The organism is Streptomyces sp. NPDC052721 (assembly GCF_040678315.1).
In the GTDB taxonomy this organism is placed as follows: Bacteria; Actinomycetota; Actinomycetes; order Streptomycetales; family Streptomycetaceae; genus Streptomyces.
On the sequence record NZ_JBFATL010000015.1, the window covers coordinates 115,151 to 165,330 of the forward strand.

Sequence of the window (50,180 nt, forward strand, 5' to 3'; positions counted from 1 at the left end):
GGTGCGGATCTCGGCTGGTGGCAATGGGTCGGTGCTGTCCGGTCAGGAGCAGAGTGCGCGCGAGGTCGGCCGGGTGCGTCTCAGGTATCTGGAAGCTTCGTTCCGCAGTCGGCTCGGGCACCACCTTGCCGCGCTGCAGGGCGCCTCGGCCGGGCAACCGGGAGCACTGACCGCCGGGCAATTCGCTGTCGTGCCGGAGAATCGGGGCCGTGCTCTGCCACCCGGAACGGAGGGGCTAGGGAACGACCGCGAACTTCGGCGCCGCGCATTCATCACTGCCGAGATCCCCTCGGATGCGACGTCGGCCGTGTCGGCCGGACCGATATCGTCCGGTGTGCGCGTGGTGTCTGCCGATGCCGGCGGGGTGCTGCCGAAGGAATATGAGTGGCTGAAATCCGTCAACCCGTTCCGGGCGCGGGGGGGCGAGTTCGTGACGAACTGTGTGCTGACGTCCATCGCTGTCGATATGACGTTGGCGGATCCGGACGGCGCGGTATATCAGGCTCCGCCCTCGCAAATGGGGACGCTGAGCCAGCCGTCGGGTGAGGTTTCAGGTCTGCGCAACTCTCTAGCCAACTATCTCGACCGGGTTCCCGATCCGGTGGATGGTCCGGCGGCGGTCGTAGAGGCGATGTCCCGGGCGCCGCTGGGTGCACGGGGAATGGTGGTCTTCGGGAAGAAGGGCAGCGGGACAGCACATGTGATCAACGTGGTGCACACTGATCGCGGCGTTGTTTTCCTGGACGGGCAGTACGGTGTCCTCGCCCCCTTGCCGAACAACGCGAAGTTCTTCCTGCCGACCACGGATGGCATCCCCGGATTCCCGCTGCGCCGTCAGCCCGGGACGAGTGAGTTCCTGGGGCGGAACGCCCAGTTCGGGGCGCTTGGTGCCGGGGACGCCACCGCTGTCGAGGCGGCCGTTCCGGACGCGAGCGCTTCAGGTTCGGCTTCATCGGAACTCGTTGTACCGGAGCCGACAGCACCGGAGAGTGAGGAGCAGCCGGACACTGCCACGGCGCAGCTGCCCAGTGCGGACCGGCTCTTGCTGACATCGGCCCCCGCACGGGAGTCCAGGTTCGTACCAGATCCCGTGCCTGCGCCCCGCTCGGCGCGTGTGGTCCCCGAGGCTCCCAAGATCCCTGACTCCGTCGGTCAGACGGGTGCCGAGCGCGGCGAGAGCGCTGTCGACAACACCGACGCGGGCGCAACCTCGGCGGATATGAAATCGGCGGACGCCAAGTCGGCGGACACGGACTTCGACGCGGTGCTGGACCGGCACCGGCCGGCAAGGGTCGACGCGACCATGCCGCCACCCGCACCGCTGGCCGGACCGGTGAGGTTCGACGACGGCACACAGCTCCCCGAATGGCTCACCAGTACCGCTGAAACGACCTACGGCACATCCCTGCCCGTCCTGCGGGGGATCGACGGGGTCGTGGCGCACATCGTCGAAAGAGCGGAGATTCCGGAAGGGGAGGAGCGGCAGCGCATCGCTGCCGAGCTCAAGAAGGCGCTGGGGAACGCCCCGCGCCGGTTCGGCGGCGATGGCTGGGAGTCCTCGCCCTTCACCGTGGCCGACAAGACGCGCCGCATCCTGCACGTCGTCACACGCCCGCATCACAACTGGGAAAGGTTCACCGGACCGGCCGCCGCGGCGAAGCTGCAGGACGGCCAGAGCAGCCAGACCAGCACCGGCGCGACCCGGACCCTGTCGAGAACCCGCCAGATCGCGCCGGCCGTGGTGCTCGGTCCACTCGGTGCCGCCGCCGTCGGGTTCGGCCGTCTGGGCTTCGCGTTCGCCCGCACCCGCGGCTACGAGTTCAACCTGACCGACCAGAATGTCAGTCAGATCGAGATGAGTACGACCGACAAGGCGGGTCTGCACCTGACGGACGTCCAGTACGACGTCGAGGTACGCAGGTACTCCAAGCGCCGCCGCCCGTGGCACCGCGGCCTCATCCCCGGGCTCCGCAGGGAGTTCCCCTGGGGCGTTCCCACGTTGTCCGGCTTCACCTTCGGCGTCCGTCACGGCCTCTCGGTGCGTCTCACCGACGGCATGATGACCCGCGACGAGCGCGATACCCTCGGCCCGAAGGAAATAAGGCTCGGCCCATCGGCCGACTACCGCATGGTGCGGACCGAAGGCGTGCTGTCCGTGAAATCCCTGCGGCGCGACGCGATCGAGGCCATCGACGCCCAGCCTGGCAGCACCGCCTACGCGCAGATCTCGGAGTTCTTCACCAGCGAGTCCTTCCAGCAGCACGCGGAACGGCTTCACCACGGGCCCGTGACAGGGCCACCACTGTTCCGGGATGACTCCAGCCGCACCCCCATCGGCGCCTTCGTCGTGGAGCGCATGGTGCCGCTGCGCGCACGGCTGTTGTCGGAGACCGAAGCGGCCGAGCTGAGCAACGCCGTGCAGCAGACGGTCAAGAACGAGCGAACGCTCAGCGTCGCCAACAGCCAGGAGATCAATGCCACGGCCGGACCGAGTAGTACTTTCGGTCTGGACCTCCTGGGGCTGGACAGCTGGGCCGCTCGTGTGATGGTGGGCCTGTTCGGCAGGATCAGTCGCTCCACCACGCACAACATGGGCTTCGGCGGTTCCGGGGCCCGGAAGTCGACCGCGAGTGTCAAGGACGTGCCGACCGTCCTCTACGAGGTGGAGAAGCAGGTCGTCGTGCGCTGGACCGGCAGCGGCGAAGCGAAGACGTACACGGTACGGACCCTTGACCGGATGCCCCGTTACGAAGCGCGCCGCCTGGCGGGCTGGGATGACGGTACGGGGCTGCGCAAGGACGCGGATGCCGTCCCGCAGGCCCCGGTGTACCTCACCAAGGACGAACCGCCGATGCTCGGCGCAAGCCGGGTCGAGGCTTTCAGCTGGGACGACGGCGGGCATGTGCGTCCATTGCCCGAGCGGGCCGGACGGCCGGCCGCGGGTGCCATGGCGGCGCACACCCCGAGTCCGGGCACCGGCGCGGAGCCGTACCAGCGCACCCTGCTGGAGGGTTTCACCGACCAGGTCCTCAGAGCGCTCGCGCAGCGCTATCCCCACACCGTCGCGCCCCTGGAGGAGCTCGGCAACCCGGACGACAAGCGGTGGCACGGCAAGCAGCACTACCTGATGGTGCTGCAGAACACACTCAGGGTCATCGGGGCCCTGAGTCACCACAGCGTGGCCGGGAACCTGGAGGCGCTGATCACCACCGGCATCCGGATCCCCCTGGTGGAACCCCGGCTGCTGAGCCGCGCCCATCGGTACGTGTGGATCGACGCCCGCATGGTCAATCGCAGGTACGAGGGGACCCAGAGCGAGCCGAAGCTGAAGCATGGCATTTCCGGCAGCGAGAAGCTGGACGGGTCGCGCACCGCGGAGCGGGCCACAGAGGAGGCCATCGAGTTCAGCCTGATGGTGCGGAGCCCGCTCGTTTCGAAGGTCGCGCCCAATGCGGGCACGCTCGGCGCGGGGCCTCGCTGGGGCCAGCAGCGGTCGGACAAGACGGGCTATGGGGGCAGCGCGTCCTTCGAGACGTCATCGACCGGTAAGGCCCCCCATCTGTACCGGTACGACCTCCTGCTGTCCGCGCAGGTCGGCGGTTACTCCCGGCCGCGCAGCCTGTGGCGGGGCGCCGGCACCCTCGGCGTGCTGGGACTCCAGTTCTTCGTGCGGAGCAAGCCCCCGGAGGCGCTGGTCGGGGGAGAGGCCGGGGAACCGGTGAGAGGGCAGGTCCTGATCTCGGTGCCCGGTGAGCACACGCCGCCGACGAGGAAGACGGGAATGGAAGCGGACGCGGATGCGTCGCCCGCGGACGTTCGGGAACCGATGGTTACGCGGAAGGAGACACTGGACGCGGATACGGCCGGTGCCCTCGCCAGGGGAGGCGAACTCGTGCCCCGGACTCCGGGCGGCCGGAGTGGCGGACCGTCGCACGCGCAGCCGTCCCCCGACGTCCGGCCGTTCGGCGGCCAGCACTACCTGAGCATCGGACTCGCCGCACACCGGGACCTCGGGGAAGCGGTGGAGGCCGTCATGTCCGAGGCAGCCCATGGCTCCTGGCACTTCACCCAGCTCGGCGCCCCGGCCCGGGACACGATCGATCGCGCCGTCCTTCCGCACTTCCTGAGCGCGGGGATCGACCTCACCACCAGTGCCGCGGGCCTCCGCCTCACCGGCCTCTTCGGACAGGGCTCGTATCTGGACCGGCTGGGCACATTGATCCAGCGGGTGCGGCTGCAGGGGGTCAAGGTGGTGTCGGAGCCGATCGTCCTGGACATGGACCAGCAGGTTTCGGCTGTTGTGCAGGCATCCGGAGGAGTGACCAAGGGCTCGTCGTTCGCGTTCGTCGGCCAGGGGGCGTACACGCGCGCACAGGGGCCCGGGGCACGGCCGGTCATGGGCACCTATGCCTTGACCTGGAGGACCGGCAGCCGGAAGAGCCGTACGTCCAACGTGACACGCAGTGTGAGCATCGAGCACGGCCAGGGGGACAAGAACCGTAAGTACCTGATCAGCGCCGACGCCCAGCACCAACTGCTGGCCAGCGCGGGCAACCGCTGGCACGGCGTGCTCCTGACCATTCCCAACGGCTGGCTCGGTGCAGTACCCGAACGGGTCGCCCACCGCCTGAAACTGGTCGACGACGGCGTCGGCGACGTTCCGCTCTACACCGAGCGGCCGTGGAGCCCTCCTGCCTGGGCAGGGGGAGTGCCGTTCCACGCCTTCCCCGTGGGCACGCTCGACGCCTCGCAGGCGCTCGGCGCCTTTGACGAGAAACTCGCCGCGCTGGGGGTCGACGAAGCCGAGCGGAATCGCGTGCGCAACCTGGCGAGCCCGCGGGCCCTTCGGTCGATGCGTGAGCAGATGACCGCGGCGGGAGTCGCGGTGCGAGCCCGCGCGGACTGGCTGAGCGTGCGGTTCCCCTACGATGTGCTGACCCTGCGCATCGGGGGCCGGACCGTGCCGGTGCGCGTCCAACTCGTCGCCGGAGAACCGGTCTTCGACGGCCTCGGACACAGCGTCGACCTCAGCGACAACCGGACCGCCAGCGAGACCGTGGACGCGTCGGTGACGACCAGTCGGTCGAAGGGGCTCGGCATGTCGGTGCGCGAGGGCCTGTCGACCGGCAACTCGGTGGTGGGGACGGCCAGTGTCGCCTACACGGAATCGGGCAACAGCCAGCTGAGTACGACCACCTCCAAGTCGGAGGAGAGGTCGGACGGCCAGAGTCTCTCCCTCGACGAGCCGCACGCCGAGTTCCTCACCCCGTACCGGCTGAGGCTCACCATCGGCATCGAAGGTGTTCCGCCGGTGGAGGAAGACATCGGCGAACTGCGCGAGCGGGTGCCTTTGAGCGTGGTGGTGCCCAAGGCCCACCGAGCGCCCGCCCAGCACGCCGAGGAGGAAACCGGATCCACGGGGCAGGACCCGCTGGAAACGACGTCACCGCCACGGCCCCCGCGCTCCGTGACCCTTTGGAGGAACCAGGTCACCGCGGAGGACGTCGTCAGGTGGCGTCAGGAACGCCCCGTACCTCCCGGGCTCACTGCCAGCACCTTCCAGCCGCGCCGGATTGTGGGACTCGAGAACATCAGGGACGCTTCCGAGATCGTGCTGGCCACTGCCTACGGAAGGGCGGCAGAGCGGGTGGGCGAACTGACCGACGACGTCCTCGACGCGGCGGTCGCGCAGGCCCGCAGCACAGTGCTGACTGTGCCCGGCATCGCCCCGTCGCTGGCCCGGGAGAACGCCATCAGTGATGCGGCTCTGTCCGGGTTCTTCATGGACGCCCTGGGCACGGACGGTTACGCGGTGCCGGGGCAGACCGACGACGCCCTGCTGGGGGACGTCCGCGCGGGGCACCGGTTCTGGGCGAGGCCGGACCTCACCCGTGCGCGACTGCTGGCCGTGGCTCCGTCGGCGACCATGAACAGCACCAGCAAGGTGTCGCAGGGGCAGGACACCACCGTCGCGCGCAGCGGAACGCACGACACCTCGCTCACCGTGGTTCCCACGGTGGCAGCGCCGGCCACGGGATCCATCGTGCCCGGCCCGTCGGGAACGCTGCTCAACAACACCGATGACGACGGCACGAAACTTGGGAGCAGCCCCTCATCCTCGACGGCCCTGAAGCAGCAGTCCTCCCGAGCGTTCCTGTTCGCCGTGCCGACCGACTGGCTCGGCGTCGCCGAGGTGAGTCACGCTCTGCGGGACAGCAAGGTCGGCGCCTATGTCCACCGGACGCTCGGGCCGTTCGGCAGGCTCAACCCGGGACAGCGCGGCGCCGAGACCCGGGCCTTCACCCTCGCGTGGATACGCGAGGACGCCGCCCGGGCCTGGGGGATGATCGATGACCGCAACTTCCCCAAGGCGGCAGCCGACGCATGGGACGCGGTCAAGGCGGCGGGTGATGCCTGGACCGAGGCGGACCGGGCCTACTGGGACAAGCGGCGTGGTTTCGGTGAGATCCGGGACGAACTTCGAGAACTGGCACGGCGGGTCGAAGCCGCGGACGAGGCCCGGGTGGAGTCCGCCCCTGCGGACGTACCGACCGGAGCGGAGCTCCTCCCGGCTGACGCTGGGGCCGCGGAGGAGGGCGCCTTCGGGGGGCCGGCGTCGACGGCGGAGGGTCCGGCCGGTGTCGCCGGTGGGAGCGACGCCGTATCGGCTGGTGCCGCCGATGCGGAAGGCGCCTTCGGGGGGCCGGCCGCCGCAGCAGAGGAAGCAACCGGCGTACCGGCCGTGACATCGGAAGGCGTCCGGCCGGAGGAGGCGCCGAACCCGGCGTCCGCGGCCGACGAACTCGCGGAGCTGGAAGCCCGGAGGGCGGCCAAGCAGGAAGAGCTGCGCAAGCTCGAAGAGGATCTCGTCCGGCTGAAGGAAGCCGCCGTGTACGCCGCCACCGAGTTCCACCGGGTGCGCTACGAGACCGACCGTCTGACCCGCTGGTACCAACTGGACCCGAAGGGGGCACAGGCCGGGAACGGCGGACTCCGCGACGGGGTGCCCAGGCCGCCCGCGGTGGTCTTCACGCCACCGGCGGGAGACACCGAGCCAGCCGTCGAGCATCCGCGCTTCACCGTCTCCGACGACGGCTCGGTCCTCATCTCCCCTGAGGGGCGGACCTTCGAGGTCCGCGACGTCCCGCAGGACGGCAACGGATTCTTCCACGCCCTCGACGAGGCGCTCATGGCGGCCGTCCCCGGACATTCCGGTCTCCCTGCGGGCAGTGCGCCCCACGAGCGGGCGGAAGAGCTGCGCCAGCTCCTGGCCCACAGGCTGGCCGACCCGGGAAACCAAGACCTCTGGGCCTTCGCGGTGGCCGACACGCTCGACACCTTCACCCCGGAGGAACTGGCCGACGCCGGAATCGTCCTGCCGCAAAGTTCGTCCGCCGAGCGCGAGTTCATGGACGCCCACCGGCTCTCCCCGTACCTCTCGCTCCCCGAGGACCAGCGCGGGCTTCTCGCCGCTGCCGCGCTGCGACGCTCGGGCGTGGTGTCGGGCAGGCCGCGCTGGAACCAGGGCGCAGCCGACCTGCTGCCCGTGCTCGCGGCACGGACTTTCGGCGTCCAGATCACCGTCGTCGGCGACGGGGGATTTTTCGCCGCCTTCCCGGCCGACGAAACCGGTACTCTCAGGGGCGAGCAGGGTGAACAGGGCGAAGGCCCGTCGGTGGTGCTCAGGATCGCCGATGAGCACTTCCAGGCGGCCCTGCCCCCGGGCACGCCGCCCGGCATCCGCACCACTGCCGTCGGCGGCGATGTGCAGTCGTCCGCCGCCCCGAAGCCCGTCACAGTGCCGGACCGTCCTGCCCATGACGAAGCGCCGTGGAAGAGGGCACGGGGCGCGGACGCCTGGAAAGCCTCAGACGACGGCAGCAGCATCACCGCCCCCGACGGAACGGTCCACGGGCTGCTTCCGCCGTCCGGCGCGGGCAACGGTTTCTGGCAGGCCCTGGAACAGGCCGTGCCGGCGCAGGACCGACGGTCCCCGCAGGCGATCCTGGCCGAGCGGACACCGCCGCCCGGCACGGTTCCCAACCGGCTCGTCGTCCTCACGCCGCAGCAGCTGAGTCCGTTCAGCGACGACCAGCGGTTCAAGGACGCCATGGCCGACCGCACGACGGCCTACGACCGGGAACTCACGGACGCCGAGCAGACCGCACTGATCCGCGCACAGCTGGCGGCGGGACACGGATGGAGCCCGGCACTGGCCCGGAGCGCCGCGGCCATCGCCGCCGAGGAATACCGCGCGCACATCACCGTGGTGCACGAGGACGGCACATCCGAGACGTACGGCCCCGACAGGGGGACGGCGGCGCACCGTGTCACCCTGTACCGGCGTGGCAGCGAGTACCTGCTCGTCCGTACTGCGGCCGCCGCCGCGCCGTCGGAGGAGACACCCGGGGCGCCGGCCGTCGTGTCCCAGGCCCCTGGGGCGGCACCACAGGGGGAGACCGCAGGGGCGCTTGCGGACGCACCGCTGCAGGAGGAAGGAGCCGGCGATCAGCTGCCCGGGGATCAGGGGCTCGCCGGCCCTGCGACCCCGCAACCTGTCACCGTGAGTGAGCCGACCGAGGCGCACGTGACTCCAGGTGTGCTTGAGTGGCACATGGACCCGGAGGTCCTGGCCGTACAGGTGACCCAGCGGGAGCTGGAAGGCTTGCGCCTCGGGGCCGAGGCCACCAGTTGGGTACAGATGATGGGCACGGTCACGGTGGGGGATCTCCGGTTGAGTCCCCAGGACACGCTCGAGCTGGCACGGAGTCACCCGGACCTCTTCCGCGGGGTAAAGGCAGTGCGGAACGGTCCGATGGGCGGCAGTACCACACCGGACCCGGGCGACATCCTCACTGCCGACGCCCCGGGGCGACCCGCTTTCCCGGCGGGATACGTCAAGTCACATCCCCTTGGACGGCTCACGCCGATCCTCGAAGAGCCCGAGCCTGATCCGGGGCTCGCCGACCCCGAGGCCGGTTCCGGATCTGGTTCTGGCCCCGATCCCAGTCCCGGCACCGGTAGCGGGCGGGTCGACCAGTAGTGCTTCGTCAGGTCCTGGGTCTGGTTTTGGTTCTGCTACTGACCTTTGCGGCGTGATGTCGTTGGGGGCTGACGATGGGTGATCGTTGCGATATGCCGGTTGTGTGAGATATCCGCAGGGTGGTGGGCTGACGCCGGAACGGCAGGCGTTTCGCGAGCGGATCCGGCTGGAGGCCGCGGACCGATTCGCTGCGGGTGCCTCCAACGTCGAGGTCGCCAAGGACTTACGGGTGAGTGTGCGCTCGGTGCAACGCTGGCGCCGGGCCTGGCACGACGCCGGCACCGAGGGGCTGCGGTCTGCCGGGCCTGTCTCACGGCCCAAACTGAGCGAGGCCCTGTTCACCGTGCTCGAGCAGGAGCTCGCCAAGGGGCCGGTCGCACACGGCTGGCCGGACCAGACGTGGACGCTGGAGCGGATCAAAACGCTGATCGGGCGCCGCTTCCACAAAAGCATGACGCTGTCGGCGATCGCGCGGATGCTGCACCGGCACGGTTTCAGCCACCAGGTCCCGGCCCGCCGAGCCATCGAGCGTGACGAGGAGGCCGTTGCGGGCTGGGTGAAGGAGACCTGGCCGCAGGTGGAAGGTCCGTGGCGGCGCTCGACGCGTGGCTGTGTTTCGAAGACGAAGCCGGCTTCTCGATGACGCCGCCCACCGCACGGACCTGGGCTCGGCGCGGACGCACACCCGTCATCCGGGTGAGGGGACGCTCCCAGCGCCGCTTCTCCGTCGCCGCTCTGGCCTGCTACAAGCAGGGGGAACGCTCACGCCTGATCTACCGGCCCAAACGGCATGTCGATCCCAAGCGCGGCGGCAGACGCAGTTTCACCTGGACCGACTACCGCGACCTGCTCATCGCCGCGCACCCAGCAGCTCGGCGCACCCATTGTGCTCGTGTGGGACAACCTCAACGTCCACAAGGACCGCCGACTGCGGGAGTTCATCGACACCCAGGACTGGATCACCTGCTACTTCCTGCCGGCCTACGCACCCGACCTCAACCCCGTCGAGGGCATCTGGTCACTGCTGCGGCGCAGCAGCCAGGTCAACACCGCCTTCACCGACCCTGACCACCTCATGGGCGCCCTCCGACACGGTCTCCGCCAGATCCAGTATCGCAGCAACCTCATCGACGGATGCCTCGCCGAAACCGGACTCACCTTGACGACATCACGGCGACAGCGTCAGTAGACGCGTCCGATCGGAGCGTCATACAGCGATAAGCGGCGACATGACCGGTATACAAGCTGGGCAAGGCATTGACCTCACCCTGAAACGGAGCGCTTTAGGTGAGACACGCACGAGTAAGAGGCCGACTGGCCGCTGCGACCGTCGGCGCGGCGCTGGCTGCGGGAACCGCCCTGCTCAGCGCCCCAACGGCCCACGCCCAACCCAACCCGCCCGTCCCGGTCTTCTACCCCCCGGGCCCGATCAGGCCCATCGTCCGGGACGGCCTGCCCTTCTGGCCCCCGGGCCCGATCAGGCCCATCATCCCGAACAACCTGCCTTTCTTCCCCCCGGGCCCGATCAGGCCCATCATCCCGAACAACCTGCCTTTCTTCCCCCCGGGCCCGGTCCAGCCAGGCAATGGCGATGGCGGTGGCGGTAGCGGCGGCGGTAGCGGCGGCGGCTCATCCAGCTGAACTGACCAGCGCCGGGGTGGCCATCGTGGGAGACCGCGGTGCCATCCTGGCCGGGTCGTCGCAGGCAACTGTGCTGGGAGGCCGGTGCTCAGCGGCATGGTGCCCAGGCGCTCCCACAGCTCCTACCAACGCCCACTCTGCCGTCCCTTCCGCCGCTGCATGATGTCAGCGGTAGCGGCGGTCTGCCGGGCCTCCTCCATGGCTGCGGCGATTCCTCCCGACGCTTTTGGCAGACGGCGGCGGGTGAGCGGCCGACGACGGCCCGCGGAGGCGCGCACGCTGTTCCCCTGGCCCGATAACCCCACCGTGGCCATGCGCCCGTTGCACCGAGCGCACACTCACCCGTAAGTCCTTGGCTACCTCGACGTTGGAGGCACCCGCAGCGAATCGGTCCGCGGCCTCCAGCCGGATCCGCTCGCGAAACGCCTGCCGTTCAGGCGTCAGCCCACCACCCTGCGGATATCTCACACAACCGACATATCGCAACGATCACACGTCGTCAGCCCCCAATGACATCACGCCGCAAAGGTCAGTAACGGTGAGGGGTGGGCCGCAGGTGGTGCAGGTGCCGGTCCAGCGCCTCAGCAGGTCCTGGAGGGCATCCAGGACCTGATAGAGCGAGTTCGCGGTAGTCGTGCTCGATCCGCCAGCGCATCCCCGCCCACCGCACCAGGTCGGCGACTGGCGTGTCGGCGGGGAGATTGGTCATCCGGTAACCGGTTGGCTCATCGGGTTCTTCGGGCCGTTCGACCAGCAGCGTCCTCACGGGCAGCACGCCGTCCCAGCGACCGCGTCCGTCTGCTTGCTCCTGGGCGGTGCGGCTGGCTTCCTTCCCCGAGGGCCGCACTTGGATCACGGCGAAGTGCGAGGTCATCGTGCCTTTGCTGCCCTGTCGCCAGGTGACCTGCTCGAACACGGCGGTCTCTTCGACGAGGCCGGGCAGTGGCCGGGGCACCTCGCGGTATCGGGGCAGGGTCGGCGGTCCCAGGCCGCCGTAAGCGGGCTGATACGGCTCGGCGCCGGCAGGCCGTGCGATCTCCTTCGGGTCGATGGCCACGACATAGGACCAGCCGCGTTGTTCCAGCGCGAGCCGGAACGAGACGCTGCGGCCCGGCGTCCGCCACGATCACCGGCACCGCCAGACCCTGCGCGGCCGGCGGTCCGGCAGGCCCCAGAGCCACACGGGTCTTGGAGGCATGCACGACCTCGTCAGGTCGATCATGGGAGCTCGCTGGTGTCGGTCACTCCGCTCTATGCCTCGGCCGATCGTTCATTGAGGTCCAGAGTTGACCGCCGGTGTCCGTGCTTGTTGGTGTCAAACGTTGGTGTCACCAGAGACAAGCACCGTTGACAATGCCTGCGCAGCGTACTAGGCCTGTTCCCTGGTCGTCTCTGCCCTGAGTTTCACCGCCCGCTCACGCGGGTCGTAACCAACACCAACGCCCTCGACCAGCACGACGTCCCCATCGATGCGATCGGTCCGCAGCCGCAGGATCTCCTGATACGCGGGGGACGCGTACCAGGCGCGGGCCTCGGCTAGGCCGGGGAACTCAATCAGCACCATGCTGCCTGGCCAGCTCCCCTCCACCACCTCAGTCGGCGGGCCGTGGATCAGAAAGCGGCCGTGAAATGGATCTAGGGTGTCCTGGATGCGTTCCAAGTACTCAAGGACATCAGGGTGATGACGGCGATCACGTAGATGGGCAAAGCCGTATGCAGGCACGTCCCCTTCCCTTCGTTCGCTCCGGTACGACGACTTGAACGTAGCCGCGCGCCCCGCACGCCGCGATTACCTTCGAGGTAATCGCCGAACGGGCCGCTCAGACTCGACGCGGTCGCTCCCGAAATGACCCATAGCTGAACCCCTTCCCCAACCCACCACCTTCCCCAGCTCCCATCCCGTCCGCCGTCGACCCACACACCGTGGAGCGGGCGTGGTTCATGGCGTCCAGGTGGAGCGCGCCACTGTACGAACGACCTGGACGCCATGGGCCGCGTCTGCTCGGCTCTGCCTGGGTCGATGGCGTAAGGGATGGGAGCACCCCACGCACGCCACAACGGACCCGCGGGCGGCAACGGCGCCCCCTCCATCCCGGTGCCGGCCGATCCCCCGCCGGAGGCACTGTCTTGACCATGGCCCGCGCTATGCGGGTGATCGACTCATGGCCACCGGCCCTATCCACATGTGGGCGCGCGTCGGCGCAGCGTGCGCGGAGCGGGCCGAAGGCAGGAGCGCAGCGCGCAGCGGAGCCGGGAAGCGCGCCCGGCGCAGCGGAGCGCAGCCGGGGCTTGATGAGGTAGAGAAACCTGTAACAGCTCTCATGCCCCATGGCCTGTTCAGGATCACGAGATGCCTCTGAGCCCCTGCATCGGACGCCCCCGCGGGCACCCCCGAAGACGCTCGGGCCAAGGCCGTTCGACAGCTCGTGGAGCCAGGCAAAGAGCGTGTGCGCCTCGCAGCCGAGTTGGAGCGGCTGGACACCCATCTCCGTCCCCTGGTCCTCGACGCCATAAAGGCTGGCGTCCCCACCCGCCGCGTCGCCGAACTAACCGGGATCTCCCGCGCCACCGTGGCCCGCTGGGGCAAGAACGCGGAGCAGTGAAAGTCAGGCCGCACCCGTTGGCACCGGGCGCGGCCTCGTACGATTCGAAGGAGTCGGAGCCATGTCGAATCGATCCGCCCTCATCGTCGCAGAAGAGCTCTGCCCGACCTGTTCCGGGAGCTGCGTCACCATCGATGATGGTTCCGTGACCGGGAAGCCTGGAAAGTCTGTCCCCTGCTCCTGCTCCCTCGGCTCCCACCGCCCCCGTGAGGCGCCCGAGGGAGCCCACTACACCGTGAGCCTGCGGCTCTCCCTCGAACCCGCCGACTGCGCCTGTGGAGGCTCAGGCTGGCTGGACGGCGGCTTCTACGTCTGGGAGGGAGACGTTCACCTGGCGGCCGACGAGCGGTGCCCCCTGCACGCTTCCTGACGCGGCTCCGGCCGTTGGTGTCAGCTTGTGGTGTCAAAAGACCCTCGGTCCTAGTGGACCGGGGGTCTTCGTGCTGGTGGGGCTAACAGGATTTGAACCTGTGGCCTCATCCTTATCAGGGATCCCGGCCCGCTGCCGCCGCCTGTCGTCGTGCACCCATTCCTCGGGCAGGGTCTGTCCTCAGGAGACCTTGACCGCGAAGGCGGCAGGTTGAGGGCCATGCCGCTGGCGATCGTCCGGGACCTGCCGCGACGGCTGTACGGCAGGTGACGTGGGACCGCCGCCTGTCGCGGACGCACCCTGCCTGGCCGGCGCAGGGGAGTCTGGCGAGACGCGTCGGTCCCGGCGTCGCAGGGCGCCAGGTCGATGGCGCCGTTCTGCTGTCCCGAACGGGGAGAAAATCGTCGACTACGTCATTGCCGTACGCCGCCCTCGCAGTCGGCCCGGGAGATCTGCGTCATCTCACGTATGGACGGATCACCCTCCGCCGAGCAGGCTCTGTTTGGCGATCAAGGCCCTCCGTGCCTCGCTGCCCTTCCTGGAGTCCCGTACCGTCGCAGAGGCGTCTCATGGAACCGAATCCCCCATCCGGCATCCCGTTACGCGGCATGCGTGACCGCGCGCACACCACCACACCTGCTCGGGGTGACACGAGCGCAGAGCGGCCGCCTACAGTCGCCGTCCAGGCCAGCGATCCGATCACCCGTGAAGGGGTGATCGGTTACCTCCGTTCTCGTCCGCAGGTGGAGGTACTTGGTGCCGAGGAACAGACCAAGGCCGACGTGGTCGTCATCCTGACGAATGACGTGACCTCCGCGACACTCGCCGGGCTCAAGAGGGCTGCGTTGGAGACGACCAACCCGCAGATGCGCATCGTCCTGGTGGCCAACAGCATCACTGAGACACAGCTGACCGGCGCGATCGGCCATGGGCTGGTGAGTTTCCTGCCCCGCCGGCAGACTCAGATGCCGCACATCCTCTCCGCCGTGCTGAGCACCCGGGGCGGCCACGCCCATCTCCCGGCGACGCTGGTCCGCAATCTTGTGGAGTTGATCCGTGCCCTGCAGTCCTCAGAGGCCTCGGAGTTCGCCCTCACGGAACGCGAGATCGACGTTGTCAGGCTGCTTTCCGAGGGCTGGACCACGAAGCAGATAGCCGAGAAGCTCGGGTTCTCCGAGCGCACCATCAAGAATTCCATCCACGCCATGCTCACCAGGCTCGGGCTCCGTAATCGCGCCCAAGCTGTCGGCTATGGAGCCCGCCTCGGGATCCTTTGACCCGCCGTGCACCTACGTACCGTTCTTCTTGTAGTTCCGCAACGCATCGCGCAGCGCCGCGCGCGAGCGGACCCCCAGCTTGGGGAAGAGGTTGTACAGATGGGTACTCACGGTGCGCTGCGACAAGAAGAGCTCTGCAGCGATCTGCTTGTTGCTCATCCCGGTGGCGGCGAGATCCGCGATCTGGAGCTCGCGGGGGGTAAGCGCGGTCGTCCCCGCCCCTGAGACGGCGACGGAGGCGACGGCGGCCGCTTCCCATGCAGTGCGCGCCCGTACCGCCCAGGGCTGGGCGCCCAGCAGTTCCAGCACGTTCAGCGCGCAGCGGAGTTGCTCACGGGCGGCTTCCGCCTTTCCTCGGTCGAAAAGGCGTTGGCCGTAGCTCAGCCGGATACGTGCGCACTCGAAGGCGTATCGGTCGGCGTCCGGCAAGGCAAGTGCCTTCTCGAACAGGGCTTCCGCCTGATCGTCGGGGGCAGCAAGGGCTGCGGCACCGGCGACGAGGAAGGCGATCCGGGGTGAAAGTCCTTGGATGTCCGCCCGTTGGGCCGCGGCGACGTGGTCGCGGGCCTCCGCGGTTCTGCCGGTCATGACGGCTGCTTCGACCAGGTCCAGGACCGACCACAGCGCCCATGACACGTAGGCGGGGAACTCCCCAGGTGGGCTGATCTGAACACAGTGCCGGTAGGCGGTCTCGTAGTCCCCGGCTCCCAGTGACAGCAGGGCCCGGGTCTGATGTGCCATCACTTGACCTGTCACCACGCCCTTGGGCACGCACATCGCAAGGATCTTGTCAGTCAATGTGTTGACAGCCTTCGCGCGCCCTCGACCGGCCTCGATGAAGGCGAGTTGGTACCGGATACGGCAGCCGAGCAGCGCGTAGTCGAACTCCTCCGCTACTTCCAGGCACTCACAAAGCATGGTGTCCGCCTCGTCCCATTGACCGGTGTGGTAGGCGTCGAGGGCCAGCAGCAGGGTCGCAGCCGCCCAGCTGGCGAACGCGCCGCCGGTGCGCGCCAGATCCGCGGCGCGAGCGGCGTGCTGACGGTATCGGCTCAGGTCGTCGCAGAAGAGGGCGCTGCGGGCCATCTGCATGATCCGGCGCGGGTCCGTCTCCGCCGGGATGTCGTCGAAGGCCCGCCTGAGCCGCGCCGTCACTGTGTGGCCGCGGCGCACCGGATCGCTCAGGGCGTCGAAACTCAGCCGGACGAAGCTCGATGCCGGCCCGATCCGTTCGGCGACCTGTTCCCACAGCTCCGGTGTGCCGCCGTAGCACGAGGCTTCGATCAACGGGAAGAAGAGTTCGTCCGTCAGGTCATCGGTGGGGGCTCGTGGCGCTAGCCTGCCGGCCTCGTCGAGGATGTTGTCCAGGGCTTGCAGGAGCAGCCGATGAGCCGCCCGGACATCGCAGTCGCGGTGGATGAGCCGGAACGCTAGGGCGGACGCCGCCCGAGCGGCGTCCTCGGGACTCGCGTGCTCGCAGTAGCCGCCACTGTCCAGCACCTCGGCGGCGGCGTCCAGCTGACCCGCGTGGCTTGCAGCGAACGCGGCCATGGCGAGCCGGCGGGACCGGTCCTGGGGCTGGAGGCTGAGAGCGGAGGCGTGGCGCAGCGCGCTGACGGCAGCAGTCGCCGCGCCGCGCCGCACGGCCCGATGGGCGGCGTTCTCCAACTTCTGGGCCACGGTCTCGTCGGGTCCCAGTGAACCGGCGATCAGATGACCGATCTGGCGTTCCGGTTCGTGGTCGAGGACCGCGCCCAGGGTACGGTGTGCTGTGCGGCGCCGGTCGGGCGTTGCCAATTGCACGATCGCGGACCGCACCAGTGGGTGGCGGAATACCAGCCGGCCGTTCTCGGTGTCCATCCGTACGAGCGCGGCCCGCTCCGCGGGGACCACGGCGCAGTCTGCGACGGCGTCCTCGGGCAATGCCGACCAGATCGTCCGGATGCTTCCCGTGGTTTCGAAGGCGGCAAGCAGCAGGAGGTCCCGAGTGGTCTCCGGCAGGCTTCGGACCCGGTCGGAGTAGAGGGATTCCAGCCGGTCACTGAGGGTCAGCCAACCAGGCAGCTCCGCCTGGCCGGACAACTGCTCGGCGCTGAGCAACGCCGGCAGTTCCAACAGGGCCAGCGGGTTTCCGGCGGCTTCATCGAGGAGCCGCCGCCGTGCCGCCTGCGCCAGGCCGGGAAAGCGGCTGTCCAGCAGTTCTGCTGCCGGCCCGGCCCGAAGCGGTTCGATGCTGTACTCCAGGGAGTCCCTGTCGATGGACGTTTTCCACTCCGATCGCGCCGCGGCGAGGAATCCGATCGGCTTCGGCGCGAGACGCCGAACAACGAACGCGACGATGCGTGCGCTGACCTCGTCGATCCACTGGGCGTCGTCCACAACGAGCAGCAGGGGGCCGTTGTCGGCCAGGCCGTGGAGCAATTCCAGCACGGCCACCGAGATCACGAACTGCTCGGGTGCAGTACCTGGAGAGAGGCCGAGTGCGCGCTTGAGCACATCCCGCTGCCTGTACGGCAGTCGGTCGAACTCATCCTTCAGGCTGTACAACAGCTGGTGCAGGCCGGACAACGCAAGGGTGACCTCTGACTCCACCCCGGTGGCCCGCAACACGCGGAATCCCTTGGCCTGGGCGTTCACCGCAACCGCGTCGAGCAGCGCGGTCTTCCCGACGCCCGCACCCCCGCGCAGCAGAACCGACGCGGCTGAGCCGCCCCGTACCTGCTCGATCACTCCGTTCAACATGGCGAGCTCGGTGGCCCGGCCGATCAACTCGGCACAGTCCGTACGCGTCCGCTCCTCGTGTTGTGCGAAAACTGGCCCGCTCTCGCCCGCCCAGGGGCTATCTGGGTCACCCTTCATTCTCGGCCGGCTCCTGTGCTCTCTGTCCGGTGTCGTCGCAATCCGGCGCCCCCCCTGGGCGGCTCTCGAGCAACCGGTTGGATACGACCCTGTCCTCGGAGGGTGCCACGCTTTGTCCTCCGAGGATGCCACGTTGATTCGAGCTGGGGGAAGTCGGTTCGACACCGTACCGCCTGAAGAGTGTGGCGAACGGTAGTGGACCGCCACCAGCAGGACGCGCTCTGCCACCGGCAACCACCACGGACGCCCCATCCGCAGCCGTCACACCGCGTTCCAGCGCCGCCTTCCGCAGTCGTCCGAACTGCCCGGCCCACAACGATGAACCTGTCCACCCACATGCCCTCAGCCCTCAACACTTCAGCCCTTCGACAGGGATGCCACGTCCACCGTCTGGTGGCCGCGGCCCGCATGACACGGGAAACACGTCACACCGCCCCGCGCTCGCATCGCTGGTTAGTGGGCAACTGTCGGCACGCACCGGCATGCCAGCCGGTTCCGAGCGTGGGTGCGGTCGAAACGGGAAGCCGTGGCTGCCTGATTCTTCTTCCCGTGCCGCCATGGACCGTTCGACTGACCACGAGAACCGTACGCTGTCAGGCAAGCGGGTCCGTTCTGGACCCCCCTCCTGGACGGGCCCGCGCCTGCCTCTCCTGCGGCCCGGACCCAGCCGCAAGGACGTGCGGCTTCCGCCAGTCCTCGTCGCAACGAAGGCAGTGACCGGCCGGTGACCCGGTTGTGCCCGGGCGCGGTCCTGAGAGCGAGCTGCTCGAGGCAGCGGTGACGCCACTGACCCGCCGGGTGCCAGGTGTGTGGAACGTTGCATCGCTCCAGTGATTCCGCCGGCCGGCCCCACATCTCCGTCGTTTCGGCGCTCGTGATCTTTTATAGCGGCCAGGGCAGCGAATGCCCATCTCGGCGCTTCCGCTGGGACTGCCGGCGCCTGGACGTGACCGGCCCGTTGGCAGCATCCTTCGGGCGAGTAGATCCAACGGCATTCCCTCGTCACCCGCACCGACGCCCGGATGCGGGCCTGGCGGCGAACATCATCCAGTGCTGTGCCGGTCGCCTCACAGGACACGCGTGTCGCAGGTGGCTTGTCCGTCCAGCCAGCTTCACCGGTGTGTGACCTTGGGGGTCCGATGGCCGGCGGGCCGATCTGATGTACTGGGCTATACGGCGGGTCGTCTAGGCCCATCATCGGCGAGACGGCCTCCTCAGATGGCGCTCGTCCTCAGTGGGGACGTTCACTTCTTGGCCAGATGCGGCCTGTGGCTCCTTGTCCAAGAGCGTCTTACGCAAGGCCCGGACCGCTCGGGAGGCCTGACTTTTGACCGTTCCAGGACTGCAGCCGAGCACCTCTGCCGTGTCCTCCACGGACATGTCTTCGAAGTACCGGAGAACGATCACCGCCCGTTGCCGTTTGGGTAACTGACGCATCGCCTGTGCCAAGGCGTGATCCGAATGCAAAGCACTGAACGCGTCTGATCCGGTTGCCGCCGTGTCGGGCAGTTCTCCGTATGGGATCTCACCACGCCACCGCCGCTGCCACCAGCTGGCGTGCGTATGAACGATCGTCTTGCGCACATATGCCTCCGAATGTTCGCCGGAGATGCGGGGCCACTTGGGCCAAACCTTGGCGAGGGCCGTCTGGAGCAGGTCTTCGGCCAAGTGCGCGTCACCGGTGAGCAGCCAGGCAAATCGCAACAGGCGCGGACTGCACGCGTTGACGAACTCCTCGAAGTCCGCTGCCGCTGTGTCCTTCACGTTCATTGCAACTCCCCTTGCGGCATGACGTTTCGTCGACGGTGGACGGGTCTGGACCACGGCCATCGCCATGTGCGAGGGAGGCTGTGGCCGATCGCCCACGGCGCTGTGATCAGTTGCTCTCGTACCGGATGCAAGCCTGCTTGCCCGAGCCCTTGCCTCTGGCCGACACCGGTACCCGCGGCGGGCGTACGGCTGACCAGCTGCCGACGGGCACGGTGGCATCCCGGTCCTGGCGCCGCGGCCCGCCAGCAGTCGCGTCGTCACGCAGCTGCAGGCCCCGCTTGCAATGATCCCTTCCGGAACCGGGGCACCATCGGCCAACCGCGCCACGGCCGGGACGCCTTGTCTCAACGGCGGTTGCGCAACCGCTGCGGTCGACTCCGTGCCGCAGCTGTGGCCTCGACGCGTGTACCGAGTAGGGCCGGGTCATCAGGCCCGACATGCGGTGACGAGCGGCCCCACTCGCGGAAAACCAATACATCGGACACATGCCTACGCTACGGACAACGAGTGTCTGGGTGCACTCGGTGGCTCGGCTGGGGTGAGTACCACATCTAGAGCCTGGGTTGCATGGCGCCCGGCAGTCCCAATGATGTCGCCTCTGCCGCGCTGTTACAACCGCCACGAGGTCCGTCGGAGCCCGCAGCCGCCACCATCCGCCTTCCGTCATCACCGACCACGACAGGAGCTTGCCGTTCGGCCTCCGCTCACCAATTGAAGCGGTTATACCTGAACTGATCCGCGTTGCCGGCGTCCGCGTTCTCGAGGGTCACCCGGCGGAGCCGATCCTCATCGGCTCAGCTCTTGCTCCACTTCTGATTGTCCGTTCCCGCGCAGTCCCATAGCTGCAGAGCAGTACCGTCAGATGTTCCGTTGTCCCTTACGTCGACACACTTGTCGGGCGAGACGGCGACCAGATCGTGAGCGGCATTCAGCCTGAACTGTTGTGCCCAGCCGCCGTTGCAGTCGGCCAATTGGATCGTGGCACCATTGAAGGTGCCGGCTCCGGCGAGATCCATACATTTGCCCATGGCCCGGACAGTCCCGTCGGACATGAACTGCCATTTCTGCGCGGAGGACCCGTTGCAACTCCAAATCTGAAGGGGCGAGCCATCCCTGCTCTGCCATCCGCTGACGGTGATGCACCGATGCGAGGCGTGGCTGGACACCATAACGGCCGCGACAGAGGGGCCGGTTGAATGCCCTGATGAAACGGTGGTGTGTCCGGAAGCTGGCGGTCGCGTGGCCGTGTCGCCGGACAGCGGGGACACCTGGTCCGCGTCGTCGTTGTGGCTTCCGTCCTTGCCCTCACGCGGCGCACCGTCCGCCTTCGGCGAAGAGCCTTCCGAGGCTTCCGAGCCGTCGGGGCCGCCATCAGTGCCTCGCCGTCCGGTTTCACTGTGCTTCTCAGCATCTTTCGCCCCGGAACGGACACGGCGCGACTCGGGAGCGGCCGAGGCGACGCCGGCCCCGTCACCGCCGTAAGCCCCTCCGCTCAAAATGGTGCCCTCGGTGGGTGCCGAGGCCGCCTTCGGCGCATCGCCGTCGGTACTGACCAGGAAAGGCACGGTGAGCAGAGCGACACCGGCAATCGCGGCGCCCGCGAGCAGACTCCTACGCACCCGGCCCGTGTCATCGGGTGCCTGTCCAGGCAAACCGTCGGTTTCATCGATGACTGCGTTGACGCCCGTTGCGGCTTGTGTAGCGGCGTCCCCCGCTGAGGCGGCGGCCGTCTGTGCCTCGTGATCAGCGCCGGACTCAGCCGCGGTGGTCGTCCTGTTGCGCCGGAACCCGATCGTGAACGAACGCATGCCGCGGCGCTCGGACCCCCCTGCGTCAGCAGCAGTGCCGGGGCCCTCATCGGGACTGTGCTCGTCGTCGGCGGCTTGCTCGTCAGTACCTGTTTCCGTTTCAGCCCCTCCACGACTTGCCGTGTCGGCTTCCGGCTGGTATGCGCCGGCGCTGGCGGAGTGCTCGGCGCGGCCGATTGCGGAGGAAGACTCGGAGCGCGGCTGACCGTCGGACGTCAGCGCTGACGCGACACCCGCGCGAACGGGGGAACGCTTTGCAGTTCCTTCGTCGGCCGACACCGAAAGTGCGCCGTCCTGGACCGGGTTGGCTGTCTCGCGCGCGTCTTCGGGCGACGTGGCGGAGGACGTGTCCGCTGACATCCATGCTCCTTACGTGAACTTGTCGACTCGGTGAGTGCCATCTGGCAGTCGGTGTCAGTTGCAACCGGGCGGTTGGGCGTTCAACTCGGGGGTTCCCCCAGGTGCCAACGAACCTCGAAAGCCAGGCCCGATCCCCTGTTCGGTCGCACGAGCGACTGCAGCGCGCAACGAAGACAGCACTGCTGACGCTGCGCTTCCCTACGGTATCGCCCGTCGGGTAACGCTTCTTTGCCCACACCGATTCACAACTGAAGCCTTGTGTGGTGGGCATTGTGCCACGTCCGTTTGACGTGTCGCGTGCGGATCGACTGGAAGCCGGAAGGGCCATCATCGGCATCGGACGTCCTGCTTCGCCATGCAACTGCGCCCGCCGGGGGAGCGGCGCCATCCAGACGGGGGGACTTCGCTGAACCTCTCGCGCGGCCGTCAGGGCGCTGCTGCAAGATCCTGGCCTGCCGCGATCGCCTTGCCGGAGGTGCCTGCCCTCACGGCAGGTCGGCGATGTGGAAAGTCCCGGCTGGTGAGGGGAGGATCACGCAGCCGGGACTCGACGAGGAGACAAGGCCTCGACCTTATCTGGACAAACCAACTTATCGGTGTGGCGCCATGAGAGGCGTGGCATCACACCACACATCGGATCCGTTGACACCTAGGTCACGGTAGCAAGCTCCACTACACGCTCACACAGCGATCTCGACAACAACAGATCCAGCCGGTCCCGCAACTCGTCCGATGCTTCGGTTACCTCCACATCCGTGCCGGCCCAAGGCCCGGTCCCGCATCCAGAAGCGGATCGCGCCACTAGCGGTGTGGGCAGTCCCGTCTCTCAGCGGGTAGGGATGTGGCCACGACCAGCACCGTCACAAGCGCAAGAAGAACCTGACGATGCACTACGAGCCGTCGGCGGAGTCGTAAGCGGCACCGGGCGGCTCGGATGTCGATCGGTATGCGTCCGCTACCGGCGTTCGTGCGGTCAACCGACCCTGCCCCAGGTCCGCGGCGAGCAGCGCTCACTCTTCGGCAGTCACCGCACGGACCGCTGCGACTCTCGCTGAGTAACAGGCCGACGCCCCGGACTCCGGAGGCATGCTTGCCGGCTCGGCGTCAAGGGAGAGTTCGTCCGCAGCCCGTTCATGCAGGGAGGATTCGGAGGCGGCGGCCTCAGATGTCCTTCGATAGATCCCCTCGGGATCCTTGTAGGCTACTGAACTGAAGTCCGGGAAGTCCATGTTCGCCAGTTCCATGTTGACTTGGATGTCCAGCACCGTCTCAGGAACCGCACGGAACTGCCGTCCGAATTCGGTTTCGTACTCCCATTGCTGCTCGTCATCGCATTCTTCCCGGGTCAGGGTGGTCGCGACCACCAAGGCGTGGTGGTCGGTCTCCATAGTGATCTGGTCAGCGAGGAACACAACGGCCACAGCGGGTATCTCGCCGGTTGCAACGGCGACAAGCACGGTGTCCGTGTCCGCGTTCTCCCAGCGAGGGTCATCAACGAAGACAGGGACGCCTCCCTCGTCCTCTTCCGGGGGCGTGAGCATCCGCTTCACGGCCTCCCACGTGAGGTCGTCACCGAAGTGAGTCCTCACGATCACCGGGTCGAACTCCAGGCGTGCGTTCGAGTCCGTTGCAAGCGTCACAGCAGGGCTCCTTCGGTAGGTAGACGTCCGGTGCGGGCAGTGTGCACTGGGCATGGGACATGGACGCAAAGGCGCCGGGGGTTTCCGGTTCCGCCTCTTGCCGGATCTTGCGCCTCCGCGATTGGCCGTCTCGGGCCCGCCGTAAGCCACCCGTAGACTCAGCGAAGGGCAGGACGGCAGTGCATGTCACCAGCCCTGTGGCTGCTGATCGTGGCTGGTGAGAGGCGTCTGTGTCCGGCAGTGTCTGCTTCGGTCACAGTGCTTGCTAAGCGCTCACACCACCAAGCACACGCTACGGGCCTTCGATCTGGAACTTCGACGGTCTACTTGGCGGAGCATACAGCGGGCTGTGACAACACACCACAGCCTCTTCGCGCAAGAAGTGGCTGGCCATGGCCATCGGTACGGTGGGATGCTGGCCGGCTATCCGCTCGCAGTGGCGCGGGCGCCGGCTTTCCCGCGCTCACGCCAGTGGCGTCGCCCGAGCCGTTGAGTGGAGCCGACGTGCCTGAACACGGTTCGGACTAGCCAATCTAGCGAGAAGGCAACGAGCGCACCCGCCCAACTGTGGTCGGTCGTCGGGACGTTGCTGGTGGACCGGCTCTCCGCCTTGAACAACGCACGAGTGCGGGATGCGCCAGCAGCCGTGGTAGCTTGCAGGTGCCGTGCGGGGGTCGGGGATTCAGGATGCCAGCCCGGGCAGGTGGCGTCCACCTTGGCACCCGAGATCTGTGCGCTCCTCCAGTTGCTCCTGTCGGCCAAGTCCCCGATGCCCTGATCGGCTGCCTCGGAGACAGCACTCACACTGCGGCGAAGCCCAGAAGGCGGCCGGGGGTGTGATGACGCTCGCCCACTAACTGACCTGATACCGCTTGTTTCACATCGATTCGCTTGACTTCGTCCTTTCGGTTGGACATCGTTGTCGGCGGCAGATTTACCGTAGGTCGCCGATACTCGACCCACCGAATCACACTGACTGGCAACCTCGAAGATGAGGCATTTACAGTGAAGTTGCGTCTCCAGTGGTCAGTCCTGCCTTTCCTCGTAGGGGCCGCCTCCGTTCTGGTGACCGGATGCGGGGTTTGGCCCGATGGTGGCAGCTCCGATTCACGTATAGTCGTCGGGATGTCCGATTCTGTCCTGGCTACAGACCCTGCCTCAGGCTATGACCCAGGTTCATGGCTCTTGTTCAATAACGTCTTCCAATCCCTGCTGAGCTTCCCCCAGGGACGAACAGAGCCACAGCCAGAGGCCGCCGAGCGATGCTCGTTCACGGACAAGCATGCCAAGGTCTACCGCTGCACCCTCAGGGACGGCCTGAAGTTCAGCAACGGCGACCCTCTCACGGCCGAGGACGTCAAGTTCTCCTTCGACCGAATGCTGAGGATCGACGACCCGGCAGGCCCTGCGGTGATGTTCCGTTCTCTGGACAGGGTCGAGACGCCGGACATAAAGACTGTAATTTTCTACCTGAACGACCCCGACGCCACCTTCCCCAGCAAGATAGCCTCCGGCGCCGGTTCCATCGTAGACCGTCGCCAGTACGACATGAGTGGGCTGCGTGACGATGGCCGGGCGGTTGGATCCGGCCCCTACGTTCTGGAGTCATTCGGCAAGGATGAGGCCGTCTTCTCGGTCAACAAGAACTACAAGGGTCATGCCAAGGTAAGGAACTCTGGCATTACATTAAAGTTCTTCAGCGCCGGTCGAACAGCATTGAAACAGGCCGTGATCGATGGCAGGGTCGACATCGCCTACCGCGGCCTACTCGCAGGTGACATCGCCCGCATCGGCCGTCTGCGCAGCGGCCAGGACATCAAGGTCGTCGAGGGCGACAGCGCCGAAGTTCAGCACCTGGTCTTCAATATGAACGACCCGGTGGCCGGAAAGCTCGGCGTACGGAGGGCCATCGCCTACCTGCTTGACCGGGACGCCCTCATCAGGCAGGTGTTCCAGGACACAGCGGTACCGCTCTATTCGATCGTTCCGGCCGGCATCGGCGGCCACAACACCGCCTTCTTCGATACTTACGGGGGTCGGCCGTCGAAGGACAAGGCCGCCGCCGCGCTCCGCGCCGAGGGCATACAGGCTAAGGTCAGATTGACGCTCTGGTCGACCCCTTCCCGCTACGGCCCGGCCACCGACCAGGAGATGCGGGCGATCGCCGCTCAACTCAACGCGAGCGGCCTGTTTCAGGCCGATACAAAGTCCGTCCCCTTCGATCGCTACGAGAAGGAGGTGGCTGCGGGCAAATACGGCGTATACGTCAAGGGCTGGGTGCCGGACTACCCCGACGCCGACAACTTCACGGTGCCCTTCTTCGCCAAGGAAAATGTACTCGGCAATCATTACTCAAATTCCGTCATCACCGACACGCTGATTCCGATCACTTCCACTCAGAGCAATCGCAGAGCCGCGGACCGTGAGTTCGCCCAGATCCAGGACATCGTGGCCGAGCAACTACCCGTTCTTCCTGTGTGGCAGGGGAAGCAGTACGCAGTCGTGCGTAAGAGTGTCCACGGCGTGGAATACTGCCTGGATTCCTCGACTGTGTTTCGGTTCTGGGAGCTCAGCAAGTATTGAGCGAAGAGGCATGGACCACTGTCGCCCGAGTGCCCGACAGCCGAGCATGTGTGGGCCCCGCCACCCACTGCCTTCCTGACACGAAATGCAAGCAGTCACACGGCACACCGGCGAGTGGCACGGCGCATGAGTTAGCGTTAAGGCAATTCCTGAACCGGCCTGCCGACGACGGCGATGACGCCGTCGCCGGCAGGGCCACTAGTTCCCACTGCGGGCTGGCCAAGGTTAGCTTTGGCCAGGTGACATGGCCAAAGCGAGTTCAAGCCATCCGAGTTGTGCTGTCGGGCGCATGGCCACTACCTTCACTCGGCGGGCGCCTGATACAGTCCCCTGCCAGCCCGTCGTGCCCGAGAGGTCGCAACGAGTCGGTCAAGGGTGCTTCGTACCGCGTTGATACTGCCCGCACTCTCGTCGCGCCCAAGAGCCTCAGCAACATCCCTCGCACGCAGCGCGATGTCAGGGTTGCGGGCCAGAACAGCAATGACCTGCTCTGTGAAACGGCTGCCGCGGGAGACGCCCTTAGAGAGCGCAGTAAGCGACGGGCCTACGTGTCGATCCGAGTTCGTCGCCTTCTCCTCTGGCGCCACCGGATCGCCCGAAGGCTGCACATGCGCGCTCTCCGTCGCCGTTAGGGTCTCTGCCGGCTGAACAGACGCGGCCGGAGCGGGCTGCGGCGCGTCCGGTTCCTTCGCATTGGGGGATGTCCTCTGGTCTTCTTCTCCGGAGCTCGGCCGCGGAACCACAGCGGGCGGCACAGAGCGCAGTGCAGCCAGTGCTCCACGGATGGACTCGATGTTGCCTGAGACCAGAGCAAGCTCCGCCTGGATCGATTGCTGCTGGCTTTGAAGCACTTTTTGGTGTTCTTCGAGTTGAGCCAGCTCCGACTGAAGCAACGCCATCGCCGACCCGATACTGCTCGCCACCGAAGCTGGCGCTGACATGTGCGCTCCCTGCTCTTGTGTAACCGATGAGGCGGGGGTGAGCTGTGCGCAGCGACTGCCGCGCGTGCACAGGACACCCGTCATACCTCTTTTCCAGCCATGAGCATACGACGATCCCACCTCGCCGATAACAGTGTGAGCCATCGCGACAGTCCAGGCATCCGTGCTTCGCTGCAACGGTGCGGCAAGCGGGAAGCCAACTTGCGGGCACAGACGGGGCATCCCGCGATCCTGGGCGTGGTGCCCGCCTGTGGCTCGTCGTCCGTGTGGGGAGGAGCGGATCGGCGCGGCACCCCTCCGCAGCGGCGATTGGTCCTGTGACGTGCAGGTTCGCCCCAGGGTGCCAGTGGACGGGGCCTGATTGGCTAGCTCGGCAATCAGGTTGACCATCGAATATCCAGCCCAAGGAAGGGGTTCCGTAACCCGACCGTTACCTTCTTTGCGGGCTGGCAACGGGACTCCGGACTTCTCCAGTCGGTAGGTCTGGCCCCCGGTCGAACACATGAACCCGGACTACAGGTTGCCTGCTTCCCCGGCCTCCTGACGGTCGTGATCACCGCCCAACGGGATATCCGACTTGCTCACCCGGTTCACGCTCTCTCGTCACCCGGATCGCCGGCACAACTCGTCCATAAGGTGCCGTCTGGGCCGCGGCGGAAGAAGCATCACGACAAGTTGGCCAAGTTGGCCTACAGATTACGAGGGCCGGCCAGCCCACTGCCCACACTGTCCCGGATCCGTCTGCAATCACGTCATTCATGAACTCATACTGAGGTCCAGGCAGCTGACGCCAAGTATGGCCATCCCAGAGCGCGGCGCTCCTGGATGGCACCTGCCCGTCGACGTTGGTCTGGAACTCCCCACCGAACTGACCTCGTCCAGTTGGGGCAGTTCGATCGCTGACATGAGTGCCGTTCCTGGAACGCCCGCAGTTTTTGCGGTGGGCAACGCCGCGTGCGAGAGCATGACGGGGAACTGCGGTCTGATCGTGTCTCGGGGTTTGCGTTGATCGTCAGCGGGTGACCCGGAGGGTGAGACCTATGAGTGGGGCTCACGGCGTCTGATGTGGGCCCTGCTTACAGGTTTCCACGCTGTGGTCGCTCGGCCGGCCATTGTCGGCATGCCTTGCAATCAGTTGCGCATGTCGGCCTAGTAGTGCCAGTCGGGGGGGCGGCCACAGGTTGTGCAGGTGCTGTCGTACACCTCAGCAAATCCTGGAGCACTTTCACGACCTGGTAGAGGGTCGGGCTGGTATCTGTGGTTCTGGGTCGAGCGGTCGCAGGGTGAGGAAGGCCTGGGCGGCGATGACGAGGGTGACGTGGTGGTGCCGGCCGCGCCAGGTACGGCCTTCGAAGCGGTCCAGGCCCAGGCCGTGCTTGAGTTCTCGGTAGTCGCACTCGATCCGCCAGCGCATCTCCGCACACCGCGCCAGGTCGGCGACCGGGGTGGTGGCAGGCAGGTCGGTCATCCAGTAACCGGTCGGCCCGTCGGCTTCTTCAGGCTGTTCGACCAGCAGCGTCCGCAGCGGCAGCACACCGTCCCACCGGCTGCGTCCACCGGACTGTTCCTGGGCGATGCGACAGGCTTCCTTGCCCGACGGCCTGATCTGATCGGCGAAGTGCGAGGTCGTCGTGCCGCCAGACCCCGCACTTCTCGGCGCGGCGGCGACTCGCGGCGCGGTTCCGGAGGCACCGGTCACTAGGGGGCGGGCGTCTTGCTGATCATGTGTCGAGCAGATGAGTGTGCTGGCCAGGATGATCGCGGCGCGGTAGCGGGCGGGTTGCTTGTCGTAGCGGTTGGCGATGCCCCGCCACTGCTTGAGGTGGTGGAAGCAGCGTTCGACGACGTTGCGGCGCCGGTAGACGGACCTTTGGAAGCCGCACCGGCGTTCGCCGCGCCGTGCCCTGCCCGTGAGCTGGTCGACGCGTTCGGAGATGGTCGCCCTGATTCCCCGCTTGCGCAGGTAGGCGCGGAAGGAGCGGGCCGAGTAGCCCTTGCCGGCCACGACCCGTTCGGGCCGTCGACGGGGGCGTCCCGGCCCGGGCCGGACGACGCGGATGGCGTCGATGACGGCTTCGGCCTGGGCGCAGTCGTTGCGGGTGCCCGCCGTGACAGTGACGGCCAGTGGTCGGCCGGGTCCGTCGCAGGCCAGGTAGATCTTGCTGGTCAGCCCGCCGCCAGATCGGTCCCGGTCCTCGTTCCTCGAGGCCCCTTTGGCGGCCGTGTGCTGATGAGCCCTGACGATCGTGGAGTCCAGCGCGACCAGCCAGACCACTCGGCCCGTGTCCGGCCGTGGCCAGGAGCCGGTCGAAGGTGCCGTCGGCGGCCCAGCGGGCGAACCGCCCGTGCACCGTCTGCCAGGGCCCGAACCGTTCCGGCAGGTCCCTCCAGGGCACACCGGTACGGAACCTGAACACGATGCCTTCCAGCATTCATCTCGGCAGGACGTGGCAAACAGTGGTGCTTCCGGTCCACGACCAGGTCCGCAGTACGCTGCGAGCCGCGGTCCCCCGGCAGAAGATGCCCTGAGTGACGAGTCGATGGGCGCGGTCCTCGCCGGCCCGCTCGTACTCGCGGCACGAGTATGTGCGAGTCTCAACAGTGCAGCTCCGCCGGTCAGCGATTCGGGACTGCAGTCGACTACCGAGCGGTGGAATTGAGGTCGGTGTTCGTCACGCGCCGGGTTGGGGTGGTTCCCTGCTCATCCGGCGTCACCGACGCAAGGGGCAACGTTCGCTTCCCTAGCGGCCCTGCTACGAGTGGACACGTACCCATGCCGAACGCTCGCCGCTAGCGTTTGCGTGGCGGTTGAACATCGCATTCCGGGGCCGTGCCTCGGAAATGAGCGTTCGGCAGGCAGAACGCGCACTCTGCTGCGGCCAGTTCTCTTGAGCGGGGTGCCAGGAGCTCATCCATACAGATCCTGATGCGGTTCAGCAGCTGGAAATCACGGGCGATTCAAATCAAAGCCCGGAACCGATTGCGGTACACAACTCCGAAGGAGAAGAAAATGAAGTCCTACATGAGGAAGGCCCGTATGGGCGCCGTTGCGCTGGTCATCAGTACTTTCGTCTCGGGAGCGTTCGCCCTGACCTCTGGCACGGCGCACGCCGCCGACAACGCCACCTACACGGTCAAGTGCCGTTACTACTGTGTGTAGTTGAGGCCCATCAAAGCCTCCTGACCGTCCGGCAGCCGCCTGCTGAACCATCGGGCGTCCCGGGCCAGCGGTGCCCAGAGCAGGACGCCCGGCCTCCTCGCAGTGCAGTAGGTATGGACTGCATCCCTTTGCGGCCTGGCGTAGTCCAGCACGAGGTGGAATCGCACCGACGTTTCGAGCGGTAACCGTCCGGAATGGTGCGGCCGGCGTAAGGACGTCGGCCGCACCATCAAAGGTGCTTGGACGGTTCAGACAGGATGTTTCCGCAGGTTTCGGGGCGTCGGTGGCTGCCGTCGGCCGTACTGGTGCTGCTGATGATCATGTACCCCCGGACGAGCCTCGGCGCGGCAACGTGCAGATGATCGTGCTGACCGGCGCGACCAGCTCGGTCCGGATGAGGTCGTTTGCTATTTCGCCGCCATGCGGAAGACAGCCTGAGATCTGCTGGGCAGCCGCCGGCCGTCTGGGCGGGAGCAAACGATCCGTAGCCCTGGGTCGCCTGCGTGGGTGCAGGTGTCAGTCCGAGCGGAGGGCCCTACTCGGCGGTAGGGGTCTGTCCGCGCTGCGTCCGGTGCGGACGATGTCCGCGACAGAGGCGTTCGTGCGGCTGCCGGTGGCAGCCGCGGGGGACCTTACACCCCGGCCGTTACGGGCGTACGCGTTGATCGCCTACGCGGTAAGGACAGCAATTGGGTGACCTCGGTGCGGTTGCCACGATCAGCGGCGCCGCGAGTGGCATCCCTTGTCTGTCGGTGAATGCCGGGGCCCTGCTGCCCGGCGGAGCCCGCTCGGCTGGATCGTATCCGCTCTGGCGCGTCACCGAACTGTCCGGATGCGGGAGGATTCGATCAGGGCAGGAGCCGATCGGCTCAGGGATTGTGTCGGCGTCGCCCGCAGGTGGCCCGTTGCGGATCTAGTGCTGCTGTAGGCGCGACGCCAGGTGGACCGGCCTGTCCAGACGCGCTCGACGGTCACGGACCGGCTCGACCGGTGAGCCGAGTGTTTTGTACTTGGCGTCCGGCGAAACGCGAGCCATGGACCATAGCGCCGTGAACCGGATACAGACGGCCATGGCCGAGGTCATGCGGCGGTGCCGACCCAGGAAATCGGCGGGCTGACCGTCCTCCCGACCACCTTCCTGCTCCACCTTTCACAGCATTCCCGGAAGACCCAGCTACTGCCCGCGATACTGATCGTCACCGGGCGGGATGCTACGCGACACCTGATACAGCAGCAGAAGATCGCCGCCAGCCGGCCCACGCGCTGGAGGGCGGTACTCCGGTGCCGCAGGACCGGGTCGGCAACAGTGCCGCGCCTCAAGATGTGCAGTGGACTCGCTGTCCGTGCGTCCCGGTGCTGCTGGGCGCTTGCTATCCCGCGGGGGCGCGAGCTGTGAACAGGCCGCGGGTGGGATGGCCGATCGCACCGGCAGGCGGCCACGGTGTCGTGCCCGGTACCGGCAATGATGTGGACATCTGTCCGGCCTGGGTACAGGCGGTCTGCGGGGGAGCGCTGATCGGCCGGAGTCTGGGTCTCGCATACTGTTTCTGCTGCTCGCGTATGCGCGTGGGCACGTGTTCTCACCCGACCAAGAGGAGTCGTCCATGAATCCGGCCCGCATCGATCGGGCGTTGGCCGTCCTGGGATACCTGGCCAAACACCAAGAGGGGAGCACTCTCAAGCGCCTGAGCGATGACCTGGGACTGCCGATGAGCAGCGCCCACGATCTCCTGCAGACGCTGGTCGGGCTCGACGTCGTCAAGGTATTGGGGCAGCGCACGTACGCGCTGGGGCCTCGCGCGGTGATCCTGGCACTGTCGATCGTCGACAGTGTCGACCTGCGGCACGTGAGCCGACCCTACCTCGCAGACCTCTGCGAAGAGATCAATGAGAATACGTACCTTGCGGTGCGCAGCGGTACCGGAGTCGTGTATGCCGACCGTCATGAGGCCGGGCAAGCACTGTCAGTTGTGGTGAAGCTGGGCGGACAACGTCCCTTGCACGGGTCGAGTGTCGGCAAGCTCATGGCCGCCTACAACCCCGAACTGGAGCAGCGGCTTCTTGACACTGCCCAGCTGAAGCAGTTCACGCCACGCACGCTCGTGGACAAGGAGCAGCTACGGGAGGAATTCCGCGAAATCAGAGCTCGTTCCTACAGCGTCAGTGACGGAGAGAGTGTCGAGGGGATCCTCGGCCTCGCTACTCCGATCGTCGATGCCGTCGGCATCGTCAACGCCGCGGTGCACGTGTCCGCACCTCAGGGCCGCCTGTCCGGAGATCGTCTACCTATCGTTGTAGCAGCGATGTCCCACGCTGCGGCGCTCATCTCCCGACAGCTCGGTGCCCCCGAAGACACGGTGCCCGTGCTCACGATCGAGGAGATTCGCGGCTTCGAAGAGCGCCGCCGGAAAAGCCAGTAGATGCCGGCCGCCTAGGCGGTTTCGTTTGGATCATCGGGCGGGCCAGAGGAAGATGCCTGCGATGTGGAGTCCGGCCAGCTAGATGGTGGCGGTCTTCTCATAGCGGGTGGCGATGCCGCGCCACTGCTTGAGGCGGTTGATGCACCGCTCGACGGTATTGCGCTGTTTGTAGGTCTCGCGGTCGAAGGCCGGGGGCCTGCCGCCCCGGCTGCCGTGACGTAGCCGGTGGCTCTCGCTGGTCCGTCGGGACTGGGATCACTGCCCGGATGCCTCGCTTGCGCAGGTGTTCGCGGATCGCGCGGGATGAGTACGCCTTATCGGCCAGCACCAGGTCGGGCCTGCTGCGGCTCCTAGCCGACGAGGAACCCGTGGCGGGCCATGACGTCGGTGAAGGCAGGTGCGTCGCCGGCCTGGTCTGCGGTGAGAACGAACGCCAGAGGTCGACAGCGGCCATCGGCGGCGATGTGGATCTTCGCGGTCAGCCTGCCGCGGGAGCGGCCGATGGCGTGGTCGCCGGGTTCGTCTGCCGGGGCCCCCTTTTTCCGGGCTCCGGCCGCGTGCTGGTGGGCACGCACGATCGTGGAGTCCACCGAGACGCCCCAGTTTAGATCCTCGTCCGCGTCGGCTTGGGCCATCAGCGCGATGAACACCCGCCGCGTCACGGATCTGTGTGGGGGACGGCCGTGTTGGACTCGGTGCGCTGCGGAGTTGAACGCCTGGCCGTCGGCCCGCGCCGGCCCGGCGACCCGGACGCCCTGGTGCTCGACGCCGGAAACGATGTGCGGCGCGGCCCGGCGATGGCTTCGTCCCGCCATGTCAGCCTTCCTCCACACCCCGAACCGGAAGCCCCGAGGCGCCGCCGGACGAGCCCCGGAGTCACGGAGCGGCCGAGACGGACTCATGCCCGGGCGAGCGCCTCCGGCTGCTGCGGCGCTGTTCGTCCTCCTCGCCGCCGATGATCAGAATGTCCCTGGCGCCGCTCTCCGGCAGTGCTCGCAAGGTCGATGGAGCGAGAGCCGACAGATGGCTGCGCGGGTCCTCGTAGCTGGACATTCCGGATACATAAGGGGGCGAGGCGGTCGCGGATCGCGCTCTGGCGATCCAGCAAGATCGCAATGCGATGCTTTTCAGCGCCGGGTTCGGTAGCCCGTTCCTCCCCGGCTGCGGGCGAAGATGTCCTTGATGGCGCGGGGCATTGCCTGTTCGTCGATGGCGACCATGACTCCAGGCCCGGCTCTGATGCTGGTACTGGGAGCATGGACATGGCCGCTTCCTGTCGGATGAAGTCGGCATCGCGCAGTAGCCCCCTGTCAAACTCGGCTGCGGGGGGCGGGCGAGGGAAACAGCCGAGGCGAGGCCGCTGTTGAGGCGCGTCCGGGCCCGAAGTGGATGGTGTTGGCCGCGCAGCCCAGAAGGAAGGCATAGGTTCCCGGCTCGTCGCAGCGGAACGGGGTGAGCTGGGCCGTGAACCGAGGGCGCTCCACCATGTCCAGCCGGAACGAGGTGATGGCGCTGAGTCCGTCCTCCGCGACGTCGAATAGCCACGCTCCCTCGTGTATTCGCTTCCACAGAGATGGATTGCGCAGCAGGGCGAGCAGGCACAAGGTCCCCACGGCGGATGGCGTGGACGGGAAAACTTTGCTCATCGGCGTCGTGATGCTTCTGGCGGCGGTGCAGACGACGGAGTCGCGCCGCAGGGCCGAGCGTGCGCTCGGCACTCATCGGAAGACGCCCAGATCACCGCAGCTCCAGGCTCGCCTCTTGTCCGACGACGCGGATATCGCCGGCATGGAGGTCATTTTCTGCGGCACGCCCGATCGCGCCCCAGATGTCGGCACCAAGGGTGTCGGTGAGATCGGCCTGGTCGGTCTGGCCGCAGCCATCGGCAACGCGGCCCACCATGCAACCGGCCGTCGTCTGCGCTCCCTCCCTTTCACCATCGAACGGCTCTTCTGACCTCACAAGCCCGACGCTGTGGCGAGGGGCATCACATCTTCCTCGCCGCAGTCGTGTGTCACCTCGCAGGGCGGACGGCTCGGGGCGTTGCGCCTCGATCAAGGCGCGGGAGCGCATCGGAACTCCTGGAACGCAGGTCAGCCCTTGACGTCGTCTGGCGACCTACCTAGCATCATCGCTACGTGAATACGGAGTTAACTTCGAGAACCCGAAGCTCCTGAACCGCCGGGCCCGTCTGGCTGACTCGCCGACGACTGGCCGGACGGCAACCCAATCCGGTTTCTAGGAGAGACGCTTGTCCGAGCAGCTCATCGCGATACTCGCCTTGGTGGCGATCTTCCTGATCGGCACGCTGCGTGCGGTCAACCTCGGTGCCCTCGCCCTCGTCGCCACCTTCGTGGTGGGCGCCGCAGTGGGCATGGAGACGCCCGAAGTCCTGGCCGGTTTCCCGGGCGAGCTGTTTGTCATCCTGGTCGGTGTCACGTACCTCTTCGCCATTGCCAAGAACAACGGCACGGTCGAGTGGCTCGTCCAGGCAGCGGTAAGCCTGGTGGGCGGCAAGGTGGCAGCCATCCCGTGGGTGATGTTCACAGTGAGCTGCGTCCTTGTCTCCCTCGGCGCCGTGAGCCCCGCGGCCGTAGCGATCATCGCTCCCATCGGCATGACGTTCGCCGGACGATATGGGATCAACCCTCTTCTCATGGGGCTGATGGTCGTCCACGGGTCCGCTGCCGGGAACTTCTCTCCCATCGGAGTGCTCGGTGTCGTCACCAACGGCGTCGTCGACACCAGCGGAGTCGCCGGGGACCCCGTGATCGTCTTCCTTGCCAACCTGATGTTCAACGTCTTGCTCGGCGTGGGCGTCTACTTCGGATTCGGCGGTCGGCAGCTCATCGCCGCCGGGCGCAAAGCCCGCCGACGCTCCGATGGCGCGGACCCTGCCCCTGCCGATTCGCACCACACGACCGCAGGGCAGTCCGCCGCGACCGTCCTTGTCACCAAGCCGGCCCAGACCGAAGCTGGCGTTGTCCGGCTGGACCGAGACCGGATCATCACCCTTGCCGGCATGGTGGCACTGGTCCTCGGTGCCCTCGTTCTCCGCCTCGACGTCGGTCTGATGTCCCTGACCGCAGCGGTCCTCCTGACGCTTCTGTCTCCCGACGCGGCCAAGGACGCGGTGGCTCAGATCAACTGGGGCGTCGTCCTGCTCGTATGCGGCATCGTCACCTATGTGGCGCTGATGCAAGAGATCGGCACCGTCGACTACCTCGGCAACGCCATCTCGAAGGTCGACACACCGCTCCTGGCGGCGCTCCTCATCTGCTACATCGGCGCGATCGTCTCGGCCTTCGCCTCCACCACCGGCATCCTCGGTGCCCTGATTCCCCTCGCGGTACCACTCCTCGCCACCGGTCAGGTCGGCGCGATCGGTCTGGTGACGGCCCTGTCCATCTCGGCATCCGTTGTGGACAGCAGTCCTTTCTCCACCAATGGCGCCATCGTGGTCGCCAACGCTCCGAAGGAACAACAGCCCATGGTCTATCGACAACTCATGAAGTGGGGCTTCGGCCTCGTCCTGATGGCACCCGTGGCCAGCTGGGGCGCCCTGACCGTGCTGGCGGGGTGATGACCGTGACCCGCACCGCATGCCACACTCCGCTCGAAGGCGTTCGAGTCGTCGATCTGAGCACCAGCCTCGGCACCTACGCGGGACGTCTGCTCGCCGACCTCGGCGCCGACGTCATCAAGATCGAGTCCCCAGGCGGTGCCCCCGAGCGCCGTGTTCCCCCGCTCACGGATGACGGGATCAGCCTTTCCTTCGTCTTCACCGAAGCAGGCAAGCGGAGCGTCGTGCTCGGCGGCCATCAGGACGGCGCCTGCGCCGAACAACTCGATGAACTGCTGGCCACCGCCCAGATCCTGCTGACCAGCGAAGGGCCCAGCCGACTGCGGCAGCGTGGTCTGCATCCCGACGACATCGTCCGCAGGCACCCGCGCCTGGTCCATGTCTCCGTCAGTCCCTTCGGTCTCACCGGACCCTGGGCCGACCGCCCGGCCTCCGACCTCACCCTCCTGGCAGCCGGCGGCCTCCTCGCCCTCGCGGGCGAACCCGGCCTGCCACCCGTACGCGCCTGGCCCGACCAGACATCGATCATCGCGGGCGGGCATGCAGCCACGGCTGCGCTCATCGCCCTGCTCGTGCTCGAACAAACGGGTCAGGGACAGATCGTCGACGTGTCGGTGCAGGAAGCCGTCGCCCACTCCCTGGAAAACGCCGTCCAGTACGTCGACCTGGAGCAGGTGGTCCGTCACCGCGTCGGATCCGGACCTCTGGAAGCGGGCACCGGCCTCTACGCGTGCTCCGACGGGTGGATCTACCTGGTCGGAGGTCTCGGTGGGCTTCCCCTGGCCTGGAATGCCATCATCAGCTGGCTGGAAGGCGGCGGCCTCAAGGAAGCCGCACAACTGCGCGAGCCCCACTGGCTCGAACCCAGCTGGCGCCGCACCGAAGAGGCGGTGCGAACGTTCCGTGACCTCTTCGAACGCTTCGCCGCTCAGCGAACGAAGCAGGAGCTGTACGAGGACGGTCAGAGCAGAGGCATCAGTGTCGCCCCCGTGTCCACGCCCGAAGATCTCCTGAACAACCCCCAACTGGTCGAGCGGGGCTTTTTCCGATCCATCACCGTCAATGGCCGGCCCCTGGTCTTCCCTGGCTCCCCCTACCGCTTCGACGGCATGGACGTCGCACCCGGCAGCCCCCCGGCGCAGCCCGGCGCCGACACCCAAGTAGTCCTGTCCGCGTTGCCCGCGGGCGACCCCGCGACCGCAGACCCCCAAGGAATAGCACCATGACCTCCTCACTCCCACTCGACGGGGTCCGCGTCGCCGACTTCACGTGGGTCGGCGCAGGGCCTTTCCTGACCAAGCCGTTGGCGGACCATGGTGCCGACGTCATCAAGATCGAATCGCGCAGCCGTACGGACCCCATCCGCAGCATGGCACCGTTCCGCGACGGCCGGCCCGGTCCGAACCGCAGCGGATACTTCGCCAACCGCAATTCCAGCAAGCGTTCCGTCTGCCTTGACCTCAAAACCCCCCGGGGTAAGGAACTGGCCCTCGCTCTCATCGCCAAGAGCGACATTGTCACGAGCAATTTCACCCCAGGCACCATGGACCGGCTGGGGCTGGGCTACAAAGACGCCAGGGCTGTCCGGCCGGACATCGTCTACCTCGAGATGCCCATGCAGGGAAACACCGGCCCGCACCGCGACTTCCGTGGATACGGCCTGACCATCGCCGCGGCCGGGGGGCTGCTGGGCCTCTCCGGATACCCCGACCGCCCGCCGGTCGGAACAGGAACCAACTATCCCGATCACGTTCCCAACCCCTTGCACGCGGCGGTCGCCGTCCTGGCCGCACTGCGCCGACGGCGCCGTACCGGCGAGGGGCAGTACATCGAATTGGCACAGTTGGAGTCCACGAGCAACGTCATCGGCCCTGCGCTGCTGGCCGCCGCGACGGGCCGACGCGTAGACCGCATGGCCAACGAGGACGCCGTAGCTGCTCCTCACGGGGTCTATCCGTGTACCGGTGAGGACCGCTGGTGCGCCATCGCCGTGTTCACCGATGAGCACTGGCAGGCCCTGACCAACGTCCTGGGCAAGCCGGAATGGGCGGAGCGGACCGCCTACGCCACTCCAGGTGACCGCTGGGCAGCACGGCGAGAGCTCGACGGCCTCGTCGCCGCCGCCACCTCCGCGCTCGAGGCCGATGAACTGGCCGAGGCCCTCACCGCCGCGGGCGTGCCGGCCGCCGCGGTCAGCAACGCGGCACAGGTGCTCGAGAACCCTCAGCTCACCGCCCGGGACCACTGGAAGATCCTCGACCACCCGGAGATGGGTCCCAGCGTGTACGACAACATCCCTTACCGGCTGTCCCGTACCCCTGGCCGACTGCGTGGCCCGGCCCCGCTGCTGGGCGCCGACACCCGCGATGTCTGTCTGGATCTGCTTGGGCTGTCGCTGGACGAATACGAGCACCTCGCCGGAGAAGGAGTCGTGGGCTGACATGGCCATCGAGACAGAACGCGTCGGCAAGACACTGATCGTCCGACTGAACCGTCCCGAGGCACTCAACGCGCTGGACGTCGACGCGATGCGCGCCCTCAACCAGAAGTTGCGCGATTTCAGGGACGACCCGACGCTCGCAGTCGGCATTATCACCGGCGCCGGCGACCGGGCGTTCTGCACGGGAGCCGACCTGAAAAGGACGCTTCCGCCACAGTCTTCGTTCGCGCAGGCGTACTTCGCGCCGTATGAGCAGAGCCTTGAGGAAGGACTGTACGTCCGTGCCATCACGCTCAGCGAGCTGAACATCGGTAAGCCGCTCATCGCGGCCGTCAACGGTCATGCGCTGGGCGGTGGATGCGAGATCGCGCTCGACTGCGACCTGCGCATCGCCAGTGAGAACGCCACCTTCGGTTTGCCAGAGGCCCGCTGGGCCAGCGTCCCGGCGGTGGGCGGCGTGTCCAAGCTGCTGCGGGCGGTCCCGCGGGCCGTCGCGATGAAGATGATCCTCACGGGTGACCGCATCAGGGCCGCAGAGGCCCACCGCATCGGCTTGATCAGCGACCTGGTCCCGGCCGAGGATCTCCTGCCCACTGCAATGCGGCTGGCCGACCAGATCATTTCGAACGGCCCCCTGGCAATCAAGAGCCTCAAGGCCCTCGCCGACCGTACGCAGGACATGTCCCTTACCCAGTCCGTGGCACTTGAGCAACTGCTCTGGGGTGTCCTGCGGGACACCGATGACCGGGTGGAAGGGCGGACGGCCTTCGCAGAGGGTCGTCCGCCCGAATACCACGGCCGCTGACAGCTTCACGGAAGGACACGATTCATGCCATCCCCTCAACCCACCCGCACCGCCCGCCGGGTCGGTGCTGACTGGACGCACCAGGACGGTGAGCGCACCACCCTCACCATCACTGTCTGCCGCACCTGCTCCGCTCGTTGGTTCCCGCCGCGCGACACCTGCTCGACCTGTGCGTCCACCGACGTGGGGGACGTCACCAGCGACACGCGCGGGACGGTCTACGCCTCCAGCGTCGTCCGTATCGCCCCGCGTGGCTTCCAAGCCCCGTACGTGCTGACGTACGTGGACATCAGCGGGGTGCGTCTCCTCGCCCACAGCCCTGGACGGGATCAGGCTCTGGCGCCCGGCACCGCCGTACGGCTCACGGTCGCACCCATCGCGGACTCCGTGGAGGGCGCCGTCATGTCCTACGCGGTGACCCCGCTCGGCGATCAGCACGAACCCACCGGAGAAGAGCGATGAAGTCCGTCTATGTCGCCGGCGCTGCCGTCCATCCCTTCGGCAAGCACCCGGATCTCAGCGCGGCCGAACTCGGTTACCGAGCCGTCCGCGCCCTGCTCGACTCGACAGGAATCACCCCGGACGCCGTGGACACCGGTTTCGCCGGCTCGTCATACGGTGGTTCCCTCCTCGCCCAGCGAGTCCTGCAACGCGTCGGTGTCTCGGGGCCGCCCGTTTTCACCGTGGAGAATGCCTGCGCGAGTGGTGCGTCCGCCGTGCACCTGGCGTGGCAGGCCGTGGCTTCCGGCACCGCTGAGGCCGTTATCGCGCTGGGGGCGGAGAACCTCTCGTCGTTCGGCGGCGGAACTCTGCCTCTGACGACCAATGACATTGAGATCGAACAGGGCATGGTCATGCCGGCCGCCTACGCGATGCGTGCCCAACGGTATATGCACGACTTCGGTGCCACGGTTGACGACCTGACAGCGGTCTCGGTCAAGAACCGGGCCAACGGCTCGCTCAACCAGCGGGCACATTTCCAACGTGCGGTCACCGCCGAGGACGTCGTCGGATCACGGCCCGTCGCCGACCCACTGCGCCTGCTGCACTGCTGCCCCAACAGCGACGGCGCCGCTGCTGTGCTGCTGTGCTCCCGGGAAGTCGTCGAGCAACTGGGCGCGCCGGCAGTCCGGCTCCGTGCCAGCGTCGTACGCTCCGGAACCTTCCACACGCAGTATCGGGACATGACGTGGCCGGACATCACGGAGCGCACCGCGAAGGCGGCCTACTCGATGGCGGGACTGGGACCGGACGACCTCGACCTGGTCGAACTGCACGACGCCTTCAGCATTGCCGAGCTGCTCCACTCCGAGGCACTGGGCCTCGCTGAGCGCGGCAAGGCGCACAGGGCCGTGCGGGACGGCGAGTTCGACCGATACGGGAGGGTTGCGGTCAGTCCCAGCGGTGGACTGATGTCCCGTGGCCACCCCGTCGGCGCGACCGGGGCCACTCAGATCTGCGAAGCGTACTGGCAGCTCACCGGCCAGGCAGGGCCACTGCAGGTGCCGAATGCTTCAGTGGCGCTTACCCATGTCACCGGCGGCGGCATCTTCGGCGTCGACAACGGGGCCTGCTCCGTGCACATCCTCACTGCCGACTGAAAGGCATTCTTCCATGTCTGACCCAGCCTCCCTACGGCGTGCCCTCGTCCTGGACCCGGCCCGCACCGCTACGGCAGCCGCCATCACCACCCGTCTTCACTCCGCTGGCTACCAGGTGACCTCGTCCGCCGTTTTCGAAGACCCGACAGATTCAGTCGACGCGTTCGTCTACGAGCCCGGCCTGCTGGACGGCGTCTCTACGAACAACGCCTCCGAGCAATTGCTGACCATGGTCTCGCGGTTGGTTCCGTTCCTGCGTACCCAGGAAGAGGGCGGCTCACGTATCGTCGTCATCGCGAGCCGTGACGGCCTCGGATGGCCGAGCCGTCCTGAACTGGCTGCTCAGAGCGGTGCGCTCGTTTCCGCCGCCCGCAGCCTTGCCCTTCAGCTGGGCCGCACGGGCACTACCGTCAACGTCGTCTCAGCGCTGCCCCCCGAAGGCAGCCCCCTGCGTCGGTCCGGCCGACCGGAGCAGACGCACCTGTACGAGCCGCAGGAGCTGACCCCTCAGCCGGTCGCTGTCGAAGACATCGCGGACACAGCCGCCTTCTTCCTCGACTCGCGCAGCGGCTACATCACGGGCCAGGTCCTCCATTGTTGCGGTGGCGCGAGCCTTCTTTCCAGCCTCTCCGTCTAGGCGTCGCCGGCCACTATGAACCTATCGAAGGAGACTTGATGGAACTCGAGGGAAAGGTCGCTGTGGTGACCGGCGGAGCCAGTGGCATCGGCCTGGCCATCGCCGGGGACTTCGCCGCCGCAGGCGCCAAGGTGGCGATAGCCGATATCGACGAGCAGCGAGCTCAGGCTGTCGCCCAGGAGATCACCGCCAGTGGTGCGGAGGCCGTGGGGGTGCCGGTGGACGTGAGTTCCCGCGCGGCGGTCACCGAGCTGTTCACCACGGTCGACAGCCGATTGGGTCCCGTCGACATCCTCGTCAACAATGCGGGCATCAGCATCGACCGGGGCATCCGCCGCATCACGGACGAGGAGTGGAACAAGACCCAGACCATCAACCAGAATGGTGTGTTCCTGTGCAGCCAGGCGGCGGCTGCCACAATGATTCCGCGACGTTCTGGCCGCATCGTCAACATCGCGTCCCGGGCCTGGCTCGGCTGGTTCGGACAACTCGCCTACGCCACGTCCAAGGGTGGAGTGGTGTCCGCCACCAGATCGTTGGCGGTGGAGCTGGCGAAGTACGGAATCACTGTGAACTGCCTGGCTCCAGGGCTCATTGATACACCGCTGTTGCGGCGGGAACCGCAGGAGGTCATGGACCGGCTTCTCCAGGCGCAGCCCATGGGGACGATCGGTGCACCCCAGGACGTCGCCTGGGCGGCTCGCTACTTCGCTTCCCCCGCCAGCCGCTCCGTCACGGGCCAGGTGATGTACGTGTGCGGCGGCAAGAGCCTTTACGCTCAGCCGGCTCGGGGTTGACAGCTCATGTCATGCCCGTCCGGCGGGGCGGGCATGACATGCTCTTAGTACTCCAGCAGCGGTTCGTGTCCTGAGCTGGTGGTTGTCGTTGTCCTGGTATGGAGGGGATGGCTGAAGTCGTCGGCTGGGCCGACGAGTTGGAGTCGGTGTTCGGGTGGGTTGCGGGCGGGCGGATCTGCGGTGGCGGATGCGGGACTATGTCCGGGGCCTGCTGGGACAGGCGGCAATCAAGAAACGGCTGGCAGCTCGCGGAGTGGGCAGGTCATCGCACCCCGGATGGCTTTCAGCGTCTGCTGAACAGCAGTGTCTGGGACGCGGACGCCCTGCGCGACGACGTCCGTGCATACGTCGCTGAACGACTCGGACCGGACGGCGCGGCACCCGCTCGGGCCGGGCCCTGGTCGACCGCGCACGGCCGGGCAGCAAGCACCAGGTCCTTGTCGACGGACGGGGCATCCCGCTCGCCATCTCCCTGACCGGTGGGAACCGCAACGACGTCACCCAGCTGCTGCCCCTGCTCGACAAGGTGCCCGCGGTGCCCGGTGTCGTCGGCAGGCCGCGGCGACGGCCGGACATGCTGTTGGCGGACCGCGGCTACGACCACGACAAGTACCGGCGGCTGCTGTGGCAGCGGGGCATCCGGCCCGCGATCGCCGAACACGGCCGGCCACACGGCACCGGCCTGGGCATCTCCCGCTGGGTGGTCGAACGCACCAATTCCCGGCGCGGCCGGTAGCGGTCGGATCACCGACCGTGTGCTGCCGACAAAGGATCCGGATGACCGACGCCGGCTGCCGACACGGCTGGTGGTACGGACTCTTCGAATGCTGGAAGATCCAGTGAACTTGGCTGGAGACCAATGAGCGGGTCGACTGCGCCGACAACGGGGTATGGGGCCCATGACATGGGAGAGAAGGGGCGCGGCGGATCGCCTGCGGTCACACTGCTGGGACCGGTCAGTGCACGACATGGGATGTGGACATACCGCCGGCAGTCACACTGCCATCGGTTCGGCCCACACGATCTTGCCGTCGTCGGTGTAGCGGGTGCCCCACCGGTCGGAGCATCGCGCGACGAGCAGTAGCCCGCGACCATTCTCATCGCTGATGCGGGCGTGCCGTAGCCGTGGTGAGGTGCTGCTGCCGTCGGACACCTCGCAGGTCAGGACGTGGCTGCGGACCAGTCGAAGTCTCACCGGCGGCTTGCCGTGCCGAATAGCATTGGTGACCAGCTCGCTGACGATCAGTTCCGCGGTGAAGGCTGCTTCGCTCATGTCCCATTCCAGGAGCTTCCGGGTGGTGAGGGAGCGGGCCGTGGCGACCGTGGCCGGGACGCTCCGGAGGTCCCACGATGCCACGTCAGCCGGGCCCATCGCGTGAGTGCGCGCGACCAGCACGGCTACGTCGTCTCGCGGCCGGGCCGGGACAAGGGCATCGGTCAGCAGCTTGCACGTTGCTTGCACGGAGCTGCCAGAAGCAGCCAGCAAGGTGGTCAGGCGCTCCTGGCCCAGAATGCCCGACGTCTGCTCCTGCTGCAGGAGCCCTGGAGTGTACAGAATCAGTGTCGAGTTCTCGGCAAGCGCGAAGTCTTGCCTGCTAAACGGCCCACCGGGGCAGCACAAAGTGTCGGCCACCGGACCGTCGATGGTCCTCACCGATCCGTCCGGACCCACCACCAAGGGCCAGGGGTGCCCGGCGGTGGAGGCCGAGCAGCTCCGGGATACCGGATCGTAGATCAAGTACAGGCATGTGGCGCCGCACTCCTGGCTGTGGGATCTCGATACGGTGCCCTGTGCCCACGGCGGCTGATCGTCCAAGTCCTCGTTGTCGATCACATTGCCAGAGCCCCGAATCATGTCGTCGAGCCGGGCAAGCAGCTCATCCGGTTCCAGGTCCAGGTCCGACAGCGTGTGCACGGCCGCCCGAAGCCGTCCGGCCGCGGCCGCGGGCTGTATGCCGCGCCCAGGTACGCGGCCGGCCACCAGGGCTACGCGTGCACCGGAGAGCGGTACGGCGTCAACCCAGTCGCCCCCCGCCCCCGCGGATATGTGAGCATGCGCGATCTCGAGCGCCTGCTGCGACGGAAGTCTGCCGGGGCGCAGAACGTGTTGCAATGCGATGAGCGAGTTGTGCTCGCGCAGGTGCCGACGGGCGTTGTCCAAACACTCGGCCGTCTGCCGGGCCAGTTGAGCAACGAGTGTCAGGTCATCGCTCTCGAAGGGCCTGCGGTCGCCCCAGCGGCAGAACGCCGCGAGCCCCAGGGCCCGGCCCTGAGCGACCAGTGGCGCGAGCATGAGGGAATGGACTTCTTCCCCAGCCTCCTCGGGCCTCCTCATGCCGCACAAGATCTCCCGTCCCGGAGCGGAGAGCGGGTCGACCAAAACCGGCTCTGGGCCGACGAGGGCACGTACGGCGGCCTCCGGTAGGGCGGTGGCATCCTGCTGGACGATCACCCCGGCGGGCCCGTCATCTCGGGACCTCGAAGCCGCGCGGCGCAGCACGGCGTCGTATGGCAGAGGTCCGGCCTCCGGGTCCGCGCCGGTGAGTACCCCCTCCAGCACATCGACGGCGACACCGTCGGCAGGGACGGGCACGGCCACCTCTGCCAGCCCCCGAGCGTTGTCGAGCACGTCGAGCGTGGCCCCGATCCGGATACTGGAACGAGCCAGCACGGTCAGCCGTTCATGCGCCAGGTGTCGGTCGGTGACATCTACCGTGGCGTCCGCGATGCCCAGGATCCGGCCATGTGCGTCCTCGAGACGGAAGAGCGACGCCGAGTAGAAGTGTTCGTGTCGTGGATCACCTGGCGGGCGTAGGCACTTCTCGATTCCGATCACCGGCTGGCCTGTGGAGAGCACCTGCTCCATATGCTGCTCCACTGTCTCTACCGCGAAGCCGGGCCATACCTCCGTAGGACGTTTACCGATGGCCTCCTCGACTGAGGTGCCCTGCATGCCCTCGGCTGCGGGGTTGAAGCGGACAAGGCGCAGTTGGGGGTCAAGGAGGAACAGGCCCATGGGGGAGAGGGTGAAGAGGGTCTCAAGAAGCGCCCCTTCCATTCCCTCTGTTCCGGCCTGTTCTGCGGCCGCGAGCGTGACGGCCCAACCCCTTCTTCCTGCCTCACCCAGACGCTCGGGCCGGACAGCCAATCGGCACTTCAGCAAGCTGCCGTCGCGATGTCGCAGTACAACGGCGAGATCTTCAGAGGGGCCGGGCAGTCCATCGGTGACAGCGGGTCCGACAAGCAGGTCCAATGCTGAATGTCCGAGAATCGCATCTTCTGGATAGCCGAGCAGCCTTTCGGCGTCGGGACTCCACCTGGCGACCAGGCCGTGCTCATCGACCAGAACCCGAACGTGATCACAATCTCCGCGCCCGGGGGCCGGGCCCCGGCGGTCATTGACATGTGACGCACGCATAATGATCAGCTCTCTATCGCCCCGGAGCCTTGCACGGATCCAGTGTCCCCCCGGCACGGCCAGGACGACATCGGGGCGGGCAGTCGAACCCTCGACATCACGTTATCCACGTTCCCACAGTCCCGGTCGCTGATCGAGCACCCAAGGCATCGCAGAGGAAGGGGGCTCTTCGCCGGGCGGCGCAACGAGCCTTCGTTCGGCCGCGCGGGCGGTTCAAAAGGTGGGGGCGATCCAGGGTGTCACCGTCGTGCGCTGCCACTGGACCCTCGCGCCTCGTCGGTGGCGCACGGCTGTGGCAGCGTGTATGCATTCTCGGACGCGTTCAACGGCATGATCTGAACTCCTGGCCGGCAAAACCCAGATGTGCTGCCCGTCGATCACTCGTCCAGCGGTGACCCGTGTGGTCGGCACGGTGACTTGCCATAGATGTAATGCTGAGCTGGGCTCCGGGTGCCTGTCGTGTTCCTTGCCGGATGCCGGGTCTGTGATCATGATGCAGGCTCCTCGACGAGGTGCTGTCTCCGGGTCTCTGTCGTGCCTGTGGCTGGCCCAGTACGTGGCAGCTCACATGCGAATCACTATTACTGACAGACTATATTGCTAGCCTAGCTTCTGTGTTGGCTAGCTTGTAACTAGACGTTTCGTGGTGTGCTCAGCCCAGGTCAGCAGCCGAAGCGGCATGCGTCTTCCAAGGGATCAGGGCGAGTCGGAGGCGGCCAAGCGGACTGAGGCCAACAATGTCCGCACATCAGGACCGGGTTCCGCCGTCTTGGCTCCCTCGGTACGCGGGGCCAGGCACACGGAGGCCCGGACGGCACTCCGATCGGAGATCTTCACGGCGGTGGTCGCAAAAGCGCTCACACCTCCCCGCTCCCGGCAGCGCTGCTTCGGGGCCGGCAGGACATCGCGCAGCTCGAGTGCGCGGGTGATCTCCAGCCCGTCCGTGGCGGGAGTCAGCACCTCGAACTCCACCAGTGTGCCGCCGAGAGGCAGCCGGTCCGAGGGGGCACAGGTGAAGGCCGGACTGAGGTCGCTCTGGCACTCTGGAGCAGCCCCCAGGGGATAGTTGGCGGCGTAACCGACGGGTCCATGGCCGTTCCTTCCGGACCGGGCGGACCAGCCTCCCGGCAAGGCGAGGACCAGGCCATACCTGCTGCCGTTGCCGAAGTAGGGCTCGCGTCGCCCGGTGAGCGGCAGGACGACGTTCCTGTCCTCCGGAGGGGCCGCGACTGTGGCGCGCTCCGCGTGCTGCTGATCGGCCTGAACCATCACGAAGACGATCGTCATGGCGGTAAGCGTCCCGGCGAGGAGTCCGGCAGCACGCAGCCTCCGATTGCGGACGACCTTGCGTCGCACGGCCGCCATCCATTGCCCAGGAACGGCAAGATGGGGCGTGTCCCGTTTCAGCAGGGCTCGCAGCTTTCGCTCATCATCCGCGGAGAGGTTCCGCTCGTGGTCAGACACCCTGGATCTCCTTGTCCGAGAGCGTATCCCTATCCGGAAGGAAACGGATCGCACGGGACGCCCGCCTCTTCGCGGTGCCGGGTCCGCATCCGAGGACCTCGGCCGTCTCGTCCACGGACAGACCCTCGAAGTGGCGCAGCACGATCACCACCCGCTGTCGCTTCGGTAATCGGCACAGCGCGTGCGCCAGCACATTCTCCATATCAACGCCCGCCAAGGGGACCGGCCCTGCCGCCACTGTGTCTGGTGGCTCCCCAGGCGCCACTTCTCGCCGCCACTGTCCTGGCCGCCAGTCGGCGTAGGCACGGACGATCACCCTGCGCACGTATGCCTCGGGTCGGCCGGCGGAGATGCGCGCCCATGTGGGCAAGACCTTCGCCAGTGCTGTGTGCAGCAGGTCCTCGGCGACGTCGGCATCACCAGTGAGCAGCCATGCGACTCGCAACAGCCGGGGGCTGCACGCGTTGACGAACTCTTCGAAGTCCGCTGACCCGGCGTCCTTCGCAGCCATGCGACTCCTTACCCCAGGACGTTGTTGCGTGGGACACAGTCAGGGCCGCGCCCCGGCGCGCCAAGTGAGGGTGCCACTACCGCACGGTGATGGGCATACCAGGGCCGACCGCGTCCCAGGGCACCGCGCCTTCCAAGCAGGCCAGCCGCATCAAACGGCGTGCGATTGCGGGGTGATTGTATGCACGCTGGGCTTCGCCCTGTCGACCGGTGCAGCAGTGCGACCGATCCACACCAGGTAAGTATGGCGCGCTGTGCGAATTCACCACGCCAGGAATGCAACCTTACGCATGGGCTGCCGCGTTCAAGCGATGTGGACGGTGACGTCAGTGCTCCGGGTTACGACGAAGAACCGAGCATGCCGACGTCAGGGTGACCGCTTCCGCGTCTGCGCCGACCTGCGACCCGCCGACGCTCACACTGACCGTGGCAGCAATGCTTGCCAGTTGCAGATATCCCTGAGCTTCGCGGACACGGCGGCTCGCCCGGCTGCGGCGACCGAGCCGGTGAGCGGCTCGCACCGAAGCGGTGATGAAGTTGACGGCTTACCGACTTGCCGGCGTGTTGTGCCCGACGCGGCAGCCGTCCCGCCGCCAGCCGGTGATTCTCCCCGCGGGGGACGGCAGGAACGGCAACGCAGGCCTCCTAGGCGCGACTTCGCGCATCCAGTGTGTCCCTCGGCGCAGTTCTGCTGCCACCGTACTCACCGAAGTCGGCACGGAAACTTCTCAGTGGATGCAACCCATCAGGGGCACCGACCGGTTGTACGGGGTGACGGCTCCCACGCTCGTTTGTCGCGTAGCGGCGAAGTGTTCGTCGCCCCGCTCAGCTCTACTGGAGAAACCTCGCTCATGTGCAGCATGCGAATACGACAGGCCGTCCCGTTCGGGGCGTTGACAGTGGCCGCCGTTTTGATGGCGACCGGGTCACCACCCGTTGCCGCGGCGGTTCCCCCCGGCCGGCGTTGCCGGGCCCTCGACCTCGGCCGTCTCCGGTGGCCTGGGGGATACCACGACCATGACGTCGATGTCCCCTGAGCAAGTGTCAGTCTCCATCCATGGCTCGCCCGCCGGGACGGCGTCACAGGGGCGTGTCATGGCATCGTCATCAGTCCGAAGAGTCGATGAACACCGATCCCTGCCAGGTGGACGTGCGCCGACGGTGGCGCAGCGTGCCGGACCGGCGATTGTTCGCAGCCGATGGGAGGGCGGCTGCCGCCATCCAGCAAGGCAGCAGTCCGTCCGACGGACTGCCCAGAGGGAATTGGCGCACCGACCGCGAGACGGTGCCCGACCACGGTGACCAACCGGCCGCTGGAGGACGCGGACCCGGACAGGAACTGGACGGCGGCACCGGGACGGTCCGGGCCGGCACAGGACATCCAGTGGGCATGACGTTGGACATAATGTCCGATCGTTCGTAGGCTCTTCTGGACTGCTACCGGGCTCGCGCATTCGTTACTGATCTGAAAGCAGACTTTTTGTGACTGATGGGATTTCCCGTCCGACTTTCTTCCTCGTGCACGGGGCATGGCACGGCGCCTGGTGCTGGGAGAAGCTGACGCCGGTGCTCGAGGCGGAGGGGTGGCGTGTCCGGACGATCGGCCTGCCGAGCGCCGGTGGAAGGGCCGGCCTGCGGGACGACGCCCATGCGCTGCTGGCGAAACTGAAGCTCATCGATGGACCGGTGGCGGTGGTCGCCCATCGGGTCGTGCCGGTCAGCCAGGCCGCCGCCGATGCGGGGAACCTGTCGTGGACCGTCCACCTGGCGGGGATCCAGCTCGATGCCGAAGAGAGTTTCCTGGGTCTCGCCGGCGCGCCCGCCACACCGGAGCCACGCCATCTTGAGCCCGTCCCGAGTGATGCGGTCGCGGTGTTTTACGACAACGCGCCCAGGACCGAGGCTGAGGCGGCCGCTGAGCGGTTGGTGCCGCAGAGCACGAAGTCCCTGCGGGACGTCCCGACCGAGGCGGAGTGGCACACCATCCGTCGACGTACATCTTCTGTGACAATGAGCAGGCCTTGCCTGCCGAGGTTCGAGAGACGCTGGCCCAAAGGTCCGGCTCATCCACTGGATCCCGGTCGACCACTCGCCATTCGTCCCAGAGCCGGCCGAACTCGCCGCTCTCCTGTCGAAGATCGCACGCACGTCGGAAGACTGAGCCCCGGCCCGCGGTCTCGCATGAGCACTCACCCCAGTTGATCACTCGGCGGATTCCGTCGCCGCTCCTGCATTCCCGGTGGACCGGAGTGCTAGGCCGATGGCGGTCCTGCTGCGCAAGCAAACCTGCAGAAGGAGTACGTGGTGAACGTCAACAGCCGTCAGGACGGGACGGGTGTGCCGTCCCGGGAAGAGATCCGAGCTGAACTCGTCGGTCGGGCCGTCGCCCTGCAGCCGCTGTTGCGGGCGCAGGCGGCGCGGGGTGAGTCGGACCGCGCGCTGCCGGGGGA

General features: G+C 67.2%; 30 protein-coding genes and 6 pseudogenes (1 of these 36 cut by a window edge). 19 read left to right on the forward strand and 17 right to left on the reverse strand.

Translation table 11 applies throughout. The features are described 5' to 3' along the window. The 3 genes and pseudogenes from AB0L21_RS17120 to AB0L21_RS17130 all read left to right on the forward strand — a co-directional run. On the forward strand, window positions 1–9,043 hold the 3' end of the coding sequence (locus AB0L21_RS17120) for a toxin glutamine deamidase domain-containing protein (RefSeq protein WP_365784785.1). The gene continues 14,366 nt to the left of window position 1, outside the view; the window shows 9,043 of its 23,409 coding nt (coding positions 14,367–23,409); its start codon lies beyond the left edge, outside the window; it ends in the stop codon at window positions 9,041–9,043. Between the two features lie 103 nt (window positions 9,044–9,146). Continuing rightward, entirely contained in the window at window positions 9,147–9,686 is a 540-nt protein-coding gene (locus AB0L21_RS17125; protein WP_365784787.1) for a winged helix-turn-helix domain-containing protein, read from the forward strand. Further along, window positions 9,683–10,232: pseudogene (locus tag AB0L21_RS17130) on the forward strand (transposase). Before AB0L21_RS17125 ends, AB0L21_RS17130 begins: the two are co-directional and overlap by 4 nt. Window positions 10,233–10,849: 617 nt before the next feature. Here AB0L21_RS17130 and AB0L21_RS17135 read toward each other — a convergent pair. The 3 genes from AB0L21_RS17135 to AB0L21_RS17145 all read right to left on the reverse strand — a co-directional run bounded on the left by AB0L21_RS17135 (window position 10,850) and on the right by AB0L21_RS17145 (window position 12,407). Next, window positions 10,850–11,152, reverse strand: a complete 303-nt coding sequence (locus AB0L21_RS17135; protein ID WP_365784789.1) for a helix-turn-helix domain-containing protein — start codon at window positions 11,150–11,152, stop codon at window positions 10,850–10,852. Window positions 11,153–11,213: 61 nt separating this feature from the next. Next, window positions 11,214–11,741 carry a hypothetical protein gene (locus AB0L21_RS17140; RefSeq protein ID WP_365784791.1) on the reverse strand — a complete coding sequence of 176 codons (528 nt, stop codon included), beginning with the start codon at window positions 11,739–11,741 and terminating at the stop codon, window positions 11,214–11,216. A 312-nt stretch (window positions 11,742–12,053) separates the two neighbouring features. Next, window positions 12,054–12,407 (reverse strand): DUF1330 domain-containing protein, encoded by a 354-nt coding sequence (locus AB0L21_RS17145; protein ID WP_365784793.1) that lies wholly within the window; start codon window positions 12,405–12,407, stop codon window positions 12,054–12,056. Window positions 12,408–13,131: 724 nt separating this feature from the next. Here AB0L21_RS17145 and AB0L21_RS17150 point away from each other — a divergent pair. The 3 genes from AB0L21_RS17150 (at window position 13,132) to AB0L21_RS17160 (ending at window position 14,934) form a co-directional block, all read left to right on the forward strand. Beyond that, window positions 13,132–13,287 carry a helix-turn-helix domain-containing protein gene (locus AB0L21_RS17150; RefSeq protein WP_365784795.1) on the forward strand — a complete coding sequence of 52 codons (156 nt, stop codon included), beginning with the start codon at window positions 13,132–13,134 and terminating at the stop codon, window positions 13,285–13,287. 145 nt (window positions 13,288–13,432) lie between these two features. Beyond that, window positions 13,433–13,657 carry a hypothetical protein gene (locus tag AB0L21_RS17155; RefSeq protein ID WP_365784797.1) on the forward strand — a complete coding sequence of 75 codons (225 nt, stop codon included), beginning with the start codon at window positions 13,433–13,435 and terminating at the stop codon, window positions 13,655–13,657. Between the two features lie 569 nt (window positions 13,658–14,226). Beyond that, window positions 14,227–14,934: a response regulator transcription factor gene (locus tag AB0L21_RS17160; RefSeq protein ID WP_365784799.1), complete on the forward strand. Its 708-nt coding sequence runs from the start codon at window positions 14,227–14,229 to the stop codon at window positions 14,932–14,934. Between the two features lie 12 nt (window positions 14,935–14,946). On the opposite strand, the gene AB0L21_RS17165 is transcribed toward AB0L21_RS17160, so the two are convergent. The 4 genes from AB0L21_RS17165 to AB0L21_RS17180 form a co-directional block, all read right to left on the reverse strand. Beyond that, complete coding sequence (locus tag AB0L21_RS17165) at window positions 14,947–18,045, reverse strand: AAA family ATPase (RefSeq protein ID WP_365784801.1); 3,099 nt, start codon at window positions 18,043–18,045, stop codon at window positions 14,947–14,949. 942 nt (window positions 18,046–18,987) lie between these two features. Next, on the reverse strand, window positions 18,988–19,563 hold the full coding sequence (locus AB0L21_RS17170) for a SigE family RNA polymerase sigma factor (RefSeq protein ID WP_365784803.1): 576 nt from the start codon (window positions 19,561–19,563) through the stop codon (window positions 18,988–18,990). Window positions 19,564–20,357: 794 nt separating this feature from the next. After that, entirely contained in the window at window positions 20,358–21,731 is a 1,374-nt protein-coding gene (locus tag AB0L21_RS17175) for an RICIN domain-containing protein (protein WP_365784805.1), read from the reverse strand. A gap of 1,010 nt (window positions 21,732–22,741) precedes the next feature. After that, window positions 22,742–23,371: a hypothetical protein gene (locus tag AB0L21_RS17180; RefSeq protein ID WP_365784807.1), complete on the reverse strand. Its 630-nt coding sequence runs from the start codon at window positions 23,369–23,371 to the stop codon at window positions 22,742–22,744. Window positions 23,372–24,376: 1,005 nt separating this feature from the next. Here AB0L21_RS17180 and AB0L21_RS17185 point away from each other — a divergent pair. Further along, window positions 24,377–25,954, forward strand: a complete 1,578-nt coding sequence (locus AB0L21_RS17185) for an ABC transporter substrate-binding protein (protein ID WP_365784809.1) — start codon at window positions 24,377–24,379, stop codon at window positions 25,952–25,954. 302 nt (window positions 25,955–26,256) lie between these two features. Here AB0L21_RS17185 and AB0L21_RS17190 read toward each other — a convergent pair whose 3' ends face one another. The 4 genes and pseudogenes from AB0L21_RS17190 to AB0L21_RS17205 all read right to left on the reverse strand — a co-directional run. Further along, window positions 26,257–26,895, reverse strand: a complete 639-nt coding sequence (locus AB0L21_RS17190) for a hypothetical protein (RefSeq protein WP_365784811.1) — start codon at window positions 26,893–26,895, stop codon at window positions 26,257–26,259. A gap of 1,225 nt (window positions 26,896–28,120) precedes the next feature. After that, window positions 28,121–28,315: pseudogene (locus AB0L21_RS17195) on the reverse strand (IS701 family transposase); the annotation flags it as partial. A gap of 324 nt (window positions 28,316–28,639) precedes the next feature. Beyond that, window positions 28,640–29,170 (reverse strand): annotated as a pseudogene (locus tag AB0L21_RS17200) (IS5 family transposase); the annotation flags it as partial. Window positions 29,171–29,207: 37 nt separating this feature from the next. Continuing rightward, window positions 29,208–29,327: pseudogene (locus tag AB0L21_RS17205) on the reverse strand (transposase); the annotation flags it as partial. 578 nt (window positions 29,328–29,905) lie between these two features. Here AB0L21_RS17205 and AB0L21_RS17210 point away from each other — a divergent pair. Further along, the gene (locus tag AB0L21_RS17210) at window positions 29,906–30,055 is read left to right on the forward strand and encodes a hypothetical protein (RefSeq protein WP_365784813.1); all 150 of its coding nucleotides are present in this window, start codon (window positions 29,906–29,908) and stop codon (window positions 30,053–30,055) included. A 1,604-nt stretch (window positions 30,056–31,659) separates the two neighbouring features. After that, window positions 31,660–32,475 carry an IclR family transcriptional regulator gene (locus AB0L21_RS17215; RefSeq protein ID WP_365784815.1) on the forward strand — a complete coding sequence of 272 codons (816 nt, stop codon included), beginning with the start codon at window positions 31,660–31,662 and terminating at the stop codon, window positions 32,473–32,475. A gap of 81 nt (window positions 32,476–32,556) precedes the next feature. Here AB0L21_RS17215 and AB0L21_RS17220 read toward each other — a convergent pair. The 3 genes and pseudogenes from AB0L21_RS17220 to AB0L21_RS17230 all read right to left on the reverse strand — a co-directional run. Beyond that, window positions 32,557–33,083: pseudogene (locus AB0L21_RS17220) on the reverse strand (IS5 family transposase); the annotation flags it as partial. 268 nt (window positions 33,084–33,351) lie between these two features. Beyond that, window positions 33,352–33,528 (reverse strand): hypothetical protein, encoded by a 177-nt coding sequence (locus AB0L21_RS17225; RefSeq protein ID WP_365784817.1) that lies wholly within the window; start codon window positions 33,526–33,528, stop codon window positions 33,352–33,354. A gap of 257 nt (window positions 33,529–33,785) precedes the next feature. Continuing rightward, window positions 33,786–34,088: a hypothetical protein gene (locus AB0L21_RS17230; protein WP_365784819.1), complete on the reverse strand. Its 303-nt coding sequence runs from the start codon at window positions 34,086–34,088 to the stop codon at window positions 33,786–33,788. Window positions 34,089–34,098: 10 nt separating this feature from the next. Between AB0L21_RS17230 and AB0L21_RS17235 the strand changes: the two genes are divergently transcribed. From AB0L21_RS17235 to AB0L21_RS17280, 10 genes and pseudogenes are all read left to right on the forward strand, one after another. Beyond that, on the forward strand, window positions 34,099–34,431 hold the full coding sequence (locus AB0L21_RS17235; protein ID WP_365784821.1) for a hypothetical protein: 333 nt from the start codon (window positions 34,099–34,101) through the stop codon (window positions 34,429–34,431). 295 nt (window positions 34,432–34,726) lie between these two features. Further along, a complete protein-coding gene (locus AB0L21_RS17240) occupies window positions 34,727–36,058 on the forward strand; it encodes an SLC13 family permease (RefSeq protein ID WP_365784823.1) in 1,332 nt (443 codons plus the stop codon). Window positions 36,059–36,063: 5 nt separating this feature from the next. Further along, a complete protein-coding gene (locus AB0L21_RS17245) occupies window positions 36,064–37,284 on the forward strand; it encodes a CoA transferase (protein ID WP_365784825.1) in 1,221 nt (406 codons plus the stop codon). After that, on the forward strand, window positions 37,281–38,498 hold the full coding sequence (locus AB0L21_RS17250) for a CoA transferase (RefSeq protein WP_365784827.1): 1,218 nt from the start codon (window positions 37,281–37,283) through the stop codon (window positions 38,496–38,498). The genes AB0L21_RS17245 and AB0L21_RS17250 overlap by 4 nt, the downstream gene beginning before the upstream one ends. Before the next feature lies 1 nt (window position 38,499). After that, on the forward strand, window positions 38,500–39,303 hold the full coding sequence (locus AB0L21_RS17255) for an enoyl-CoA hydratase-related protein (protein ID WP_365784829.1): 804 nt from the start codon (window positions 38,500–38,502) through the stop codon (window positions 39,301–39,303). 24 nt (window positions 39,304–39,327) lie between these two features. Then, entirely contained in the window at window positions 39,328–39,765 is a 438-nt protein-coding gene (locus AB0L21_RS17260) for an OB-fold domain-containing protein (RefSeq protein WP_365784831.1), read from the forward strand. After that, a complete protein-coding gene (locus AB0L21_RS17265; protein ID WP_365784833.1) occupies window positions 39,762–40,904 on the forward strand; it encodes a thiolase family protein in 1,143 nt (380 codons plus the stop codon). Before AB0L21_RS17260 ends, AB0L21_RS17265 begins: the two co-directional genes overlap by 4 nt. 13 nt (window positions 40,905–40,917) lie before the next feature. Further along, a complete protein-coding gene (locus AB0L21_RS17270; protein ID WP_365784835.1) occupies window positions 40,918–41,541 on the forward strand; it encodes an SDR family oxidoreductase in 624 nt (207 codons plus the stop codon). Between the two features lie 38 nt (window positions 41,542–41,579). After that, complete coding sequence (locus AB0L21_RS17275; RefSeq protein ID WP_365784837.1) at window positions 41,580–42,338, forward strand: SDR family NAD(P)-dependent oxidoreductase; 759 nt, start codon at window positions 41,580–41,582, stop codon at window positions 42,336–42,338. 382 nt (window positions 42,339–42,720) lie between these two features. Further along, window positions 42,721–43,053, forward strand: a pseudogene (locus AB0L21_RS17280) (transposase); the annotation flags it as partial. 279 nt (window positions 43,054–43,332) lie between these two features. On the opposite strand, the gene AB0L21_RS17285 reads toward AB0L21_RS17280, so the two are convergent. The 3 genes from AB0L21_RS17285 to AB0L21_RS17295 form a co-directional block, all read right to left on the reverse strand. Continuing rightward, window positions 43,333–45,684, reverse strand: coding sequence for a SpoIIE family protein phosphatase (locus AB0L21_RS17285; RefSeq protein WP_365784854.1), 2,352 nt, complete (start codon window positions 45,682–45,684; stop codon window positions 43,333–43,335). Between the two features lie 768 nt (window positions 45,685–46,452). Continuing rightward, entirely contained in the window at window positions 46,453–47,220 is a 768-nt protein-coding gene (locus AB0L21_RS17290; RefSeq protein WP_365784838.1) for a hypothetical protein, read from the reverse strand. Then, window positions 47,213–47,731, reverse strand: a complete 519-nt coding sequence (locus tag AB0L21_RS17295) for a SigE family RNA polymerase sigma factor (RefSeq protein WP_365784840.1) — start codon at window positions 47,729–47,731, stop codon at window positions 47,213–47,215. The genes AB0L21_RS17290 and AB0L21_RS17295 overlap by 8 nt, the downstream gene beginning before the upstream one ends. Between the last annotated feature and the right edge of the window lie 2,449 nt (window positions 47,732–50,180).

Bases quoted from the DNA above. Each gene is read 5' to 3' on its own strand.
- AB0L21_RS17160 (WP_365784799.1), top strand. From the start codon at position 14,227: ATGGAACCGAATCCCCCATCCGGCATCCCGTTACGCGGCATGCGTGAC.
- AB0L21_RS17165 (WP_365784801.1), bottom strand. From the start codon at position 18,045: ATGGGGCGTCCGTGGTGGTTGCCGGTGGCAGAGCGCGTCCTGCTGGTG.
- AB0L21_RS17170 (WP_365784803.1), bottom strand. From the start codon at position 19,563: ATGAACGTGAAGGACACAGCGGCAGCGGACTTCGAGGAGTTCGTCAAC.
- AB0L21_RS17175 (WP_365784805.1), bottom strand. From the start codon at position 21,731: ATGTCAGCGGACACGTCCTCCGCCACGTCGCCCGAAGACGCGCGCGAG.
- AB0L21_RS17190 (WP_365784811.1), bottom strand. From the start codon at position 26,895: ATGTCAGCGCCAGCTTCGGTGGCGAGCAGTATCGGGTCGGCGATGGCG.
- AB0L21_RS17210 (WP_365784813.1), top strand. From the start codon at position 29,906: ATGAAGTCCTACATGAGGAAGGCCCGTATGGGCGCCGTTGCGCTGGTC.
- AB0L21_RS17215 (WP_365784815.1), top strand. From the start codon at position 31,660: ATGAATCCGGCCCGCATCGATCGGGCGTTGGCCGTCCTGGGATACCTG.
- AB0L21_RS17225 (WP_365784817.1), bottom strand. From the start codon at position 33,528: ATGTCCAGCTACGAGGACCCGCGCAGCCATCTGTCGGCTCTCGCTCCA.
- AB0L21_RS17250 (WP_365784827.1), top strand. From the start codon at position 37,281: ATGACCTCCTCACTCCCACTCGACGGGGTCCGCGTCGCCGACTTCACG.
- AB0L21_RS17255 (WP_365784829.1), top strand. From the start codon at position 38,500: ATGGCCATCGAGACAGAACGCGTCGGCAAGACACTGATCGTCCGACTG.
- AB0L21_RS17260 (WP_365784831.1), top strand. From the start codon at position 39,328: ATGCCATCCCCTCAACCCACCCGCACCGCCCGCCGGGTCGGTGCTGAC.
- AB0L21_RS17265 (WP_365784833.1), top strand. From the start codon at position 39,762: ATGAAGTCCGTCTATGTCGCCGGCGCTGCCGTCCATCCCTTCGGCAAG.
- AB0L21_RS17270 (WP_365784835.1), top strand. From the start codon at position 40,918: ATGTCTGACCCAGCCTCCCTACGGCGTGCCCTCGTCCTGGACCCGGCC.
- AB0L21_RS17275 (WP_365784837.1), top strand. From the start codon at position 41,580: ATGGAACTCGAGGGAAAGGTCGCTGTGGTGACCGGCGGAGCCAGTGGC.
- AB0L21_RS17295 (WP_365784840.1), bottom strand. From the start codon at position 47,731: ATGGCTGCGAAGGACGCCGGGTCAGCGGACTTCGAAGAGTTCGTCAAC.